Here is a 57,671-nt window from a genome sequence, read left to right as displayed (position 1 = left end):
GCCTCGAGCGACCTGGCCGTCATCAAGCTCAAGGACGCCGACGCCTCCAAGCTCACGCCGATCGAGATCGGTGATTCCTCCAAGCTCAACGTGGGCGAGTGGGTCATGGCAATCGGTTCGCCGTTCGGCAACGAGCAGTCTGTCTCCACGGGTATTGTGTCGGCGCTCTACCGCTCCACGGCCATGAGCTCTACCAGCGGTAACACCATCTATGCCAACATGATCCAGACCGATGCCGCCATCAACCCGGGCAACTCGGGTGGCGCGCTCGTTAACGACAATGGTGAGCTGGTGGGCATCAACTCGCTCATCGAGAGCTATTCGGGCTCCAGCTCGGGCGTGGGCTTTGCTATTCCCGTTAACTACGCCAAGAACATTGCCGACCAGATTATCGACGGCAAGACGCCGGTGCATCCGTACATGGGCGCTACGCTTTCGAGCGTCAATGCGCTCAACGCCCGCACCAACAAGCTGAGCACCGATAGCGGCGCGTATGTGGCGAGCGTCGTCGAGGACGGTCCTGCTGCCAAGGCCGGCATTCAGGAGGGCGACGTCATCACCAAGCTGGGCGACGACGAAATCACGAGCGCCGATGGCCTGATCATCGCGCTGCGCAGCCACGAGGTGGGCGAGAAGGTCGAGATCACGCTTATGCGCGGCAAGGAAGAGAAGAAGGTCACCGTCGAGCTGGGCTCCGATGAAGAGCTGCAGAACCAGCAGCAGGACGACAGTTCGACCGACACCGGCAACGGTGGTATTACCGACGAGCAGCTGCGCCAGTACCTGGAGGAGCTGCTAGGCCAGCAGGGCCAGGGCCAGGGCTACGGCCAGGGTTTCTAACGAGCTGTATCGCACATACCGATGCCAGGGGGGCTGTCCCATCAACGCGGGACAGCCCCCCTCTTTTCTTATTGATCCGTTGGGGACGGAGGAAAACGGATCACTTGGGGCTGACAAGAGGCCTGGTTCGTAATGGTCTGGACAGTTAGTTCAGATACGTATAAATCTGGGACAGCTTGGAATGCGTTTTGAGCAATTTTTGATTGGGATGGGGCTCGAATGGGTGTTTGGAAGGGAGAGTGGGACGTTTACATGGTCTCGAGGAGCCCGAATTCGTCGAAACAGGGGTGTTCGTGCCTGATTTAGCTCTAGGATTTATACGTATCTGAACTAACTGTCCACCCCAGTCTGGCGGCTGCCGATTCGGTGCGGTTTGAGACCGCTATTCGGCCTCATTGCGACCGGTGGTACTCTTGTATCCGTTTGAAATCGAGCGAAGGAGTGCCGCTATGGAGCAATCGAGCCTGTTTGGTGACGGCGTGGACATCGATACCGAAACGCCCGCGACCGCGGAAGCCACCGCACCGACCGATGCCCGTGCCCAGGCGGCAGCGCGCGCGGCCGAACTGCGCCACGAGCTCGACTACCACGCCTATCGCTACTACATGCTCGATGCGCCCGAGATCACGGACGCCGCCTTCGACAAAATGCTCGTTGAACTGCAGGAAATCGAGGCCACCTACCCCGACCTGGTGACGCCCGATAGCTATACCCAGCGCGTGGGCGGCTACGTGAGCGAGCAGTTTACGCCGGTCACGCATATGGCGCGCATGTATTCCATGGACGATGCCATGGACCTGGACGAACTCGACGCGTGGCTCCAGCGCACTGAGGATGCCCTCGGTGCCGGTAGCGTCACCTATACCTGCGAGCTTAAGATCGACGGTCTGGGCGTGGCCCTTACTTACCAAAACGGCACCTTCGTACGCGCAGCCACACGTGGCGATGGCACCACGGGCGAGGACGTGTCGCTCAACGTCCGTACTATCAAGGATGTGCCCATGCACCTGTCCGAGCCGGCGCTCGCCCACATGGGCGCCGACCGCGAGCGCACCATTGAGGTACGCGGCGAGGTCTATATGCCCAAGGGCAGCTTTGTGCGTCTGAATGAAGAGGCCGATGCCGAGGGCCGCGACCCCTTCGCCAACCCGCGCAACGCCGCCGCCGGCAGCCTGCGCCAAAAGGACCCCAAGGTCACGGCGCGCCGCGACCTGGCCACCTTTATCTATGCCATCGCCGATACCGACCCGTTGCACGTCCACAGCCAGCGTGAGTTTCTCGATTGGCTGCGTAGCGCCGGCTTTAGCGTCAACCCCAACGTGGCACGCTGCGCCACGCCGGCCGAGGTCCACGAGTTCTGCGCCCAGGCCCTCGAGCACCGCGGCGACTTGGACTACGACATCGACGGCGTGGTCGTAAAGGTCGACAGCTTCCAGCAGCAGCTCGACCTGGGCTTTACCGCCCGCGCGCCGCGCTGGGCCATTGCCTTTAAGTTTCCGCCCGAGGAAAAGCAGACCGTCCTGCGCGAAATTCGCATCCAGGTGGGCCGCACCGGTGTGCTCACACCGGTCGCCGAGTTCGACCCGGTGACGGTCGCCGGCTCCACCATCGCGCGCGCCACGCTGCACAACATCGACGAGATCCGCCGCAAAAACGTGCGCGAGGGCGACACTATCATCGTGCACAAGGCGGGCGACGTAATCCCCGAGGTTGTGGGCCCGGTGCTCGACAAGCGCCCGGTCGATTCGGTCGACTGGCACATGCCCGAGGTCTGCCCCGTGTGCGGCAGCCCCGTTGTCCACGAGGACGGCGAGGTGGCTTACCGCTGCGTCTCCATCGACTGTCCCGCGCAGCTCAAGGAGCGCCTGCTCCACTGGGTGAGCCGCGGCTGCATGGACGTCGACGGCCTAGGCGACGAGATTGTCAACAAGATGATCGCCGCCGGGCTGATTCACGACGTCGCAGACTTCTACCAGCTCACGGTCGACGATATCGCCGGCCTGGACACGGGGCGCACCTATGCCAGCTCCAACAGCAAAAAGGGCGTCAAGAAGGGCGACCCCATTCCGGTGGGCCTCAAGACGGCTGAGAAAATCATCGCCGAGCTCAACAAGTCCAAGAGCCAGCCGCTCGGTCGTGTGCTGTTTGCCCTGGGTATCCGCCACGTGGGCAAGAGCGTGGGCGAGGTCATCGCCGAGCGATTCCTGTCGATTGACAAGCTCATCTTGGCGAGCGAAGAGGATATTGCCGAGTGCGAGGGCATTGGCCCCAAGATTGCGGCGAGCGTCAAGCAGTTCCTGGCCGTGCCCGAAAATCTTGCCGTGCTGGAGCGTCTGCGCCAAGCGGGCCTGTCTCTCGAGGTCGACTTGGGCGCCGCTCATGCGCAAGCCGCAGCCGACGCTGGCGTGGCAGGCGAGCTCGCCGACGCACAGCCGCTCGCGGGTCTGACCTTCGTGCTCACCGGCACGCTCATCAACCGCACGCGCGACGAGGCAGGCGCGGCGCTCAAGGTGCTCGGCGCCAAGGTTTCGGGCAGTGTGTCAAAGAAGACGAGCTACCTGGTTGCCGGCCCCAAAGCGGGCTCCAAGCTCACCAAGGCCGAGCAGCTGGGCGTACCCGTGCTGGACGAGGACGCACTCGAGCAAATCTTGGCTACTGGTCAGGTGCCCCAGGCTTAGGACATCGATAATCAAATTAGAAAACCTCCCGGAAAGGTTGATACTTTCCGGGAGGTTTTTATTTGGGCGTGGTGGCGGGCAGCATGATTTGCGTCATGTAGGTTGCTGAGGGTGACCCTGCGGAGCGGTGTCGTTCCGGAGCGATAGAAGATTCATACAAGGCAAAGGGGCCCCGCAGTGAGGTCTCACAACGGGGCTGCCCCATTGTGATGAGTTTTATACACGTTAACATTAACATTAACGTGTATACTTAGCAGTGAAGATATATGTTGAGAGGAGCCGCTATGGTTACCGTCGCGTTTTCGGAACTGCGCCAAAACCTTACACAGGTGGCCGAAAGGGTTGCCAATGAGGGCGAGGAGGTTGTGGTCTTCAAGCGGAGCAAGCCGTTGTTCAAGATCGTGCCGCTCGACTATGAAGGTCCAGTTACGGTGGAATATGATGCTGCCCAGGAGCGCGGGGGTGCAAAGCCGACGCGCGGCTCGGACAAGCCCAAGCGCGACGTGGGTACGATGTGGCATCCCAAGATCACCTGGAAGGAGATCCGTGAGATGCTCGCGGAGAATGAGGATTACCAGGAGTATCTCGATATCGTGGCTAGCATGCCAAAGGGAACGCCGCTCGATACGATGACGGTTGAAGATGAAAAGCGCGTCGCGAGGGAGCGCTACCTATGAGGGCATTTCTCGATACCAATTTTCTGCTCGATTGCGTGCTGCCGGGCCGGCCGGAGCATGGGGCGGCGCAAACGACCAAGGGGCTCGTTGACGTGGGACTTATAGAGGGTGTTGTTTCGGCCTGCTCTCTCAAGGACGCGTACTACATTCTCACTAAACAGGCAGGCGAGGCGCGCGCCCGCGAGGTAGTGCGCGACTGTCTTAAGAGCTACTCGGTAGAGCCTCTCGACCAAGAAGCTTGTTTTACCTCCGCCTATTCCGATGAGCCAGACTTTGAGGACGGCTGTATCCGCGCGATGGCCGAGCGTGCCGGCGTGGACTTTATCATCACGCGCGATCGCGCCGCTTTTGTGCGCTCGACCATCAAGACCTTCTCGCCCGCAGAGTTCATCCGCGCGTTTCCGATTCCGGAGGAGTAAAACCGCCATATCGGGGATTGTCCCCGGCGTTTGGCGAGCTTGTTGGGAGGCTCCTGGTCCAGTGACTGTTACAAAAAACGGCTATAGCAAATTTGTTGTACTTCGATCTGAAGACTATGACTTCATGGTTCAGGAACAGGCTAAGGCTCGTCTGATGGCTCGTATAGCTGTGGCCGAGCGGGAGCGTACTGCTGGCATGGCGCGTGATGCCTTTGAGGCTCTCGATGACCTTGAGGCAAAATATGGCCTATAACGTCAAGATTCTGCTTTCAGCCGAACGTTTTCTGGGCAGTTCTTATTTGGACGGGGCAACCGGCACCGTGATCTGCGTCACGTAGGTTGTGGGATCGTCGCTGATGATGTCGTCGATCAGGGCAATCTCACGTTGCCCCGCTACGCTGCCAACTTGTCAAAAGCCCCGCGTCGGTTGAGCACGGTAAACGCGACAACACAGATGACTGCCGACAGAATCGACCCGCACGGCGAAGCGATGCCCATGGGAAACAGCGTGTCGGAATAGGCGTTCGACAGCAGCCACGCGCCCGGCACGCGAATGAGCGCCACGGCCAGCACGTTGTGCGCAAAGCCGATGTAGCTCTTGCCATACGCAGCGAAAAAGCCGCTAAAGCAAATGTGGATGCCGGCAAAAATCGCGTCGAAAATATAGCTGCGCATATAGCCGGTGCCGGCCGCGACCACCGCAGAGTCCTTGGCAAAAAAGCCGATAAACGCCGGCGCCACCAGCCACATCAGCACCGTGATCAGGCAGCCGTACACCACCGAGATCGTCATGGCGTCTTTAAGCACCTGACATGCGCGGTCGCCCTTGCCCGCGCCGGCGTTTTGCGCCGTGAGCGCGCTGACGGTGGCACCCATGGAACTCGGCACAATGAACAAAAAGCTGATCATCTTCTCGACCAGGCCCACGGCGGCGGCGTCGACGAGCCCTCGGTGGTTGGCAATGACGGTGATGAACATAAACGCCACCTGGATGCAGCCGTCCTGCACGGCCACGGGCACGCCGATCTTAAGAATGCTGCCGAGCACCTCGGGCTGGGGGCGCAGGTCGCTGCGCTTAACGTGGATGTTCGTGCGGCGGCTCTTGAGCCACACGAGTGCGAGGGCAACGCTGGCCGTCTGGGCGGTTACCGTGCCGAGCGCCGCGCCCACGGGGCCGAGCCCCATGTGCCCGATAAACAGAAAATCGAGCGCGATGTTAATGATGCACGCCACGCCGATCACGTACATGGGCGAGCGCGAATCGCCCAGCCCGCGAAAGATGGCCGAAAGAATGTTGTATGCGGCGATAAACGGAATGCCGACAAAGCAGATACGCAGGTAGGCGGCGGTTCCTTCGACTGCCTCGGCCGGCGTGCCAATGAGCGCCACGATTTGCGGGCACAGTGCGAGCAGGATAGCGGCCAGCACCACCGAGACACCCATAAAGAGCGTGATGGTGTTGCCGATGGCGGTCTCGGCGCGGTCGAAGCGACGCGAGCCCACGGCGTGGCCGACGATGACCGTCGTTCCCATGGCCAGGCCCACGAGCGTCACGGTAATGATATAGAGCGTCTGCGCGCCATTACCCACGGCGGTGATGCCGGCGGCGCCGCTAAACTGCCCCATCATGTACAGGTCGGCCATGCCGTAGAGCATCTGCAAAAAGTACGAGAGCATATAGGGCAGGGCAAAGACCGCGATGGTCTTAAGGACATTGCCGCGTGTGAGGTCGTGTTCCATGGGCGGGGCTTTCTGGCTTGGTTCGTTTAGCTACCAGTGTAGTGAAAACCCTACAACGATTGTAGAGTCAAGGTTTGTGTTGACGCCGGAGCGAAAAAAGTCTCGCGCACCATTATTCCGAGTGAATATGGACACACATCACGAGAACTCGCCGCCGGCGCTAACCTTGCAGAAAACGATTTCGGAATACTTGACACCATTATTCGGCGCGCAATAATACGTGCGTTTGCGAACAACGTTTGATGGGGGTTGAACCTGCGTGCGCAATCTCAAAATACTGTTTTCCTATCTAGGGGCATACCGTCGCGATGCCATCCTCGGCGTGTTCTTTGTGTCGGTCGAGACGGTGCTCGAGCTGTTTATCCCGGTCATCATGGCCAACATCATCGATGTGGGCGTGCCTGCGTGTGATATCAACTACATGCTGCTACAGGGTGCGTACATGTTGGTGTGCGCTGCGCTTTCGCTGGTACTGGGCTTGGGTTATGCCCGCACGTCCGCCCGCGTTGCCTCGGGCCTAGGCGCCAACCTGCGCGAGGCCGAGTACAAAAAGATTCAAACGCTCGCCTTTGGCAACCTGGACAACTACGACGCCAGCTCGCTCGTCACCCGCATGACCACGGACATCACCGTTATCCAAAATGCTGTGGGCAACGGCTTTCGCCCTATGGTGCGCGGCCCGGTGACGCTTATCGTCGGCCTTATCTACGCGCTGATGCTGTCGCGCCCGCTCGCCACCGTCTTTGCGATCATCTTGCCCGTGCTGGCAATCGTGCTGGGCGTCATCACCTATCGCGTGAGTCCGCTCTACCGCCAACTCCAGACCTCGATGGACCACCTCAACGGCGTGGTACAGGAGGACCTCACCGCCGTGCGTGCCGTCAAGGCCTACGTTCGTACCGAGCACGAGGAGGCCAAGTTCGACACCGTCAATACCGAGCTCGCGCGCACTGCGACAAAGACCTTTGGCAGCGCGGTGCTCAACCTGCCGGTGTTTCAGCTGTCGATGTACGTGGCTGCGCTCTCCATCCTGTGGATTGGCGGCCGCATGATTCTCGCCGGCAAGTTGGGTGTAGGCTCTCTCACGGGCTTTATGAGCTACGTGCTGCTGATCATGAACTCGCTCATGATGATTTCCAACGTGTTTTTGCTGCTCACGCGCGCTCTTACGAGTGTGGGCCGTATCGCCGAGGTGCTCGACGAGGAACCCTTTATCGCCAACCCTGCGGGAGACCTCGCGACTGCGGCGCCAGCGGACGGCAGTATCGAGTTTCGCGACGTTTCCTTTAAATACCGCGCGGATGCAGCCGAGGATGTGCTCGAGCATATCGACCTTCGCATCGAGAGCGGCTCGACGGTGGGCATCCTCGGCGGCACGGGCTCGGGCAAGAGCTCGCTTGTGCAGCTGATTGCGCGCCTGTACGACGCCACCGAAGGCGCCGTGCTTGTGGGCGGACGCGACGTGCGCGACTACGACCTCGCCGCCTTGCGCGACGCTGTGGGCATTGTGCTGCAAAAGAATGTGCTGTTCACGGGCACCGTGCGCGAGAACCTGCAGTGGGGCAATCCGCAGGCATCGGACGATGAGCTCCTCGCGGCTTGCCGCGCGGCGTGCGTGGACGAGTTCCTTGATCGCATCGGCGGGCTGGACGGCGAGTTGGGCCAAGGCGGCGCCGGTGTCTCGGGTGGCCAGAAGCAACGTCTGTGCATCGCGCGCACGCTGCTCAAGCATCCGCGCGTGCTCATTTTTGATGACTCCACCAGCGCGGTCGATATGGCGACCGACGCAAAGATTCGCGAGCACATCGCTCGGATTCCCGATGCGACCGTGCTCATCATCGCCCAGCGCATCGCGAGTGTCATGGATGCCGATCGCATTGTGGTGCTGGACGACGGTCGTGTCCACGGCGTGGGCACGCACGAGGAACTGCTGGCGGGCGACAACATATACCAGGAGATTTACGCCTCGCAGATGGAGTTTGCGGGGAACGCGGACGCCGGCGATGGCAACGACGGTGGCTGCGCGAATGATCCGTTTTCCTCCGTCGCATGCGGATCACCTTTGGAAGGGGGTGAGCGCCATGCCTAAGACCGCAGCCCAAGCACGCCCGGCCGACCTCAAGCGCACGGTGCGCCGCCTGCTCTCCTACATGGGGCATGCCAAGTTCTCGTTGCTCGCGGTGGGCGTGCTCGCCTCCGTCGCCGCCATCGCGAGCCTCGCCGGCACCTACATGGTGCGCCCCATCGTTAACGGTTTGGCCACGGGCGGGGAGGAACTGCTTGCCAAGCAGGTCATCCTGACGGCGATCATCTACGCCGCGGGCGTGCTCTCGGCCCTGGGCTACTCACAGATCATGGTGCGCGCGGCCCAACGCGTGGTGTCCGATATTCGCCGCGACCTGTTCGCGCACATCCAGACGCTGCCGCTCAGTTATTTTGACAGCACGCGCTCGGGCGACATCATGAGCTTTTTCACCAACGACGTCGACACCGTCTCCGAGGCGCTCAACAACAGCTTTGCCAACGTGATTCAGGCCGCCATTCAGGTTGTGGGCACCACGGCCATGCTCATCATCCTTAACTGGCAGCTCACGATTATCACGCTCGTGTGCGATGCGGCCATTGTGCTGTATGCGCGCTACTCGGGCGCGCGCTCTAAGCGCTTTTTTGCCGCCCAGCAGGCATCGCTTGGCGACCTGGACGGATATATCGAAGAGATGGTCTCGGGCCAAAAGGTCATCAAGGTCTTTAACCGCGAGACAGCGAATGTCGCCGGCTTCACCTGCCGCAACGACGAGCTTCGCCGCACCGGCACCGCCGCCGTGAGCTATGCCAACTCCATGGTGCCCATGACCGTGGTGATTGGCTACGTCAACTATGCCATCGTCGCCGTGGCGGGCGGCATACTCTGCATCAAGGGGCTCGCCGACGTGGGCGCGCTCGCAAGCTACCTGGTCTTTGTGCGCCAGGCCGCCATGCCCATCAACCAGTTTACGCAGCTGGGCAACTTCTTGCTCAATGCGTTGGCCGGCGCCGAGCGCCTGTTTGCCGCCATGGATCTTGAGCCCGAGGTGGACGAGGGCTGCGTGGAGCTGGTGCAGACGGGCGACGCCGCGTGGGCATGGAAGATTCCCGAGGGCCAGGGCGTGGGCGCGTACGGGCGCCTGCATGATGTGGCTGCCGTTGATGAGTCGGGCCGCGCGGTGGCTGCCGACGGTACCGAGCTCACGTGCGGCTTGGTCCCGCTTGCCGGCGACGTGCGCTTCCATGACGTGGACTTTTCCTACGTGCCGGGCACCCGTGTGCTCACGGACCTCAACCTGTTTGCCAAGCCGGGGCAAAAGATCGCGTTTGTGGGCTCCACAGGCGCCGGCAAGACGACCATCACCAACCTCATCAACCGTTTTTACGAGGTCGATGTCGGCGAGATTACCTACGACGGCATCGACGTCAAGCACATTGCCAAGGCCAGCCTGCGCGGGTCGCTCGGCATTGTGCTGCAGGACACGCACCTGTTTAGCGGCACCATTGCGCAGAACATCCGCTTTGGCAAGCTCGACGCGACCGACGAGGAGGTGCGCGCCGCCGCCGAGGCTGCCTGCGCGGATTCGTTTATCCGCCGCCTGCCTAGAGGGTACGACACGCCGGTCACGGCCGATGGCGCCAACCTGTCGCAGGGCCAGCGCCAGCTGCTCGCCATCGCGCGCGTGGCCGTGGCCGACCCGCCGGTGCTTATCCTGGACGAGGCAACAAGCTCCATCGACACGCGCACCGAAAAGCTCATCGAGCGCGGCATGGACCGCATCATGCGCGGCCGCACCACATTTATGATTGCGCACCGCCTGTCCACCGTCCGCGACGCCGACGCCATCATGGTCCTCGAACATGGCCGCATCGTCGAGCGCGGCACCCACGAGGAATTGCTCGCCCAGCGCGGCGAGTACTGGCAGCTAGCGCATGGCTTAAAAGAGCTGGATTAACCCGTCGGAGTGCGGCTTGCTCTGGCCCTCCGACCTCTCACCTCGCCCTAAACCGTCCCAATTATCGATGTTTTTCTCGATATTGAAGAAAAGCATCGATTTTTGGGACGGTTTTTCTGTCGCTCGTACGGGTGGAATGCTTTCTTGTACGTGGAAGTGTGCGAATCCGTGAGCAGGGGAATAAGGTTGGTTATCCGACCCATTGGAGAGCTCATGGACTTGCCGATCGTCCTGTCCCATAAGACTGCCTGGCTGTACCACAACGCGGCGCGCCCGTTAGAGCCGCTCTCACGGGCAAGCAGCCTATACGACGAAGGCTCATTTGCTGGCGAGGTGGAGCCGACTGCGAGCCTCCCCAAATTGGGGCTCGATGCCAAGGGATTGAGGATATCTGCAGCGGTCGAGATTGTCGCCGACTATCTGGTCTCACTTGGTATTCCTCAAGAGGAACTCGGCCGTATTGATACGCTGGTTAGCTTCGATTTTGAACGCTCTCGGCCGGCGGGTCTCCGACGCCATGTGTTTGGGGCGCCCATACCTTCGGATCATCTTATCGAGGTTGCAGAGGGTCTTCTGGTGGTTGATGAGGCCATGTGCCTTGTCCAGGCGGGCTCGTGGATGAGCGAGCTCGAGCAGCTTGAGTACGGATTTGAAGTGTGTGCTCGGTATCACCTTAACCATCTGTCGAGCGATGATTATGTTGAGGCCTCGCAACGATATGCCGTCGCCGACCTGCGTGCTTTTTGCGAGCAGAATCCTTCGCGTCGAGGCGTGAAGCGCGCGGCCTCGTTGCTCAAGCGTGTAAAGGACGCTGCTCGTTCGCCTATGGAGACGGCCACCGCAATCATGGTCGTCGCGAAGCGTTCCCAGGGCGGGCTAGGGTACACCAGGGTCGAGCTCAACCATCGGATCGATGTTCCCAACGAGTTCAAATATCTCGCTAAGGCCGGGTATTTCGAGATCGACGTATATGCGCCTGCGAGCGGTACGGGGATTGAATACAACGGCTCGGACCATCTTGATAAACAGCGCAGCGCGTCGGATGCGGAGCGTATGACCGTGCTGAGCGCGCTGGGCTTTAGGATGATCGTTCTCACCGGGACTCAGTTTGCCCATCAGCTGCAATTGCACCGGGCGATGAATGCCATCGCGCTCGCTATGGGTCTCAAGTGCGACCGAAGCGAGGTGTTCCAGAAACGGCAGAATGACCTGCGGGAATTCGTGATTCGCAACTGGAATGGTGGCCTCTAGGGGCGTTCTGACCCTTCTGCGGGGTATTGTGAGCAGGCAAACCGTCTCAATAATCGATGCTTTTCTTGATATTGAAGAAAATCATCGATTTTTGGGACGGTTTGGATGTTGAGGATGGGCTTGGGAAGTCCGTTTTGCTCGAAGCGACCTTTCCTGTCGTACGCATGTCGACCCATTCTTCCCGTGCGGTACTATATTCCCTGAAGAATAAAGGCCAGTGCGAGGGGAGGGCTGCGTGGACGGGCACGTGCAACATGACGGCTTTGGCCGTGATATCAACTACCTGCGCATTGCCGTTACCGACAAGTGCAATTTCCGCTGCATCTATTGCATGCCGGCCGATGGCGTGGCGCCCCGCGCGCACGACGAGCTGCTCAGCGCCGAGGAAATCGCCCGCTTTGTGCGTCTGGTGGCGGGAGAGGGCATTCGCCGCGTGCGCCTGACGGGTGGCGAGCCGCTGGTCAGCCGCCGTATTATCCCGCTCATTCGCGACATCCGTGCGATTCCGCAGATCGAGGACATCTCGCTCACCACCAATGGTGCCCTGCTGCCCAAGCTGGCGCCGCGGCTCAAAGATGCCGGACTTAACCGCGTCAACATCTCGCTCGATACGCTTGACCCTACGCTCTTTGGAAAGATCACGCGCCTGGGTCGGCTCGAGCAGACCATGGCCGGCATCGATGCAGCGCTGGCTTGGGGCTTTGAGCCCGTTAAGGTCAACTGCGTTGTAGTGTGTCGGCTCAACCAGGATGTGGCGGCCCTCGCACGGCTGACCGTCGACCGCCCCATTCATCTGCGCTTTATCGAATATATGCCCATCGGCGACGAGCGCACGAGCTCGCATTGCGCTGTGGACCCGCATGCGCCCGCGCTCAATCCCGAGCTGTGGGACGCGAGCGACACCGTGCCGAGTGACGAGCTGCGGGCGCGCATCAATGCCGGGGCCGCCGCGGTGGGACTGGGCGAGCTCGAGCCGCTCGACATCAACGACGCTCCTGCCGGCGCGGGCCCTGCGCGCTATTGGCACTTTCCGGGCGCGGCGGGAACGGTCGGCTTTATTAGCGCCATGTCCAATCATTTTTGCGCGAACTGCAACCGTCTGCGCCTGACGGCAGACGGCAACGTGCGTCCGTGCCTGTTCAGCGATGCCGAGTATTCGGTGCGCGACGCCCTGCGCCATGGTGATGATATGCAGGTACTTTCGATTTGGCGCGATGCTGTCGCCCACAAACCGCAGGAACACGCGATAATTGAGGGCACGCAACGATTTATGTCCCAAATCGGAGGATGATCATATGGCCAAGAGCAGGTACGCCGATGCCACCAAGGCCGCTCGCAGGGCCGCGATGTCTGCCCACAAAGTCACGGCTGCGGCGAATGCTGGCAACGCCGACGGGTCTGCGCGGCCGACTGTCAGCGCTGCCACCGAGCCCGCCCGTGACGCCCGTCGCGACGAGCTGACGCACGTGGACGCCAAGGGCGAGGTACGCATGGTCGACGTGTCCGACAAGGCCGAGACCCATCGCATTGCCATCGCCGAGGGCACCATCCTCATGCACCCCGAGACGCAAGCCATGGTGCTGCAGGACCGCGCCAAAAAGGGCGACGTGCTTGCCTGCGCACGCGTGGCGGGCATCATGGCCATCAAGCGCACGAGCGACATCATTCCCATGTGCCATCCGTTGCTCATTACCAAGAGCAAGTGCGATATTGCGCCCATCGCTCCGGCGGGGACGCCTGTCGATGACGTGCCCGAGGGCTGGGCGCCGGCGCGCGCGGACGGGCAGGTTGGCTTTCACGTACTGGTTACGGCCGGCGTGACGGGCAAGACGGGTATCGAGATGGAGGCCCTGACCGGCGCGAGTGCTGCGTGCCTAACGATCTACGACATGTGCAAGGCGGTCGATCGCGGCATGGAGATCGTCGACGTGCGCCTGCTGCACAAGGAGGGCGGCCGCTCGGGCGTGTGGGATCGTGCAGAGCGTCAGGCCGCTGCCGTTGAGGCCGTGTCCGCTGACGGTGCCGCGTCCGCAGGCGCACCCGTCGCCGTCGCGCCCGCAGTTCCAGCTCCGGCCGTCCCCGCGATCGCGTTTATCGGCTACCAGAACTCGGGCAAGACCACGCTCGTCGAGAAGGTTATCGCCGAGCTCACCCGCCGCGGCCTGCGCGTGGGTTCGCTCAAGCATCATGGACATCACGGCTTTGATATCGATGTGCCCGCTAAGGACACCTGGCGCCATCACCAGGCTGGATCCAAACACGTGGGCCTCATCTGCGCCACGCGCTGGGCGGAGTACGCCGACACGCGCGAGGAGGACGAGATGCCCGCGCGCGAGCTGCTGTCGCGTTACAACGATGTCGACGTGGTGATCATCGAGGGCTACAAGACCGAGGGCTTCGACAACATCGTGGTCGCGCGCTCCGGCGTTGACCGTCTGCGCGGCAAGAGCTCGCTCGACCTGGTCGACGGTCGCACGCTGGCCCTTGCCTGCAATGAGGCCCTGGCACGCCAGGCATTCGACGCCGGTTTTGCGACCCGAGCCATCAACATCAACGACGCCCGAGCCATCTGCGATCTGATCCAAGACCATCTGGTCTAAAACCTGCCAAAAAAGACAGGTTAATTTGGCAGGTTTTATCTGGGCAAACGTCATTTCCACCACAAAGGGGCCAGGCACCTTTGTGGCGGTTTTTCCTTTGATAGATGTGTGGGACATGCCTTACAATCTGACAAGAAGTTCATGACGGGCGAAAAACGGAGAGAAGGGGCTTGATGCGTCCTTAATGTTTCATGCGGATAGATTGATTTGACAGACGGTGCCGAATGCCCGCCGTCCGCATTCGTATGAAACAAGGAGTCTCCATGCTCGCCCCTCTTTTCTCAAAGCCTCAATCATCGCTTTCCGTGCAGGCCAAGCGCCTGGTGGCGATGCGCTTTCTCATCTACACCGGTTTCCAGACCAGCTACTTTATCGGCGTCATCGGAACGCTCACCTATGCGGACGGCGCTTCGGTCGTCGCGACATCGCTGGCCGTCCTGTTTATGAATGTATTTGTGATCCTGGGATCCTTTGCGGGCGGAGCGGCGCTTGACGCTTGGGGTCCGTGCCGGCATTTCCGGGCGAGTATCGTCGGCACGTTGGCAACCGGCACGGCAATCATCGCCTTTGGCAGCGCGACCGGAACAGTCCTTGCCGGCGCGGTGTTCCTGGGCTTTGTGATGGGGTTCGCCCAGCCCATCGCCACATCCTATCCTGCCTACCTCACCGACGACCCCGTCGAGCTCAAAGACATCAACTCCACCATCACCATGTTCTCCAACGTGAGCATCATCGTTGGGCCTACATTAGGCGGCTTTGTCGCGGCGGCTGCATCGTCACGCGCAGTGTTCGTGCTCATGATGATCTTTACCGTACCGGCGCTCGTCGCCGGTTGGGGATTTAGGCCGCAAGCAGGTCGCGTCGCCGCACGCGAAAGTACTCCCGCGGATAGCAGCACAACGGCAAGTACTGCCAGTCAAAGCTCCGACTCCAGTAAATCCGCCCGCGTCACCTTCGCGACCAGCATCAAGACGGTCTTTACCAACAGCGTCCTCGCCCTGCTGTTCTGCATTATTTTCCTTTCGAACTTTGGCTATGGAGCTTTCGATCCGCTGGAGTCGTTCTTCTACCGCGATGTTCTGCATGTCGGTGTCGAATGGATGGGCTGGCTCTCGTCGGCATCTGGCGTGGGTGCGGTGCTGGGCGCCGTGGTTGCGCTCCGCTTGCCGCCACGCTTCGTCAGCCTCAAAACGCTGCTCGTGGCACTCATGTCCGTGGGGCTGGGAAGCCTGCTCTATGTGGGGACGCCGTACGTAGGCGTGGCCCTTGTCGGCCAGATTGCCCTGGGTATGGCCTGGGGAGTCGTCAATCCGCTCCACAACACCATCGTGCAAACGACGTCTCCTCTCGAGCAGCTCGGTCGCGTCAACTCGGTCATGGGTTTTGGCAACATGTTCGCCGGCGTGGCCCCGCTGGCGATTGCCCCGTGGCTGGCGGCGACGTTTGGCGTGCAGCAGACGCTCGTTGGTGCGGGCATGGTCGTGACGGCGGTTCCCGCGGCGTTGCTGCTGTTTGGACGCCGGCATTTTGATCGTGCCGCGAGACGGTAAAAACCATCACAACATTCGATAAAAATCGCGATTTTGCCGAAAAACGTCGAATGTTGTGATGGTTTGCGTTCCGGCCAGGCCACCCTTCGGGTTCGGCCACCACAAAGGGACCAGGCACCTTTGTGGTGGTTTTGCGCCAAAGCGCCCCGTGCGCGCCTTGGTATACCATGTACACCATTTCCGACCTCATTCAGCACCGCCGCACAACCCAGAAAGGCCCCCATGGACGTCACCTTCAGCCACATCAAAGCCGTGTTCTGCGATATCGACGGCACGCTGCTCACGAGCCAGCACACGGTGTCCCCGCGCACCGTGGCGGCGATTCGCGCACTGCGCGAGCGCGGCGTGCTCTTTGGCCTGTGCACCGGGCGCGACGCCCGCGCGACCGAGGCCATGTACGAGCTCTGGGGTATCGAAGGCCTGGTGGACGTGCTCGTGGGCTGCGGCGGCGCCGAGGTCATCGACCGTGCACACGACATCAACGAGCTGAGCTACCCGCTGCCGGGCGAGACCATTGCGCGCATTTGCAAGCACATGGAGGGCCTTCCGGCAACGCCCGTCTGCCCCCGAGACGGCGTGTTCTACGTGCCCGAGAGCAACGCGTGCGTCGAGCACCTGTCGCGCGTCGACGGCGTGCCCTACCAGGTGGTCGATTTTGCCGAGTTTTTGCGCGAGCCGCAGCCCAAGGTGATGTTTACCATGGCGCCCGAGGTGATGCCGCAGGTGATTGAGCGGGCGTCGACGTTTGCCGATGACACTGTTAAGGCGGCGGCTCTGCAAACCACGCAGCGGCTCTACGAGTTCATGGATCCGCGCGTGTCCAAGACGCGCGGCCTTGTGCGCGTGGCGGAGCTCAACGGCATGGAGTTCCAGAACATCTGCGTGTTTGGCGATGCGGACAACGACACCTGCATGGTGGCCGACGCCGGCGTGGGCGTGGCCATGGCAAATGGCAGCGACGCCACCCGTGCCGCTGCCGATTTTGTAACCGCGAGCAACGACGAAGACGGCATCGCGATCTTTATCGAGGAACATCTGCTGTAGCGCCGGGGGAGAACCACCACAAAGGGGACAGGCGCCTTTGTGGTGGTCTCGGGCGATTTGGGCGAATTGATGCCTAAAATCTGTGTGAAAATTCAAACATTGTTGGCTGAACATCATGCTTCTCACCACCGATGGGTTAAAGATATTCTCATCAGTTTGGTAGGATATTCCTTCCGGTTAATGACCTACTGCTCACAGTCGATTTTCGACCGTGAGCGGGATGCTTGCTCTTGAGCAAAAATTTGTGCAAATTAATCTAATGCCATTAAAAAAATGATGGCAACTAAATTACCAGTAGAAACAAAAAATAGATAGCGAATAAACGAAGGTAAATCTGAGCAAATGTCAAGAGAATTGACAATTCGCTAAAAAACTATCGGTCATTTTGCCAAGATGTTCAAACAATCGTTACAGTATTCGTTACTAAGTGTGCGCAATTACAGGTTGCGCAGATACGCTTGATAGTGAAAGAGCAAGATTGCGGTCTCTTGGGGAGGAGACATCGATGAAAGCAAATTCAGACAAATCTAAGCAGAGTAATAAAGCGACGCGCCGTGTATTGGCAGGCGTTTTGTGCGGAGCATCCGTTTTGAGCCTGGTGCTGTCGCTCGTCATGCCTCCGATCTCGCAGGCCATTGCCAACGATGCCGAGGCAGCTTCTACCGAGGAAACTGTGACGGCGGGTGGTTCCTCAACTGAGTCTACTGATGTAGAAAACACCAAAAACGGGGATACCGAAAACCAGAATAGTGACGACGCTGAGGGTGGCGAAGGAGAAGATGCCGCTGCAGCGGATTCGTCTGCCGATGACACGGGAGCCGAGAGCGCTGCGCAGCCCGCGGACGATGGACAGTCTGTCTCTAAGGTCGCTACTGTTGCAAATGAAGGTGTGGATCAGGAACTTCAACGAGATTCGGATGGGTACACGCTGCTGAAGAGTGACGAAGACCTGGCAGCGTACCTTCACGCGTCGACTAAACCCGACAAACTACGTCTTGCGGCTGACATTAGTTCAAGTGAGTCAATCACTATCAGTCAAAATACTACGATCGACCTTGCGGGTCATAAGCTTTATTACAGCAACGGTAACATTAACAAGGACGACAGAAATTCTGTTTGTACATTTATCACAATTAGTAGTGGCTTTACGCTAACTGTTGAAGGTGCGGCGAATGACTCGCCGACTGAAGCTCCCAGTGCTGAATCTGGTCAGCCAGCACAGATGCAGTTCGTCGAGGGTGAAAGTGTTCCACAACAACTCACATACTACGTAACTGAAAGCACGCCTAACAGCACGCCTAACGATCTTGGTACTAGCGAAAAGACCTACCTGCACACTGTTAAGGATTTCGGCGCTATCGTTGCATGCAAAAAGGGCTATGTAAATCGAGTCATTTCTGTTGAGCAAGGGGGCACGCTCAACCTTAAGAGTGGCATGATCACAACGCCTCGTACCCTGGGCTACGACGGTCACGTTATTTTCTCTCGGGGCACTGTCAATATTTCTGGCGGGTATGTCACCAACGGTAGCGGCGGCGGCTGGGGCGGTGGCCTGTGCGTGACGGGCGCAAAAGCCGAGCTCAAAATGACCAACGGCGTAATCGCTGCAAACAAGGCTGCTTCTGGTGGTGGCATCTATGCTGACAAGGGCGCCAAGCTGAAATTTTTAGGCGGTGTTATCTCTGGCAACGCTACGTATGGGAATCCCTATAACGACGTCGACAATCCCAATAATGGCTATGGCGGCGGTGTCTTTACCAAAAATGCTAATGTTGAAATCGTTGATCCGGCAAATATTACCAACAACCGCGTCGACTCCTATATCACTGAAAAGTTCAACCTTGGTCTGCTCGGCGGCGGCGGTATTGCTTCTGTCGATGGTGGCACACTGAATATGACGGGCGGTTCTGTTACGGCCAACTACTCCAAAGAGGCTGGTGGCGGAATCTACGCTGGCTTCTGGGGCAAGGCGATTACGTTTACCATGACAGGCGGCACGATTGCGGGCAACGAATCTGTTAACGGCGAAGGCGGCGGCTTGCGTATTGCTGGAGCCAATGGAACTGGTACGATCGCGAGAATTAACGCTGGAGATACTGGCAAGATTTACATCACCAACAACAAGACCATGACGGGCAGCACTAAAGACCGTGGTGGCGACTGGGGCGGCGGTGGCGTCTTTATCCAGCAGGGCGGCAAGCTCAATATCGTAAAGACGCTAATCACTCAAAATGATGCCGGCGGCTGGGGTGGTGGCATCAGTGCCTGCCCCACGGGAGAGACGATTGTCTCGCACTCAAATGGTGCCGCAATCTACAACAATACGGATCATGGTTATAATGATCACATGTCTGCCGGAGGTAATAGCAAGAACGAGGACAGCGATTCTAACTACATTACCCCAACCTTCAAAGACGAAGGCCACAAGGATTTCTTCCTCGTGCGCAAGGACGACAGCACTAAGACGGTCGCAGTCGTTCTCGGCAAGATGCTCGGCGGTGGCTCTGCTGGCTGGAAGGGTACCTGTGATCGCCAGAAGATTACCATCGATCCTAATGGCGGTGCCGAGGCCAAGTACATGTTTGGTCTTGAGGCCCATCCCTCCGATGCGGCTAAAAGTGATGCGCAGAGAGATGCTACGACCATCATCAGTGGCAACTACTCCTACACCCACGGTGGCGGCATCATGACCAACGGCGATCTTGTCGTTGGCGAGGTCAGTGATCTGAGGGTTTACCCGAGCATGAAACTCGAGGCCACTAAGGCGCTTGTGAATGCAAAGGGAGACAAACAACCCCTTAATGGGCACGAGTACAAGTTTCAGCTGCTGCGCCAGGAGGTTAACGGTACCAAGGCACCTTCTTGGAAAGATGACGGCACGTTAGATATGGGCGAGTGCAGTGGTGCGGGTGAGGCGACTGTTGATCAATCAAACGGCAGTATCACCTTCGACTCTGGCAAGGACTATTCTTCAGGGCAATACGTTTTCTATCTCGTTGAGGAACCCATCAGCGGCCAAAACGAATCAGACACCAAATTCGATAAGACAATTTACAAGATCGAGGCAACAGTTGAGGACGATGCATCCCACTCTGAAACGCTCATGGGGTTCACGATTAAATATTACAAGGTAAAAACGGTAGTCGTCTATAAAAAGGCCGAGGACGATAAGAGCTTCGAATCACTTGGTCTCGGAGACTATTCCGTTGGGTACTCAGAGGACAAAACAACGGCTACGGTTACTATCGGTGGCAGTCATAGCCCGACCTTTACCAACAGAATCGTGCCCTATACCTCCAGCGGCTCTTGGACTCCTGAGGCGACTAAGGTCGTTGAGGGTGGCGAGATGAAGGAGTTCACGCTCGAGTTTGCGGATAACGAGAGCTTTACGGGCGACAGCGTCAAGACCGTCTTGACCACTGCCGGTGGCCGCAATCCTCAGACCCTGCGCTTCGTCGATGAGATTACGTACACACTTGCCGATCTCGCCAAGGGCACGGATCCCACGGGCCGTGGCGCTTCCAAGACCTTCACGTACTATGTGCACGAGAAAGAGAACAGTTCGCTGTTCTCGCACTACAAGTTCGACAAGTCGGTCTACAAGATTACGGTCAACGCAACTGATCAGTCTGATAAGACGATCAAGTGCGATGTGAAGTACACCAAGATCGTCAATGCCGATGGCAAGGACATCCCCGAGAACGAGCAAAATGCGGTCATCTACGTTCCAGCCAAGGACGAGGCCACTGGCAAGGAACAGAGCGTTCCGGTCTTCACCAACACCTACTCCACCTCTTTGCCCCTTTCTGGTATGTCGGGCGTCACTCTGACGTACCTTGCCGGCGCGGCGGTGCTTTGCGCTGCTGCGGCCTGGATGCACATTCGTCGCAAGGCGAATGCGAAGGGAGGCGAGCGTCGTGAATAAGAAAGTTTGCTCCTTCCCGATCTTGTTTGCGCTGCTTGCCCTCCTGATCGGCACCTGCGCGGTTGTGTTCCCCGCATCCGCGCAGGCCGCGCCGACCTCGACCGGTTCCATCACGGTGAGCGGCACCGTGGCGAGCAGCTACGACGCCCATCAGATCTTTAGCGCCAACGTCGTCGACGGCGACAGCGACGCCAAGATCGCCACCGAGCTCGCCTGGGCAAGCGACGCCGTGCGCGACGTCGCGCTGCCCGTGCTGCACAGCGCCGGCATGTCCAATTCCCAGACTACCGCGCAGGAAGCTGCCGAGTGGCTCAACACCGATTCCCACCTTACGAGCGCGCTGAGCGCACAGCTCGCTCGTTCCCTCCAGAGCTCTGGCGCCGAGTTTGTGGCCCTTAACGCGGGCACGGCGGCCGAGCTGTCCTGTGGCTACTGGCTCATCGTCGCCGACGACGCCGCTATTTCCCAGAACGAAGCCGGCACCGCGCCGATCATGGCCCTGGTGGGCGGCAGCGCCGTCACCGTCAAGCCCAAGGCCGCGACCCCCAAGGTCGCCAAGCACGTGCTGGAGGACAGCGCCGCCGCATGGCAGAAGGCCGCCGACGCCACGGTCGCCGACGACCTGTACTGGCGCCTCTCTGCCATGGTCCCGGCGGGTCTTACCGCCTACGACACCTACGCGGTGCGGTTCGTCGACACCATGAGCGCGGGGCTCGACCCCTCCAAGGTGGCCGCGAGCATGCGCGTGTACGTGGCGGCGGGCGCGGACGGCGGCTTTGACGCCGTCTCGGCCGGTAAGGACGGTCGCGCCGGCACCGAGCCCGCGAAGGGCTGGACCGACATCACGGCCCAGTGCGCCACCAAGGTAGCGGCCGACGGCAGGACCTTCACCGTGCGCACCGGCGACCTCATCGCCGTGCTCGGCGGGGCAGGCGCCTTTACCGCGGGCGCCCGCGTGGTCGCCGTGTACAACGCGCCGCTCAACAGCGCGTGCAACCACGGCATCGCGAAGGGCAACCCCAACGAGGTCTACCTGCGCTACCCGCGCTCTCCCTTTGCCGACCAGTCCGGCGACGCCGGCTTCACCCGCACGCCGAGCGACGATGCGTGTGCCTACACCTGGGATCTCGCGCTCACCAAGCGCGGCAGCGACGGCGACAAGCCGCTTGCCGGGGCGGTCCTGAGCATCGCCGACGACCGCGGCCGCACGCTAGCGGCTGACGGCACGTGGGATGCAGAGGGCAAGCCCACCGTCACCACGGGCGAGGACGGCCGCGTGACCGTCTCGGGCGTGGACTCGGGCAAGCTGGAGGTCCGCGAGCTCAAGGCGCCCAAGGGCTACACCGCCTTTGAGGGCACGCGCTCCGTGACGGTCAAGGCCGAGGGCCTGGACGTCGACCAGGTGGCCGCCGCCAAGCCCAAACTCACCATCACGGCCGAGTCGCCCCTGCGCGCCGACAGCGCGGACGGGTCGACGGGCAGCCTGGAGGCGTCGCTCATCAACACGCCCACCGGCACACCCCCTAGCATTACCACCGGAGGCTTTATGCCCTCGACTGGCGATATGGCAATGTACGCCGCGGCCGCCGCAGCGGTCGCCGGAGCCGCGCTCATCGTGGTCGCGCTCCTGGTCAAGCGGGGAGGTGGCAGCCATAAAGAGTAGCTGGCAGCCCCACAGGGAGCGGGGCGAGACGTAGCGAAGCAGATGCTAAGACACAGACAGATGATGACCGATCGAATGAGAACCAAACGGAAAACGGAGGAAAAGAAGATGAGCATGAGCAAGAACATCGCACGCCTGGCAGTAACCGCCGGCCTCACAGCAGCGCTGAGCTTCGGCGGTGTCATGGCCCCGGTGACCATGGCGTTTGCTGATGGCACGCCAACGGTGGCTTCGGATGGCAATGTAAAGATTGACGAGGAGACCTATACGGATACAACCTTTAAGGGTATCCAGATTTTCAAGGCCAAGGTCACGCAGGATTTGAAAGGCGTTAACAACTGGAATGGCGCTAAGACGCTTTCCGACATTGAGTGGGCGTCAGATGCCGTTAGGGATGCTGTGATCGGGGCATTTGCTGCCGATACTAGCGACGTTACAAAGCCCTTCGACAATGATGCTCAGAAGTGGGCCGACTGGCTTAAATCAAAAACCGAAGGTGATTACAAGTCAGGTACAGACAAGACTACTAAGCTCGATGCCGGAACGACTCTCGACAAGATCGCCAAGGCACTGGAGGACGCCAATATCACTGAAGGGACGGATGAGTGCAAAACGAGCACCGGTGGCACCTTCACTGGTCTGAATACCGGCTACTGGCTCTTCGTGACTAAAAACGTCAGCGCTAGCACTAATCCACCCAAGCGCGACACCGATACCTTCACTTCGCCCATTTTCGTCGTTGTTGGCGGTTCTGCTGAGACCATTGCTCCCAAGAAGCAGGTCCCCACTGTGACCAAGGCCGTAAAGGACGACAACAATGGGAGCTTTGTGGATTCGAGCGCACTTGTTCCCGAGGGTTCTACTCCTGATGTCTTTACGGCGCCCAATAGGGTTGCGGACTCTGCATCCGACCAGCCGGTTGAGTACCAGCTTGCAGGTACCGTGGCCAGCAATATCAATACTTACGAACAGTACAGCTATACCTTTACTGATGACCTGCCTTCTACGATGGTGCCCGTGCTCTCCGGCGGCAAACCTGCTGTTAAGGTCAAGATTGACGATGCCACGGTCAAGCCAGACTACTACACTGTGAATTACGTCACTGATCAAGGAAAGAATGAGCTCGTTGTTTCCTTTGACAACCTTAAGGGAGAAATTAAATCTGACAAGGATGAGGCTATTACCGTTAGCGGTAGCTCCAAAATCTATGTGAACTATCAGGCAAAGCTCGACCATACTAAGGTTAACGCCGATATACTCGGTATAGCCCAGGAGAACACCGTTACTCTGACCTATTCCAATAACCCTCACTCTGACTCTGAAGGAGACAAAGGCACTACAGTCGTGCATCCCGCCTACGACTACACCTATGGCATCGACGTTACCAAGGTCGGTAGTGACAAGGATGGAGACGATAACCTCAAGCAGCTCAAAGATGTTGAGTTCACCTTGCAGGAGGTTGTTGACGGCAACCCTGAGAACCAATTCATCGACGCCAAGGGTGTAAAGCACAACGACGCCAAGGATGCCACGCTCAAGACGACGGGCGAAGGCAAGATCAACGTTGTCGGTCTCGATGAGGGCACTTATTTCCTCAAGGAGGTTAAGCCTGCTCCTGGCTACAATAACTCCGCTTCCGAAGGTGTCAAGTTTACCATTGCTCGCGGCACGCTTCAGCAGGATGGCTCCGCGGTGACTCCCGACAAGGATTTTGCCAACGTTACTGCTGCTGATGGTGTTGTAAAGGCCGATTCTGCCGCCGTATCTACCGGTAAGCTCAGCTTCACCATCGTCGACCAGAAGGGCACCGGCCTCCCGCTCACCGGTCTTAACGGCGTGACCTTCACTTGGATCGCTGGTGGCGCGGTGCTGTGCATCGGCGTGGCGCACCTCATCCGCAGCCGTAAGCAGGCTGAGGAGTCCGAGCAGGAGTAACGCTCACTCACCCATCCCTTTGGCAGGTGGGATGTGATGGCCATGAGACTTGCGGACACTTTTCTCGTCCATCCACGTTCTTGCTTTGCCATTCTCTTTTCGGGGCAGACTCCGCGCTGGAGTTTGCCCCGTTCTTTTTGGACAACGCAGGCAGCCTCTACCGTCCGATGCGGACTCATCCGTCATCGCGTTTTTTGACTCGTATGAGGTTCGGTTTAAGGTCCGTAGGCGCACGCGCGGTGCGGACGGTAGAAGGCATTTGCGCCGCGCGTGCAAGATTAGAATGCCCGTGGTTCGGAGTCCGGGCATTTAACAACACCGGAAACTGGTCGCCCTCGCTTTCGAACACTTACGCGGGGCGCGTCGTTTCCTATAGACATCGTATCCCGAATCGCCCCGCCGATTCGGGACATTTTGAAAACTCAAATACGTCGGGCAAACCCGGACGACGCGGCCAGGTTCCGCCGTTCGAGGGATCGTGTGTGTAACTATCGAACAAATGTTTGTCAAAATCGCGTTCACCAGGCGCAAACGCGTGCGCTCGCAGTAAAATACCCTTGCGACGCATCCCGTGCGCGGGCGGCCGACGACTCGATCGGAGGTCCCCAAATGCTGAAATTCCTTAACGTGCTCGCCGCCCTTGCAGCGGTGGGCTCGTTCGTCATCGCGTTTTTTGACTCGTATGAGGTTCGGTTTAAGGTCCGTAGGCGCACGCGCGGTGCGGACGGTTCTCGGCGTTTGCGCCGCAAGCGCAAATAAAAACGGCCGGGGTTGCAGCCCGGCCGTTTAACACGTTAGAAAACTAGGCTGCCCGCGCTCCTTAACACTTACGCGGGATGCGTCGTTTTCTATAAACATTGTATCCCGAATCGCTCAGTTGATTCGAGATATTTTGAAAACTCAAATGCGGGTCCATACCTGATAGAAATTTCGTTATTTCCGAAAATTATGTATAATTCCAATATTAACTGGAACTAAGCGAAAAAGATGGAAATGAACGAAGCGCTTACCTACTTACAAGAAGCACTAGGCCTCTCCGCCAAGGCTAAAACTTGGCCTGGATCCGCACACTTGCCACTGCATCTACGGTCGATTGAGGTCCGCGCCGTTGACGCAAATGGTTTTTCTTTTTTGCTTGCAAGTTTGCCTGCTGGCGTAGGACTTCCCGAGGCTAAGAGAGTCTATAGCCAGTTAGCCTTGCGTGCGGAGGCTCCTGTCGTCGTTTCGTTTCTTGATGCCGATGCGCGCCAACGCAAGGCATTGGTCGCACAAGGAATCCCCTTTGTTTGCTCTGGTAGACAGGCCTTTCTTCCATTTATGGGCGCGGCCTGCACGGAGAGGGGCGGCACTAGATTTCATAATCGCGCGACCAAGATGTCACCCAACGCGCAGGCTGCCGCAATCTGGGGGGCAGGGCAGGAGTCATATCATTCCGATGACCTTTGTCGTGCGCTTGGGATTTCGGCAAGCCGCGCGAGCGAGGCCATAACCGAGCTTGTAGACAGGGGACTCGCAAGGCGCGAGCGGCGCGAACGGCGTGTCATTGTGTTTCCCGTGGCCGTGGATCTTCTGCTCAGTGAGCACATGGCGGAGCTCTCCTCACCCGTCTCGAAGGTTGTTTTTGCAAGGAAGGCACCACGGATCGACCGTCTCACTGACGCTGGTGAGACGGCGCTCGCTGCGCGTTCGATGCTCGCTGCGCCGAGCATGGAGCAAAAGGCTGTCTTAAGAAGTGCATGGCGTGAGCTGCGTGACCTTGAAGTCGCGGAAGGGGAACTGCCAGACAACGAAACGGCGATGATCCAAGTGTGGCGCTATGCGCCCGTGTTTGCCGACTCCTCCCGTATCGACGACATTTCACTTGCGCTATCTTTGGCGGCAATCGACGATGAACGAATTCAGCTCGAAGTCGATCGCATGTTTGGAAAGGAATATCCATGGCAGGAAGCGCTGTAGAAGGTCTCCAAGTATTTCGGCAGCATATGCAGGAAGCTGAAGGGTCGTATGCCCTTATCGGCGGCACAGCATGCGACATTTTGCTCGCGGAGGCAGGACTTTCGTTTAGGGCGACCCACGATTTTGATGTAGTCATTGTCGCCGACGATCGGCTGCCTCAGGCAGCCGAAGCCATATGGACCTTGGTGCGTGATGGCGGCTACCGCTGCGGTTGGGGCGAAAGTAAAGCCTCGTGTTTTTATCGGTTTACGGAGCCAAAGAGGCCGGGTTATCCCCATATGATCGAGCTCTTCGCGAAGTGTCCCGACTTTCTAAAGGGTCGTGAGGGGGTTGATGTGGTGCCAATTCACGTTGATGAAAACATAAGCAGTCTTTCGGCTATTTTGTTGGACGATGCCTACTACAGCTTGTTTCTTCAGGGAATTCGGACCGTAGACGGTGTTTCGGTCCTGGATACGGAATACATTGTCCCGTTCAAAGCGAAGGCGTATCTCGACCTAAAAGCTAGAAGGGAAGCCGGGGAGAACGTTGACTCGAGGAAGGTCAAAAAGCATAAACGCGATGCGCTGAGGCTTGCTCAGCTGCTTGGCGAGTCGGCAGGCATCAACCTGGTCGAAGAACTCAAGGACGATATGCTTGCGTTTGTTAAAGACTGTGAGGCGAGTGACATCAATCTGAAGCAGATCGGGGTTGCGGGCGTGACGATGATACAGCTGCTCGAGACGATGAAAGCGACATATGGCTTAATTGGTTGAGCGGGGGTTACGTTGTGCGGGCAATGCGGCCTGACTCCATTGTCCGAGTGGTGGCACTTAGGACTCGCTAATCGGCTATTATTTGTTTAGACAACTTGAGTTGTAGAGGAGTGACCGGCGATGGTGCAGGGCGCCAAACATATGAAGAGCAATAACGCCGCGGCCAACGGTGGCTCAAGCCCTCAGCCCAAACCTCAGCCCAAGCCCAAGCGTCGTCGCAAACGGCTGCCGCGCTGGGCCGATCGGCTCATCACTATCGTCATCATCCTTATTGGCGTGGGCCTTATGACCTGGCCGTGGATCTTGGACCGGCTCGAGGCCTCGGGCGTGTTCAACCAGATCAGCACCGTGTCCAGCACCGTGGACGCACTATCTGCCGAGGAGCGCGAGCGCATCCTGCTCCAGGCGCGCTCCTTTAACGAGCAGCTGGCGGGCGAGGCCACCGAGCTCCCCGCCGACCAGATCGAGCCCTACGCCCAGCAGCTCATTTTTGACCGCGACCCCATGATGAGCTGGGTCGAGATTCCCTCCATCGACGTGAGCATGCCCATCTACCACGGCACGAGCGAAGAAGTCCTCATGGCGGGCGTCGGCCACCTGGAGGGCACGAGCCTGCCGGTGGGCGGCACCTCGACGCATTGCGTGCTTACCGCGCACTCGGGCATGCGCAACCTGAGCATGTTCGACGACATTCACTCGCTGGAGCCCGGCGACCTGGTGCTGCTGCACACCATGAACAAGACGCTCGCCTACAAGATGGTGGACTCCGAGGTGGTGCTGCCCGAGGAGATGGAGTCGCTGACCATCGAGCCCGGTGCCGACAAGGTGACGCTCGTCACCTGCACGCCCTACGGCGTGAACGACCATCGCCTGCTGGTGCATTGCGTGCGCACCAAGTACAGCAAGAAGGACGTCGACAAGCAAAAGTCGCTGGCCGGCCGCCACTGGGGCAAGCGTGAGTTTGCTGTGCTCATCGTAGTCGTGGCCATTGTGCTGTTGCTGCTGGACATCGTGATCCACGCGGTCCGCAAGCGCCGCAAGGGCAAGGCCTCGGCATAGGGCATTCTCCAGAACCACCACAATGGGGACAGGCGCCTTTGTGGTGGTCGGGGCTTCCAAACCATCACAACATTCGATGAAAATCGCGATTTGGACGAACAATGCCGAATGTTGTGATGCTTTTCGCTGCGGGCGCGACGGTTCTCGTTGTGGACGAGACGGTTTTTGCTATGGACGGTGCGGTTTCGCTGCAGAACCGTCAGCCCGCCGCCTGCCAGTCCGCCGTCCTCGTTACGTTTTCGCTGCATTTGGGTAAAGCACCTGCTCCAAGTGGCGTTGCCTTGTATACTAGAGCGGTTTACCTGTTATGCGGAAGGGAGCGCCTATGGCACTCAGCGAGAAAGACGTGCGCGGCATCGCCGAGTATGCAAAGATCGCACTGACCGATGACGAGCTCACCCAGATGACGTCCTACATGAACGACGCCGTCCAGATGCTCGAGCCCGTCCTGCAATATGACTTGCCCGACGTGGAGCCCACGTTCCATCCTATCGGAAGCCTGTCCAACGTGATGGGCGACGACCTGCGCGAGCCCGAGCGCGACCTGCCGCTCGACGTTGCGCTCGAAAACGCCGGCAGCGCGCGCGACCGCTACTTCCGCGTGCCGTCCATTTTGGGAGAGGGGGAGAGCGAGTAATGGCGCAGAGCTTCGATTCCCTTACCGCCGCCCAGATCGCCGCGGGCGTTTCCGCCGGCGACTTTACCGCTACCGAGGTGGCTCAGGCCTCCCTTGCCGCCATCGAGGCGCGCGAGGGCGGGGTCCAGGCATTCCTACAGGTGGCGCCCGAGCTTGCGCTCGAGGCCGCTGCGCGCGTGGATGCCGACCGTGCCGCAGGCAAGCCGCTGCCCCCGCTCGCGGGCGTGCCGCTGGCCATTAAGGACAACATGAACCTCGTGGGCACGCGCACCACCTGCGCTTCCCATATGCTCGAGAACTACCAGAGCGTCTACACTGCCACCTGCGTCCAGCGCATGCTCGATGCCGGCTGTCTGCCCATGGGCAAGGCCAACATGGACGAGTTTGCCTTTGGCAGCTCCACTGAGAGCTCGGCGTTCCACCGCACCAACAACCCCTGGGATACCGAGCGCGTGCCCGGCGGCTCTTCGGGCGGCTCCGCTGCAGCCGTCGCCGCGGGCGAGGTCGCGCTCTCGCTGGGCTCGGACACCGGCGGCTCCATTCGCCAGCCGGCGTCGCTGTGCGGCGTGGTGGGCATTAAGCCCACGTATGGCGCCGTGAGCCGTTACGGCGTGGTTGCCTTTGGCTCGTCGCTCGACCAGGTGGGCCCCTTTGGCCGTACGGTCGAGGATGTCGCGCTGGCCATGAACGCGCTTACCGGCGCGGGCCACGATCCGTACGACTGCACCAGCCAGGATTGCGCCGTCGACTTTACCGAGCATCTCAACGACAGCATCGAGGGCAAGCGCGTGGGCATCATCCCCGCGTTTATGGAGGCCGAGGGCCTGACGTCCGAGGTCAAGGCCGCTGTTCAGCGCGCCGCCCAGGAGCTGCAGAACCAGGGCGCCGAGCTGGTCGAGGTCGACCTGCCGCACCTGGACGCCGCCATCGCCGCCTACTACGTCATCGGCCCGGCCGAGGCGTTCTCCAACTTGGCCCGCTTTGACGGCATTCGCTACGGCTACCAGGAGGAGGGCTGCGCCAACCTGTCCGACCAGAGCTCGCTCTCGCGCGCCCACGGCTTTGGTGCCGAGGCAAAGCGCCGTCAGATGCTCGGCGCCTACCTGCTGAGCTCGGGCGTGTACGACAAGTACTACTACGCCGCGCAAAAGGCCCGCACGCTCATCACGCAGGACTACGACGCCGCGTATGCCAAGGTGGACACCATCCTCATGCCCGCCTCGCCGCGCACGGCCTTTAAGTTTGGCGAGATCAGCGACCCCACGCAGATGTACCTCTCCGACCTGTATACCATCTCGCTCAACATTTGCGGCAACGGTGGTATCTCGGTGCCGCTGGGCCTGGGCGAGGACACTCAGCTGCCCGTTTCTGCCCAACTGGTTGGTCCGGCGTTTAAGGACCGTCAGCTGCTCACGTTTGCCCGCGCCCTGGAGCGCGGCTTTGCCGATGCCGCCACGGGTGCGCCCGCGCTTTCTGTCGCGCCCGATTTTGCCGGGAAGGGAGGCGAGCTGTAATGAAGGAGCTTTCCGAGGTCCTGCAGGATTGGGAGGCCGTGATCGGCCTGGAGATCCATACCGAGCTCACCGCACTCGATACCAAGATGTTTTGCAACTGCAAGCTCAGCCACGATGACGAGCCCAACGCCAACGTGTGCCCGGTGTGCCTGGGCCTGCCCGGCGCCCTGCCGGTGCCCAACAAGCGCGCCATCGAGAGCATCGTCAAGGCAGGTCTCGCCACCAATTGCGAGATTCAGCGCCACTCGATGTTCTACCGCAAGCACTACTTCTATCCCGATATGGCCAAGAACTTCCAGACCACGCAGGGTCCGGTCGCCTTTGCCATGTACGGTCACCTGGATCTGGATGTGACCGGTCGCGGTGCCGCCGAGCGCCCCGACTGCGCGTTTGGCGAGGCCGAGGCCCAGAGTCTGGCGAGCGCTTCGGCCAACGCCGAGGGCCTGTCTACGTCCATGACGTCGACCATGCGCGAGGGCAACCAGCGTGCCGGCCACCTGGCCAGCTACGACGCGTCCAGCCTGCAGATGCCCGAGCGTCGCGAGGACGGTTCCTACACGGTGCCCATCCGCATCCTGCGCATCCACATGGAGGAGGACGCTGCCAAGATGGTGCACGTGGGCGGTGCCGAGGGCCGCATTACCGCCGCGGCCGAGTCGCTCGTCGACTACAACCGCTGCGGCACGCCGCTGATTGAGCTCGTCACCGAGCCCGATCTGCGCACGCCCGAGGAAGCGCGTCTGTTTATGGAAAAGCTCCGTCGCATCTTTGTGACGCTGGGCATTTCGGACTGCTCCATGGAGAAGGGTTCCATGCGCTGCGACGGCAACGTGTCGCTGCGTCGCCGCGGCGAGACCAAGCTGGGCACCAAGACCGAGCTCAAGAACCTCAACTCGTTTAAGAGCCTGCACGACGGCCTTGCCTACGAGATCTGCCGTCAGGCCGAGGTGCTCGAGGAGGGCGGCATCATCTATCAGGAGACCCGCCACTGGGAGCCCAGCCGCAAGCGCACCGTGGTCATGCGTGTCAAGGAGACGGCTGACGACTATCGCCTGTTCCCCGATCCCGATCTGGCGCCGTTCGACCTGGACGACGAGTTCATCGACCGCTGCCGTGGCGAGATTCCCGAGCTGCCCGATGCCAAGCGTGCCCGTTTTGAGGCCGATTTTGGTATTAAGGCGGCCGATGCCGAGCAGATCGCCGGCGACCCCGAGTTTGCTGACTTCTTTGAGGCCGCTGCTGCCGGTATGGCCGGCAAGGAGGCCCAGACGGTCGCAAACCTGCTGGTGAACGAGATGATCGCCTACCTTAAGGGCGCAGGCGTGTCGCTCGCCGAGTCCGGCATCGCGCCGGCTCAGGTGGCAGCGCTGGCTAAGCTGCTGGCGACCGATGCCATCAGCTCCAACCAGGCGCACGAGGTCTTTGAGGCCATGGCCCAGACCGGCGACGATCCCAACAAGATCGTCGACGAGCGCGGTATGCGTCAGGTGAGCGATGCCGGCGCGCTGCAGCCGATCGTGGACGAGGTGCTGGCAAACTGTGCCGATCAGGCGCAACAGTATCGTGACGGCAACCAGAAGGTCATCGGCTTTTTGGTGGGCCAGTGCATGAAGGCGAGCCGCGGCAAGGGCAACCCGAAGCTCTTCAACGAGTTGCTGAGAACGTCGCTCTCGTAAGCGGGAACCGAGGGGCCGGGCGCAGGGCCTTGCCTCTCAATTTCGGACAGTCCTGACTCACGACGGAGGCGCCACTGGCGCCTCCTGTTCGTGCGGAACTCATTGAGAGGCAAGGCCCTGCGCCCGGCCCCTCGGTTCCGTGACGACTCGGCCGTTCGGGTCAGGTAGGCTGAATGGAATAGAGTGAATGAGGGTGCCGTTGGCGCCCTCATTTTTTGTGGATGTGGCGCAGGGGCGGTCCTCTTGGTTACATCGCGCCCCAAGATTTCCAAAAAGTTAACCTTTGTTGACCTCAATAGTTAGATAAACTAAACTATTTTCCAAAAGTGTGCTCGAGCAAACTTGTTTACTCGGGTGCTGAGGCACCGTGCCGCGTCAAATGCGGCAAAAGGGAGAAGCAACATGAAGAAGTCGACGTTTAACACCCTGCTTGTCGGTGGCGGTTTTCTGCTTGGCACGGCCGGCATCAAGCTGCTTACCAGCGCTCCGGTCAAGAATGCCTGCGTGCAGGGTATCGCGTGCGGCATGCGCATCAAGAACGGCTACCAGGACATGGTCGAGCAGGCCAAGGCCAATGTCGATGACATGGTTGCCGAGGCTGCCTACATCACCCAGAGCGAGGCCGCTGCTGACGAGGCAGCTGAGTAACGCTCCCAGGCACAAACTATGAGATTCTCGATTATCAGCGAGATCCCCGGCAGGACCCGTCTTCAATTGGCGGGTCCTGTGCCAGAGAGCGATCTCGATGCACTTCTTAAGCTCAGCGGCGATATCGACGGCGTGCACAAGGTGCGCGTTTATGGCCGTATTGGCCAGATGGCGCTGGAGTACGACGAGCCGCGCCGCGCGAGCGTGCTCGACGCCCTGGGCGCACTCGATGCTCAAGCTATCGCCGATGCCAAGTCGGGCTACGTGATGCAACTCGAGCCGCGCAAGCACAAGCTCGTCATGGATCTTGCCACACTTATCGGCGCCCACTACGCGCGCCGCTGGTTCTTGCCGACGCCGCTGCGTGCTATCTTTGTCGTGGCCGGTTACATGGCATTTTTGCGCGCTGCCCTTCATGAGCTGGCGCAGCCGCGCCTAACCGTTCCTGTGCTTGACGCTTCGGCCATCGGCATTTCGTTCGTCAAACGTGATGTCGACACCGCGGGCCAGACGATGTTCCTGCTCAACGTGGGCGAGCTGCTCGAGGACTACACCCGCGCCATGAGCGAAAACGAGCTCATCAACTCGCTGCTCGATGTGCCCGACAAGGCGCAGAAGGTCGTCGGCGACACCGAGGTAAGCGTTGCCGCCACCGAGCTTGAACCCGGCGATTTGGTCGCCGTGCGCACTGGCATGTCCATTTGCATCGACGGTGTTGTCGAGCAGGGGAGCGCCATGGTCAACCAGGCGACCCTGACCGGCGAGCCGCTTGCCGTTGAGCGCAGCGTGGGCGACGACGTGTTCGCCGGGACCGTCGTGGAAGACGGCAGCATCTTGGTGCGCGTGCGCGCCAACACGGCTCAGACCAAGCTCCGCTCGATCGTCTCGCTCGTGCAGACGGCCGATTCACTCAAGTCCGAGGGCCAGTCGCATATGGAGGACCTCGCCAACAAGATTGTCCCGTGGAACTTCCTGCTCGCGGGCCTGGTTGCGCTTACCACCCGCAGCCTTATCAAGACCTCAGCGGCGCTGATGGTCGACTACTCGTGCGCACTCAAGCTCACGGGTTCGGTCGCCGTCATGACCGCCATGAGCGATGCCGCCAAGATGGGCGTTATGGTCAAGGGCGCGAAGTACTTTGAGGCGTTTGCCAAGGCCGACACCATCGTGTTTGATAAGACCGGCACGCTCACCGAGGCGCAGCCGCGTCTTGCCTGCGTACTCACCACCGATGGCTGGAGCGAGGACGAGATCCTGCGCCTTTCCGCTTGCTTGGAGGAGCATTTTCCGCATCCGGTGGCACGTGCCGTGGTCAACGCCGCCCGCGAGCGTGGGCTCGAGCATCGCGAGCGCCACGCCGCCGTCGAGTACATCGTGGCACACGGTATCGCTTCGTCCATCGAAGGGCGTCGCGCCATCATCGGTTCCGCGCACTTTGTATTTGAGGATGAGGGCGCGCAGCTCGAATCCGACATCAAGGAGCGCATCGAGTCCCAGATGCAGGGCTTGTCGCCGCTGTACCTGGCGGTCGACGGCACGGTCGTGGGCGTGCTCGGCATCGAGGATCCGCTCAAGCCCGGAGTGCGCGAGGCCATCGCCGATCTGCATGCGCTGGGCGTCAAACATGTCGTTATGCTTACGGGCGACTCCGAACGCACGGCCGAGCGCATTGCGCGAGAGGCGGGGGTCGACGAGTTTAAGGCCGAGCTGCTGCCCGAGGATAAGTACGCTTATGTGGAGCGCATTAAGAGCGAGGGGCGCCACGTTGCCATGGTGGGCGACGGCGTCAACGATTCGCCGGCGCTCGGTTTGGCCGACGTGGGCCTGGCGATGGGTGGCGGAAGCGACATCGCCAAGGAGGTCGCCGATATCATCCTGACCGATACGGATCTGGCCGCGATCGTGCGCCTGCGCCGCATGAGTCAGGGGCTTATCGACCGTCTGACGAGTTCGTATTCCAAGGTGATGCTCACGAACTCGGCGCTTTTGGCGCTCGGCATTACCGGCGCGATTACCCCGCAGACGTCGTCACTGCTGCACAACGGCTCAACGATCGCCTACAGCCTGGGCAACGCGAAGGCATATCTGCGCTAGCAGGCGTGTTCGCCCACGTTATCTGGCCTGCGCCCAGACGGCATCGGTGCCGTCTGGGCGCAGCCCTTTTGCATTTGACCATTTGCTAGCTTCTCTATATAGTATTGCTAGCAAAGCTAGCAATTGAAGAGAGGGGTTCAACGTGGGTGCTGTTAGTGGCATGGCGCAGGTGAACGTTCGCGTGGATCGCCAGGTCAAGAACCGTGCCGAGGAGGCGCTGCGGCTTTCGGGCGCCTCGCTGCCCGAGCTCATCAAAAAGGTCGTGGCCAAAGTCGCACAGGGTGGCGGGCAGTGTGAAGAAGTGCTTGCGGCCGTCGACGACCGGCAGCAGACCGTCGCGCACGATACTCCGTTCGCCGCATCATGGGCGGCGGCGGATCAGCTTTACGCGGACCTGGGCATCGCTACGTCGCCCGTATCCGACGATCGCGATTGGGGCGTAATCTATTCCGAAGCCATGGACGAGCGCTATCGCCAAAAGGGGATGATCCTGTGAACGGGGCTCCTCTCAAAATAATGGTGGACGCCAACGTATGGGTTGATTCGTTTTGCGTCGACCATGCCGAGTCGCTTGCCGCGCGTGCGTTTATTGGGCAGGCGACGGAGACGGGGGCGTTGCTGTTCTTCCCGGTGCATATCGCTAAGGACGTACTGTACGTTGTCCAACACGAGCTGAAGCGTAGCGTTCTTGCCAGCGGGGGAACGCTCGACGAGGCATCTGCCCGCGCAATTGGCGATGCGGCGTTGGCGTTTGTTCGAAACATGACCGAAAACGCCGCGGCCGTGGGTGCAGATGCGTCGGACCTTTGGCTGGCCGACAAATACTTAGCGCTCCATCGCGATTACGAGGACAACTTGGTGCTCGCCGCGTGCAAGCGCGCACAGGTCGATTACTTGGTGACTAACGATCTCAAGCTGCTCGAACATGCCGATCTTGCGGCAAAGACACCTCGCCAAATGATGCCGATTCTTGCTTTGGCCGAACGCGGCGGCGCGGCTATCGGTTGACGCGAACTGTTTGCGGGCCTCTTGGACGACGATGCGCCAAGGGACCCGCGTCTGCTATTTACAAAAGCTCGGCCTTAATGGCGGGACTTTCTGCGAGCTGCTCGGCTGCCTTTTCGTCGGAGCTGTCGAGTACTGCCAGACTGCGGTAGACCCACTCGTTGACCTGGGTGTTCTTGACGCCTGCGGTCTGCATAAGGGCGCCTACCTCGCGGATTGCTGCGAACAGATCGGCTTTGGGACCCGCGAGCTCGACCTCGATGCCGTGGTAGGCGGTCACGCCGCGGTTTTCGCTCACGTGGTCGATAAAGTCCTTGACGGTCTCAAGCTGCTGGGCGAGAGCTGCATCATCGTCAGCGTCCAGCGCGACGAGTGCGTTCGATACTGTGAGGGCGGGATGTCCGCAGGGGACAAAGCCTTCGATGACATCCATAGCTTCGGTAATGGTTGAGCCCAGGCCTGCGAGGGCATTGACGAGTTGCTGCTTGGTATCCATAACGGTCCTTTCGACGGGTCAATTTTGCTTGGCGAAAAAATACGTGACGCGATCGGTAGCAAAAGTGTGAAGTGCTGCGCACATTGAGGTCTTCACAGCTCGTGCATAGAACAGCTGTCCGCTTTCAGAACGTGGTAAGATAACACTCCACAAGCGGGGCTCGCCCCGCATGTTCCTTGAAAAGTCGACGGGTGTTGGGTGCTCGTGCCCAATGCCATCCAGACTTTCCCGACATTCGGGGGCGACTGGTTTCGACACGATAGCTCTGAGAGAGGAAGCAAGCCGAGGTCTCCTCGCCTCGCTAAACAGGGGTACCGTCAAATTGAATTGACAACAACTCTTCTTTTGAGCCTATGGCTCTCGCTGCTTAGTTTATAGCGGCGCGTCAACCCGGTGATTTCCCCGACACCGGCGCGACGTCATTTTAGGGGAATGCTCCTGCGCACGTAATCGGTATGGCGCGGGCTAAGACCGAACCGGTTAGGACGCCGCGAGCGTGTCGCTGCGCGCAAAGCGTCCGAGACTAAACCAGCGACTGAGCTTGGAGATGCCAATCAGGGGGCTTTCGTGGACCGGAGTTCGATTCTCCGCGCCTCCACCATAAGTAACAGGCAGGTAGATATTCGTATCTACCTGCCTTTTTATTTCTAGTCCGTACCGCGGAGAATCGAACTCTATGCAGGGCGCGAGCGTAAAGAAAACGCGTAAGCGTTTTTAGCCCGCGGGCGAGGACGCCGGCAGGCGGCCGAAGCCGGTGCGGGTTCGCGAAGCGAACACGCGGATTCTCCGCGCAAAGTCGCGACCAGATATAGATGCGATGCCGATTAAGCTCCGGCTGCCCATGCCCCGCGCCAACGCAAGCCCCAAACCGCGGAGAATCGAACTCTATGCAGGGTGCGGGCGTAAAGAAAACGTCGCAGCAGCGCAGGTGGGACACGCTTTCCCGATGGCAGCCCAGGCGGAAAGTACGTCCCGGAATCCGCGCTCAGACTGGGACGTAGTTTCCGGATGATGCCTCAAGCGGAAACTGCGACCCGGAATCGAGCCGTAGAGTGGGATATGCTTTCCCAATGGCAGCTCAAGCGGAAAGTACATCCCGGAATCCTCGTTCGGAATGGGATGCAGTTTCCAAATGAATGGCTAGCGGAAAATCCGTCCCGGAATCTCGCCTCAAACTGGGACACACTTTCCGCTTCACCTGCCGCCTCGAAAAACCTGCGCTCTCGCCATCCCAAAACTGGGTAGAAGAAAGCCAAAACGAAACAGCAGGAGGTCAACATGACTGCAGAAGATAAGGCGAAAAATGCTGGCAAGGTCGCGCTCGTTTTGGAGGGCGGCAGCTTTCGCGGGCAATTTACCGCAGGCGTGCTCGACGTTCTCATGGAGGCCGGTGTCGAGATTCCGGCGGTATATGGCGTGTCGGCCGGCGCCCTCAACGGCGTGAACTACAAGTCGCACCAGATTGGCCGTGCCAACCGCATCAACCTGGCTTTCTGCAACGACAACCGCTTCATGGGCGCCGCATCGTTTGCGTCCACGGGCTCCATCGTCGGCTACGACTTTATCTTCAACGATGTCCAGGACCGCCTGGATCCCTTTGACAACGAGACGTTCGACGCGAGCCCCATCGAGATGTACGCCGTCGTGACGGACATGCTCTTTGGAACCGCCGCGTACCTGCCGGTCAAAAGCGCCGTGCTCGACCTCTACGCCGTGCGCGCCTCGACGTCGCTGCCGCTGGTGACGCCGCCTGTCGAGATTGACGGGCACAAATACGTCGACGGCGGCGTAGCCGATTCGGTCCCCATCGAGCACGTGCTGGAGGAGGCGGGCTTCGATCGCGCGGTCGTCATCGTCACGCAGGACCGCTCGTACGAGAAAAAGCCCTACGAGTTTATGCCCGCCGCGCGCGCCCGTTATGCCGACTACCCCTATCTGCTCGAGGCTATCGAGACGCGCCACGACCGCTATAACATTCAGCGCATGCATCTGTGGAAGTATGAGCGCGAGGGCCGTGCGTTGGTCGTCGCTCCGCAAAAGCCGGTCGAGGTCGGCCATGTCGAGCACGATCCGGCAAAGCTTTTGGACCTGTATATCCAGGGCCGTCAGGAGGCAAAGAGCCTGCTCGCGGAAATCCAAGAGTTCGTTGAACGCTAGCGACGGCGAACCCTCAAAAAATGACAACAGCTAAAGAGCTGGAAAATCACGGCTCGTGGATGACATGTGCAGAAACTCTGGTCGGAGCCAAAATACCTGTTGACTCGTACGGCGAGCGGGGTAATATGGACGGGTTACTTGCAGAGCCCCGTGAATCTCTGTAACAACACGTACTGTACATGGAGGAGTCTAAGTGATTTCGAAATCGACTCACTACGCCAAGCAGGGCGAGGTCCAGCGCAACTGGGTTCTCGTCGACGCCGATGGTGCTGTCCTGGGCCGTCTTGCCACCCAGATCGCAATGATCCTGCGCGGTAAGAACAAGCCCCAGTTCACGCCCAACAGCGACTGCGGCGACTTCGTTGTCGTCATCAACGCCGATAAGGTCCAGCTTACCGGTAACAAGGCCGACACGAAGACCTATTATCGCCACAGCGGCTACAACGGCGGCCTCAAGGCTGAGAGCTTCCGCCAGGCTATGGAGAAGCACCCGGAGAAGGTCATCGAGCGCGCCGTTCGCGGTATGCTGCCCAAGACCACCCTCGGCCGTGCCCAGATGACCAAGCTTAAGGTCTACGCTGGTGCCGAGCATCCGCATGCTGCCCAGAACCCCACGAAGATTGAGCTGGAGGCTTAAAGATGGCTGAGAACACCGTTGTCTACCAGGGTACCGGCCGTCGTAAGAACGCCGTCGCCCGCGTCCGTCTCGTCCCCGGCACCGGCAAGGTGACCATCAACAAGCGTGACGCCGAGCAGTATTTCGGCCGTCATCAGCTCGTTGAGAACGCCCTTGCTCCCTTCAAGGTGACCGACACCGCCGGTCAGTTCGACGTTATCGCTCTGTGCGATGGCGGCGGCATCTCCGGTCAGTCCGGCGCTCTGCGCCTGGGCATCGCTCGCGCTCTTCTGAACGCTGGCGACTACCGTGCTGACCTCAAGAAGGCCGGTTTCCTTACGCGCGATGCTCGCGTGGTCGAGCGCAAGAAGTACGGCCTCAAGAAGGCCCGCCGCGCTCCCCAGTTCTCCAAGCGCTAAGGTTTTATCTCCTTTCGAGATACAATGTACAAGCGGGGCCTGCCGATTCCTCGGCGGGTCCCGCTTTTCTTTTTCGACTAGGGCGGGCGGTTGCATATCGCCTGCTAGGGAAGGAGCGATCCTATGCCCCAGAACATCTTCGGTACCGACGGCGTTCGTGGCGTCGCCAACGCCGATCTTTCGTGCGACCTCGCGTTTCGCCTGGGCCGCGCGGCGACCAAGTTTCTTGGTCCGGACATCTGCATCGGCCGTGACACGCGCCTTTCGGGCACTATGCTCGAGAGCGCTCTGACCGCCGGCATTATGGCCGAGGGCGGCCGCCCGCACTGCTGCGGCGTCATTCCTACGCCGGCCGTGGCGCTGCTCACCGTCCAAAACGAGCTCGATGGCGGCATCGTCATCTCCGCTTCGCATAATCCGCCGGAGTTCAACGGCATCAAGTTCTTTAGCCGCAAGGGCATGAAGCTTCCCGATGCTGTCGAGGAAGAGATCAGCGCCTGGGTCATGTCCGAGGAAGCCATGGCTGCCGACACGCTGCCGACCGGTGCCGGCGTGGGCCACATCATCAAGATGAAGGACGCTCGCAAGGCATACGTCGACCACGCCATCGATACGCTTGATGGCCTGAGGCTCGACGGCCTGGTCGTTGCCGTCGACTGCGGCCACGGTGCTTCTTGCCAGACCACGCCCGCCGCGCTGCAGCGCCTGGGTGCTACGGTCCATGCCATCAACACCGATTATTGCGGCACCGACATCAACGTCGAGTGCGGCTCTACGCACCTCGAGCCCCTGCGCGAGCTCGTGCTGCGCACCCATGCTGACATCGGTCTGGCCCACGACGGCGACGCCGACCGCGTGCTGTTCGTGGACAGCGAGGGCAATGAGATCGATGGTGACTACATCCTGGCTATCTGCGGTTCTGACCTCGCCGCTCGCGGCAAGCTCGCCAACTCCGAGATCGTCTCGACCGTCATGTGCAACCTGGGCTTCTCCATCGCTATGAAGGAGCAGGGCTTCGAGATGGTTCAGACCGCCGTGGGCGACCGTTATGTTCTTGAGCGTATGCTCGCGGACGGCGCCGTCATCGGCGGCGAACAGTCCGGCCACATCATCTTCCTGGAGCACAACACCACCGGTGACGGCTTGGTGACGGCTCTGCAGCTGCTGGCCGTGCTCAAGCGCACCGGACGCACCCTCACCGATCTTGCCGGCATCATGAAGAAGTACCCGCAGGTACTCGTCAACGTGCATTCCGACAACAAGGCTGGTCTGGACGATTGCCAGCCCATCTGGGATGCCGTCGCTGCTGCCGAGAAGGAGCTTGATGGCCGCGGCCGCATTCTGGTGCGCCCGAGCGGTACCGAGCCGCTGGTCCGTGTGATGGCCGAGGCCGAGACGCACGAGTTGACCCAGCGCGTTGTTGACGACATCGTCGAGGTTGTCAAGCGCGAACTTCCCTAATGGCCAAAAACGGGTGCCAAGTGGTAAACTGACAAGGTTATTTTGATTGATTGGTATGTCCGAGGGGGAGCATGTTCACTAAAGTCCTAAGGTCTTTTGGTATGCGTGGTCGAGTCCTTACGCTGGATGCTCCCATCTCGGGTGATGTCATTCCGTTGTCCGAGGTCAATGACCAGACGTTTGCCACCGGCCTTTTGGGCCAGGGCGTGGCGATTCAGCCTACCGGCACGTGCGTGATTGCGCCGGCAGACGCCAAGGTCGAGGCCATTTTTCCCACGGGACACGCCGTTGCGCTTAACACAGTCGATGGCTTGGACGTGCTCATCCACGTTGGTTTGGACACTGTTCAGCTCGAGGGCAAGCACTTTACCGTACATGCGCAAGTGGGCGACATCGTCCATAAGGGCGATGTGCTCATCGAGTTCGATCGCGAGGCAATTGCTGCCGAGGGCTACGATGTGACGGTTCCCATCTTGGTGTGCAACTCCGTTGAGTTCTCGAGCATCAAGGGCTCCGTTGGCGTGCATGTCGAAGAGATGGACCAGCTTATCGTTGCTCGCGAGCGCTAGCAAGTGCACGTGGCCATTAGCCTACAATTCAAACACGTTTACGGAGGGCGCCCTTGAAAGAGGACGCCCTCCGTGGCAAGATGGGATTTGTCCGAAGCTAAAAGGCTTTGGGTCACCGTGGACGGGCAGGGGCCTCGACGCGGTTAGACACGAGACACATACATTACGCGACCTCGCCCTGGTGGCCGCACACGTTGGTTGCGGCCGACGCGGGCCGCGGGCAAGTGCTTGTAAGGGAGCCTTGCCTCTCTTGTACGAGAAAGGACGCGTAATGAAGATCATTAAAGCTAAAGACTACGAGGATATGAGCCGCAAGGCCGCTAATATCATCTCGGCCCAGGTTATCCTCAAGCCCGACTGTGTGCTGGGCCTTGCCACCGGCTCCACCCCGATCGGTGCCTACAAGCAGCTCGCTGCTTGGTACAAGAAGGGCGACGTCGACTTTGCCGAGGTCAGCACCTACAACCTGGACGAGTATCGCGGCCTTTCGCATGACGATCCCCAGAGCTATCACTACTTCATGCGTGAGAACTTCTTCGATCACATCAACATCGACCTGAACAACACGCATGTGCCCGACGGTTCCAACCCCGACGCCGCCGCTGCCTGCTCTGAGTACGACAAGATCGTCGCCGACGCCGGTTACCCGGATCTGCAGCTGCTCGGCATTGGCAACAACGGCCACATCGGCTTCAACGAGCCCGATGACCACTTCTCCAAGGGCACGCACTGCGTCGACCTCACCGAGAGCACCATTCAGGCCAACAGCCGCCTGTTCGACAGCATCGATGATGTGCCCCGTCAGGCTTACACCATGGGCACCCAGACCATCATGTATGCTCGCATGATCCTGGTTGTCGCCAACGGCGAGGCCAAGGCTCAGGCTGTGCACGATATGTGCTATGGCCCGGTTACGCCCGAGTGCCCCGCTTCGATCCTGCAGCTCCACACCAATTGCGTCGTCGTTGCTGACGAGGCCGCCCTTTCGCTCTGCGAGTAGCGCGAATCCTGCACCTCGACATAGCCTTGATTAAGGCCTCCGCTTTGCGGGGGCCTTTTTGCTACCCCTTTCCGCCCACTTGACCAAAAACTTGCCGTAAGCTTGACGAACGCCAGATGTCCAACAGCTTGGTTCATTCCATACCAGATTCTATGCAAAAATGCCACTAGAAGGTCGTAGACGGTAGCGGGTGCTAGGCGAGTTGAATGACATGGCTGAACCTTGTTCATCTGCGTTACACTGCCGCTTAGATGGGACAAGCTGACAAGCTCATTTACCTGCTTAAAGACCGATTAGTCGGGGGATTAATAACAATCGGCCCTCGCTGTACAAAAACTTGCCGCTTTCGTACCAAAAGACAACCTAAAACACAAGGTCGCTCTATTCATAGCGCGGCTTGTATGGTCTTGCGGCTACAGTGTCCATACGGTCGAGTTGAGGAGCGGGCATGGTAAACGATTTGAGCGGTATAGACGACCTCGAGCTGATGCCGCTGGGCGGAGGCTATATGGTGCGACGCGAACGCTTGATGAATGAGCTTATCGCCAAGGGCCGAAAGGCCGGCATCGTGGTTCTTTATGCGCCCGACGGGTTTGGGAAGACCTCGGTGCTGCTGCAGTACACCCATGAGGTTAAATGCGACCCGACGCGAGGCCCCGTGCGGATTATCGAGGCGGATCGCGCCATTGGGCGCGAGGTGTTTATGCAGCTCGAGGTGGTTACCGAAGAACTCAAAGACAAACCGCACTCCCTTATCGCGATTGATAATGTGCCAAACCTCGATCAGCACGATACCGAAGACCTCATCGACAGGATTCGCGGCCTGCGCGCTATGGGGGTAGGGGTCTTTATCTCCTGCCGTCCTTCAAATCGTCAGCTGATTCATGGGCTGGGCGATTCGGTTAAGATCAATGCGCAGATGCTTAAGGTGCATGCCTTTGAGTATTCGGCGTGGGCATCGGCGTTTTCGATCAGCACATCGCTCGACTTTTATCAGCTCACGCAGGGCGTGCCCGAGCTCGTTTCGGCATTGCAGACGGGTCTGTATGGCCAAGGTGACGTAGCCGGTCTGCTCGAAAACGAGATTGTCAACGTATATGGCGCGGCACTTGCCGATCTGGCTTCGCTCGACAATAATGCGCTGTTTTGCGTGGCATGTCTCATGGTTTTGATGGGCGAGGGCAATATCGCAGAACTCGAGGCCTGTGGGGTGAGGCTGTCGATGGTCGACCAGTCCTATTTTGTGCGCGACTACCCGATCTTTGGCTTGGATCCCGCCGAGCGGAGTTTTACGTGTCTGGGCACGGAGGATAACGGACGCTTGCGCTTGCGTAAGTTGGTGGCCGAGGTTCGCCCCGAACTTGTTCCGAGGGCGGCCCGGATTTTGCTTAAGGCGGGCCGATGCGATGCGGCGATGGGCCTGGCGGACGCCTTTTTGGACCGTGAAGCGGTCCTTGAACTTGCTGGGCAGTATGGGGTCGATCTGGCTCTGACGGGGCACGGGGCCGATATCTGCCGAGCGGCGCTGGGCACGATCGATGCCGACGATCCGGCTCCAGAGCCAACGCCTGCCGAAGCGCTTGGCGTATATCTGGCAGCGGTCAGCGTGTCCAATACAAAGCTCGCTCGCTATATGGCATCGGTCATCGAGCGCGGGGGCGAACGGGCGGCCTGCGAAATAGACCCCGTTTCATGGAGGGTGGCCCAGACGCTGACGGCTTTTTGCTATGGGGACAACGGGCTTGGGCTTCCTACGAACCTGGCCGTGCCAGAAATCGAGACATCCCATACCGCACTCGATATGTTGTCTGCGCATATCGAGGTCAAGCGGTGCCTGACCGAGCGGGGAGATGACGGCGGCGTTCTACAACAGCTCAAAACGAGCAAGGCCTACGACTGCGAGCTCGACATCGCGGGGATTGTTATACGGGCCGATAGTATGCTGGTGGAGCTCTTTGACGGGTCGTTTGCGGGAACCGACGAGCGCGACGACGAGATGACGGTGGTGCGGGAGGCGCTCGACGTACGCGGGCTTAGGGCGATGGCTATCTGGGTGCGCATGGTGTTGGCGGCACGGCGGCTCCTTTCCGGCTTGCCGGTAACCGACGACGCGGCGTTCAACGAGCTCGATCGTTTTGCTGTGCGCATGCGCGACAACCAGATTCAGCTGTTTGGCCTGTTGCTAGAAGGCTGGCAGTCGCTGGCAGAGGGACGGCCGGTTAATGCAAAGTTCCGTGCGGTCCAAGTGCTCAAACTTGCCGAGGAGTCGATTGCGTACATGCGCGATAACGCATTGCTGCTGGAACGCGCGGCATATCTGCGTAACACCTCGATGGTTTCGGTGCGCGAGGAAGCGGAGTTGCTCGATATAAGCCAGACGCAGGTTGGTGGAGCGGAGGCCTGGATGGTGGCGCTGCATTTGGCCTGTGCGGGCCGAGACAGCGATCTTGCGGCCTGGATGTCCATGAATCGTGCGGGGATTCTAGAGCCATCGTATCGGCTCTTTGCGCGCCTTGCCATGCATTGTCTGGGCGAGCCGGCGGCCAGGATACGCAAGAAGCTTCCCGTGCGCGAGCTGTCGCGGTACTCGCTGCGCGACGATTTGGAAGGGGAGGGCGAGCGCCTATTCCAGGCCGGCGAGGTTGAAGCCGTTGATACCATCGACCATATCGAGATTCGCATGTTTGGTGCGTTTCGCGCCGAGCGCGACGGGTTTCCCATCACGGACAAAATGTGGCGCCGCAAGAAGGCGGCGACGCTTGCCGAGCGGCTTGCGCTGGGCATGGATGCGCTCGTCGATCGTGAGACGCTGGCCATGGAGCTGTGGCCCCATGCCGAGTTCAATAGCGCCCGCAACAACCTGTACTCGACGATATCGCGCTTGCGGTCGGCTTTGGGGCCGACGCCGGATGGCAAGTCATGCGTGCTCATCCAAAATGAATGCATTGGGCTCAACGGCGACTACGTCAAGACCGATGTACGGCTGTTTGACCAGATAAGCCGCGAGGTTTTGGGAAATCGCACGGGTGCGCGCGGGCCCCATCTGGTCGAGTTGTGCCTTAAGATTGAGCAGCTTTATGCCGGACCGTTGTATGTTCCCAATGGCTGTAATCCCACCTACTTTTTGCGCATGCGGCGCATTATGCAGTCAAAGTACATCGATTGCATGATTAAGGGAGCAAATGCCGCTCTAGAAGAAAACGATCTGCAGTCGGCGATTTGGCTGGCGGAGTCGGGGCTTCGGCAGGAAACGGCGCGTGAGGATATGGTGCGCTGCGCCATGCGCGTCTACAGTGCGGCGGGGCGACGGCGCGATATCGTCGAGCTGTACAGCGGGCATATGCACCATCTGAGGGAGCAGGTCAATGGCGTGCCCGAGCCCGAGACGCGGCGTCTATACGAGCGCTTGGTGGAGGGGCGGCTCAATCGCGTGCTGGTCGAGCGATAAAAAACGGGCGCCCGAAGTACTTGGGCACCCGTAAGCTTGCTATGTGTTGGCTCGCCGATCACTGGCTCTTAGACGAGCTTGATCTTCTCGATGTCCTTGCGCGAGGACTCGCGATACAGCGAGAACTTGCGGCCGATGACCTGGACGACCTCGGCGTGGCAGCGCTCAGCGAGCTCTTCGGCGGCCTCGCGGGCGGAAAGACTGGAGCCATCGAGCACGGAGCACTTAACGAGCTCGTGCTTCTCCAGATAGGCGACCGTCTGCTCGACGGTGCCCTCGTTGACATCGGACTTGCCGATGATGATGGCGGGGTTGAGGTGATGGGCCATGCTGCGAAGCTGCTTGACCTGTGCTCCTGTCAGTGCCATGGGTTCTCGCTTTCTATGTATGGGGCGCCCCGCAATGGGGCCTTAATCTACGTGAGCTGTCCCACGATAGCGCAGGAACGGCGCGGTGTGGAGCGCGTTTGCCCAGTTCAAAAAGAATGCGGATGCCGAGTGAGTGGGCGGTGCGGGCTGCGAACAGACTACGAGCGGGGTGCAGAGACCGGCTCCCATGCAATAAACGCCCAACGAACCTTGCGGACATGATCGAGCATATAGCGCCCCTGCGGCACGCCCTTGGAGCCCGGCTCACCGGCATGGGGATTCTCGATCATGTGCTGGGCGATGTAGTCGCGCAGACGGTCGACCTTATCCTCGTTGCCATGCTCAAGCATGCGGGAGAAGTCTGCCACACCTGCCTCAAGGCTATCGAAGGTATCGCGACGAGGCGATTCAAAGTACGTAACCTGCGGCAGGGCGCCCATTTGAATGAGGATGTTGAAGGCGTACACAAAGCCATTACTGCAGGTAACCGAGGCGCCGATGGCGTTCATCACGTGCAGGTCGTAGCGCGGGCTGGAGTTGGCGACCATCGTGACAGCACAACGCCGGCGAGCCGTGCGGTCGAGCTTGGCAAGCGCGCCTTTTAGGTTGGTCGTGGTGACAGAGCGACTGGCAAAGGCAACATCTACCGCTTTCGCGACCGGTCCAACCAAATTCCAGTCATCATCCCAAGCAAGCTCAAGCGGCGTAATAAGATCCTCGAGCCCGTAATACTCAATGCCGGCATCAAGCGTGCCCAGCATGGCGGGGGAGAAATCAGCCGCAATCACAGGATGCCCGTCTTGCGCAAGCGGAATAGCAATCGACCCAGCCCCACACCCCATATCAAGCACCGATTCACCAGGCTCAAGAGCCAGCAATTTCATAAAATCCCGGGCATACGGAGCAGTCTCAAGAGGTCGAAAATGCCGAGCCCTTTTATCCCACTCAAAAGAATCATCAGCCCGTCGCCGAGCAGCTTGCAGGCGCATCCATTCGCCATTCCAATCCGCAGCAAGCAGCTCAGAATGAATCAAATCATCAGCCACGGGCCAACCTCCTAGCAACAAAAAAGCGACTCCTCCCAAAAGAAGAGCCGCAACCAGAATATATCAGAAAAAGAACCGTTCCAACGCCAAACCGCCGTATCAGCCAAGTGGTGCAGGAGCGAAGCGACTGCCAAAGGGATAGAACCCAACCGAGGTCCCGTTGTGCGGGAGCCCCGGGGAGGGCAAATATATAAGGTCGATCGCGAGTTCCGCACGAGCCGGAGAGCACTTAATGTGCTCTCCGTGCGAGTCAGGACTGTCCGAGCAGGCGACCTTATATATTTGCCCTCCTCGGGGCTCCTCGCCCGAACCCCTCAGCTAGTTCTTGAGCGAGTTCAGCGGTGCCGGGAAGCGTCCGCCACGGTGGGCAAGCACGGTGCCGGCGTTGGGGTTCACCGGCATGATGGGCGCACGGCCAAACAGGCCGCCGTACTCGACGCAGTCGCCCACGCCCTTGCCGATGGCGGGAATCACGCGCACGGCCGTGGTCTTGTTGTTGATGACGCCGATGGCCATCTCGTCGGCGATGATGCCGGCGATGGTCTCGACCGGGGTGTCGCCGGGGATGGCGATCATGTCCAGGCCAACGGAGCACACACAGGTCATGGCCTCGAGCTTCTCGAGCGAAAGCGCGCCGGCTTCGACGGCGGCGATCATGCCGGCGTCCTCGGACACGGGGATAAAGGCGCCGGAGAGACCGCCCACGCTGGAGCTGGCCATGACGCCGCCCTTCTTGACGGCATCGTTGAGCATGGCGAGCGCACAGGTCGTGCCCGGGCCACCGCAGGTGCCCACGCCGATGATCTCGAGGATACGGGCAACGGAGTCGCCGATGGCAGGCGTGGGAGCCAGCGACAGGTCGACAATGCCCTTCTCGACACCCAGACGATGGGCGGCCTCGCGGCTCATGAGCTCGCCGGCGCGGGTGATCTTAAAGGCGGTCTGCTTAATCTTTTCGGCGACTTCCATCATCGATGCGGAATCGGGCAGCGTCTCCAGGGCTGCGGCCATAACGCCGGGGCCCGAGACGCCTACGTTGATGACGGCGTCGGCCTCGCCACCGCCGTGGACGGCGCCCGCCATAAACGGGGAGTCCTCGACCATGTTGGCAAAGCAGACAAACTTGGAGGCGCCAACGGAATCCTGGTCGGCCGTGAGCTTGGCGGCGTCGATGATGGTCTGGGCGGCCATGAGCACAGCGTCCATGTTGATGCCGGCGCGCAGGCTGGCGACGTTGACGCTGGAGCAGACGCGGCTCGTGGTGGCGAGCGCCTGGGGGATGGACTGGATGACGCGGCGGTCGGCGTCGCCGATGCCCTTCTGGACGAGTGCGGAGAAGCCGCCCAGGTAGTCGATGCCGAGCGTCTCGGCCGCGCGGTCGAGGGCATGCGCGATGGGGGTGAGGTCCTCATCCTTGCAGCACGCGGCGATCTGGGCCACCGGGGTGACGGAAACGCGCTTGTTGACGATGGGGATACCGTACTCGCGCTCGAGGTTCTCGGCGGTCTCGACCAGATGCTCAGCCGTGTGCGTCACGTGGTCGTAGATCTTCGTGCACATGCGGTCGAGGTTCTCGTCACCGCAACCCATGAGCGAAACACCCATGGTGATGGTCCTGATGTCGAGGTTCTGCTCCTCAACCATGCCGCGGGTTTCCGCGATTTCTGCGGGCGTGATCGCCATCCTTGCGCTCCTATCTGCCAAAACGAGCATAGTCTTATCTATTCTAACGTGCCGCACGTGCCAAGTGGCGCGTGCGGCACGTTTTGGTGCTCGGTTGTTTCCGTTGTGTTACTGCCCAAAGACCTCTTCGGCGATACGAGCGCTCTCGGCGGCGTCCTTGGCGTAGTAGTCAGCGCCGATCTGCTTGGCGTATTCGGGGGTGAGCACGGCGCCGCCTACGATGATCTTGACGCCCGGCACCTCGGCATGAAGCAACTTGATGGTCTCCTCCATGGCGACGACCGTGGTAGTCATAAGCGCCGAGAGGCCGACGAGCTTAATGTCACGCTCCTGCACGGTCTTGAGCACCTCTTGCGGGTCGACGTCGCGGCCTAGGTCAAAGACGGTGTAGCCGTAGTTGTCGAGCAGCATTTTGACGATGTTCTTGCCAATATCGTGGATGTCGCCCTTGACGGTGGCCACGCAGATCTTGCCCTTGTCGGCAATCTCGCCGGCGGGCATCAGGCGCTTGATGGTGTCAAAACCAACACGTGCTGCCTCGGCCGAGGCCATAAGCTGCGGCAAGAAGAACTTGCCCTGGTCAAAGAGGACGCCAACCTCATCGAGGGCGGGGATAAAGTGATTGTTGATGAGGTCCATGGCGTCGTGATCTGCCAGCAGACGCTCGGTCTCGGCAGCGATCTCGCCTTTGCGGCCCGAGACGACCATGCGACGAATCGGGCCGTCGTTGCCGTCGGTGCCGGCGGTGCCAGCAGCGGGCACAGCGTCGGTCGATACTGCCTGAGCAGCTGCCGGGTTGGCGGCGATCTTATACGGATCGGTCCAGCCGCCGTAGCGCTCGATGTATCCGGTCGAGCCCTCGTCCTCAACGCTCAGGACGCGATAGCTGTAGACGGTATCCATAAAGCGCTTGGAGCCCGGGTTCATGATGGGGGCATCAAGACCTGCGCCAAAAGCGGCGGCCAAAAAGACCGAGCCCAGCAGCGGGCGGGCAGGCAGGCCAAAGCTGATGTTCGACACGCCGAGCGCGCATTTGACGCCCAGACGCTCCTTGCACAGGGACATGGCGCGCAGGATCTGCTCGGCCTGGCGTTGATTGGTCGAGGCGGTCATGACCAGACAGTCGATGAGGATGCGGTCCGGTCCGATGCCGTAGCGGGCAGCCTCGGCCACGATGCGTTCGGCGATGGCGAAGCGGGCCTCGGCGGTATCGGGGATGCCGCCTTCGTCGAGCGTAAGTCCGACAACGTTGGTGCCGTAGTGGGCGACCAGCGGAAAGATCTCATCCATGATCTGCTGCTTGCCATTGACCGAGTTGATGATGGGCTTGCCGGCGTAGCGGCGCACGGCGGCCTCGACGGCTGCGGGGTCGGTGGAGTCGATCTGCAGCGGCAGCAGCGTGGAGCCCTGGAGCTGTTCGGCCGCCTGTTGGATGATCTTGACCTCGTCGATCTCGGGCAGGCCCACGTTGACGTCCAGAATGTCGGCGCCCTGTTCCTGCTGGCTGATGCCCTGGCTCACAACGTAGTCCAGGTCGCCGTCGCGCAGGGCCTGCTGCAGGCGCTTTTTGCCGGTGGGGTTGATGCGCTCGCCGATGACGGCGATCTTGTGGCCGTCGCAGGGAAGGTCCACGACCGTTTGGGCGCTCGTGACCGACATGCTGGGCTTGCGGCGGCGTGGGCTGGGCGTGTGGTTATCGATAAGCGTGCGTAGCGCTGCCATGTGCGCCGGCGTGGTGCCGCAGCAGCCGCCCACGACGCTCACGCCGTCGGCGATCATGCCGGCGACGGCCTCGGCGTATTCGGGGGCTTGGATATCAAAGACGGTGTTGCCGTCGTCGTCCACATGGGGGAGTCCCGCGTTGGCCTGCACCATAATGGGCTTATCGGTAACGGTGAGCATACGTGCGGCGAGCCCCCGGAGCTCGGCCGGTCCCTGGCTGCAGTTGATGCCCAAAACGTCGGCGCCGATGGCATCGAGCGTGATGGCGGCCACCTCGGGACTCGTGCCCAGGAAGGTGCGACCGTCTTCCTCAAAGGTCATGGTGGCAAAGACGGGCAGGTCGGAGTTCTCGCGGCAGGCGAGGACCGCCGCCTTGATCTCGGCCAGGTCGGTCATAGTCTCGATAATAAAGAGGTCGACGCCCGCAGCGACGCCGGCGCGCACCTCCTCGGCAAAGAGGTCGTAGGCCTCGTCAAAGCTGAGGGTGCCCAGGGGGCGCAGCAGGGCGCCGATGGGGCCGATGTCACCGGCGACGTAGCGGGCGCCGGCCGCGCGGGCGCAGGTGACGGCCGCGGCAAAGACGTCTGCCACGGTGGCGGCACCGTCGAGCTTGTGGGCGTTGGCGCCAAAGGTGTTGGCGGTGATTACGTCGCAGCCGGCGTCGACGTACTGACGCTGAATATCGGTAATGACTTGGGGCTCCTCAAAGTTGAGCAGCTCGGGCAGGGCGCCGGCCTTCATGCCGGCCGCCTGCAGCATGGTGCCCATGCCGCCGTCGAACAGCAGGTGTCCCGTGCCCTCGATGGCGGCGCGCAGGCGATCGTCCTTAATGCGAAGGTCGTCGATCGTGCGCGTCTTGTACGTGGCGCCATTGCGGCGTGCGGCATCAACGGGCGCCGCCAACGCGGCACCGTCCAGATCATGAGTGATAAGCGGAGTAAACATCGGGGGCTCCTAATGGCTGGAATAGCAGGTGGTGTGGGCGGCGCGGAAGCGGCAGTGCTCGCGCATGCGGCAGATATTGCAGGTGGGGCGGCTCTGGGCGTCGTGGACCTCGCCGTCAAACAGACCGATCACCGCGGTCACGCTCTTTGTGGGCATGAGTAGGCTGGTAGGCGTGACGGTAAGCCCGATGAGCCGCGTGGCGTTGAGCGCATTCACGATCGAGCGTTGTGCCGTAAGCGGGCAGTCGCCGTATCCGGGACTGAAGCGCCAGTTGCCGGCGAGTCCGTGTGCGGCGGCCGCAGCCTTGACCTGCTGGTCCATCTGCTCGACGGCAGCTTCCACATAGGCAGAGCACGCGGCATCGAGCACAGCTCCCTCTAGGGGCTGCTGGGCTCCCGTGGTGCGCAGGCGACGCTCGGCGTCCATGCCGAGGGTGCATGCCATGAGCGCGGCAAATCGGGCGTCTTTGAGATGTCGATAGATATCGCGACCGCGCAGCTCAACGTTGGTGCCGACCAGACGGATGCAGGGCTCTCCCTGCTCGTCTACGCCCGTGGCATCGACGGCAAACACGCGTCGCACGCCACGGGGCTCAATGTCCAGTTCCAAACGTTCAACGACAAGCTCAATACGCTGCGACAGCTCGGGCTCAATTTGCTGACCGCTGTAGCCCAGGTAGCGCAGCATCTCGGCACGATCGACGCGGGGATGGTGGGCATCATCGATACGATAAAGCGCCGGCGACGCAAGGTCGGCCGGCACTTCGACAGCGGTTGTATCGATGTGCGGTTTTTCCATTACCCCAGGCGCTCCATAATGGTTGCGGCGATCGCAGGACGATTCATAGTGTACAGGTGCAGACCGTCGGCACCGTGCTCCTTAAGGTCGCAAAGCTGACGGGCGGCATAATCTACACCGGCTGCCTGCAAGCTCTCGGGGTCGTTCTCGTACTTGGCGAGAATCTTGATGACGGGGGAGGGCAGCGACGCGCCGCACATAAAGACCATGCGGCTGATCTGCGACTTGCCCATAAACGGCATGATGCCCGCGGTAATGGGCACGGTGATACCGGCCTTGTCGGCAAGCTCGCGAAAACGGTAGAAGCACTCGTTATCAAAGAAGAGCTGCGTCACAAAGAAGCTCGCGCCGGCGTCCTGTTTTTGCTTGAGGTGTTCGACCGAGACGTTGAGGTCCTCGCAGGCAATGTGGCCCTCGGGGTAGGCTGCGGCGCCCACACAAAAGCCGGCGTCGACGAGCTCGGGGATGAGGTCGCGGGCGTAGGCGTAGTCCGAGGCGGGCTTGTCGTCCTCGGTCGCGCCGGCGGGAAGATCACCGCGCAGGGCCAGCACATTTTCTACACCGGCGGAGCGGTACTCGTCGATCTTGGCGGCAATATCGGCATGCGTGCGGCCAACGCAGGTGAGGTGTGCCACCGAGGGCGTATCGAATTCGCTCGTAATCATATGTGCGATGGGGGCGGTGGCGGCGCCGTTGCCCGAGCCGCCGGCCGAGCAGGTGACCGAGACAAAGCTCGGCGAAAGCTTGCACAGATTGCCTGCCACTTCGCGAGCCGTGTCGAGGGTCAGCTCGCCCTTGGGCGGGAACATCTCAAACGAAACGGGCGCGGTGCCTTGGGATGCTGCCTGCTTAAAAACCTCGTCGACGCGCATATCGTGCTCCTTTAGATGCCTGGGTGCGATGTTTTGTTGCAAGGATTCTACAGTACCACTGCGCTAAGGTGGAGTTTCTCTCACGATTTGGTGATACCAATCGAAAATGCTTCGCTATCGGCATTTCCTATAACAGAGCGGTCAATGTAGGATGGGGGTTATATTGAATGGTATCTGATGCGAAATACCAGTTAATAGAGCCCCATTCCAAGTTGACTACCCTTAAACCATGGGGAGAGGTCTGCAATTTATACAGTTGATTGGCTGTTGAGGGTGGCAACGCCGCCTCGATAGGGTAACCTCATTGATTGGTTTCGCGACGGCAACATGACGGTAATGTCGCGGAAACACGGCGAGTCTAAGCTATGACTCGTTCGTTAGTAATCAACACCGCATCTCACGCGGTGCCGATACGAAGGGAGTTCCGTATGGCCGATCTTACTGACCGCTTCGGGACCATGGTGTTCTCTGAGGAAGTCATGAAGGACTACCTCCCCAAGGACATTTGGAAGCGCCTTGCTGCAACCCTCGAGGGCGGCGAGCCGCTCGACCTGGACGTGGCCAACGCCGTTGCCCACGCCATGAAGGTCTGGGCCATCTCCAAGGGCGCGACGCACTACGCGCACTGGTTCCAGCCGCTTTCGGGTATTACTTCCGAGAAGCACGACAGCTTCCTGGAGCCCAACCACGACGGCACCGCCATTACCAAGTTTACGGGCAAGAACCTCATCCAGGGCGAGCCGGACGCCTCCAGCTTCCCCAACGGCGGCCTGCGCGCCACCTTCGAGGCCCGTGGCTACACCGCTTGGGATCCCACTAGCCCCGCCTTTATCAAGGACGATGTCCTGTGCATCCCCACGGCTTTCTGCTCCTACACGGGCGAGGCCCTGGACAAGAAGACCCCGCTGCTGCGCTCCATGACCGCGCTCTCGCGTGAGTCCAAGCGCGTTTTGGCGCTGTTTGGCAAGACCCCCAAGAAGGTCGTTCCTTCCGTGGGCGACGAGCAGGAGTACTTCCTGATCAAGAAGGACGCCTACCGCAAGCGCAAGGACCTGGTCATCACCGGCCGCACCCTCTTTGGTGCTGCTCCCTGCAAGGGCCAGGAGCTCGAGGAGCACTACTTTGGCGCTATCCGCCCCACCGTCTCGGCCTATATGAAGGACCTGGACGATGAACTGTGGGCGCTCGGCATTCCCGCCAAGACCAAGCACAACGAGGTCGCTCCCTGCCAGCATGAGCTCGCCCCCGTCTATGGCGAGGTCAACGAGGCCATCGACCAAAATCTGGTCATGATGGAGAAGATGAAGCTCATCGCCTCCCGCCACGACTTGGTCTGCCTGCTGCACGAGAAGCCCTTCGAGGGCATCAACGGTTCGGGCAAGCACAACAACTGGTCGCTTGGCACCGAGTCCGAGAACCTGCTCGACCCGGGCGACACCCCGCTCGACAACCTGCAGTTCATCGTCTTCCTCACCGCGGTGATCGAGGCCGTCGATAACTATCAGGAGCTCCTGCGTGCCTCCGTTGCCTCGGCCGGCAACGACCATCGTCTGGGCGCCAACGAGGCTCCTCCGGCGATTATGTCCATCTTCCTGGGCGACCAGCTTACCGAGGTCGTCGAGAAGATCATCGATGGCAAGGCTTCCGTCCATGCCACGCGCGGCGTGCTCGACCTGGGCGCCGATACCCTGCCCAAGCTGATGCAGGACAACACCGACCGCAACCGCACCTCCCCGTTCGCCTTCACCGGCAACAAGTTCGAGTTCCGTGCCTGCGGCTCCGAGCAGAACGTCTCCGACTCCAACCTGGTGCTCGATGCCGCCGTGGCCAAGTCGCTCAAGTCCTTCGCCGACGCACTCGAGGGTACGCCCGAGGATAAGTTCCAGGACGCCGCGCTCGAGTACTGCAAGAAGGTGCTGACCGATCACCAGCGCATCCTGTTCTCCGGCGACGGTTACTCCGACGAGTGGCCCATCGAGGCCGAGAAGCGCGGCCTTGCCAACAACAAGACCACGGCCGACGCCCTGCCCGCCTTTGTTTCCGATAAGGCCATTGCGCTCTTTGAGGAGACGGGTGTCCTGACCAAGGCCGAGGCCCAGTGCCGCTACGACTGCAAGCTCGAGAAGTACAACAAGCTCATGAACATCGAGGCTACCACGATGGTTCGCGAGGCGCGTCGTACCTATCGCCCGGTCATTACCGCCTATGCCACCAAGGTCGCTAAGGGCCTTGAGACTATTCGTGCCGCCGGTGCCGAGGCCGCCATGCAGTGCGAGCAGAACACGCTCAACAAGCTCTGCAACGGTATCACCACCATCAACGACTCCATCAAGGCGCTCGACGCCGTGCATCAGAAGGCCGAGGGCCTCGATGGCCAGGAGCAGGCCAACGTGTATGCACACGAGGTCGTTCCCGCTATGGATACGCTGCGCGCCGCCGTGGATGCCATGGAGGAGATCGTGGCTGCCGACTACTGGCCGGTCCCGACCTACGACGACATCCTGTTCTACGTGTAGAGCGTAACTGACATATCGTCACGGTATTGAGCCGGGGTCCGCATCATGCGGGCCCCGGTTTTTGTTTGCGAAGGGCGCTTTGAAGCCCGTTTTGCCGCCGATATGCCTAGGTATAGAGGGCTATGGGCAAAAAACGTCAAATATGAGTACTGTCACAAGTCCTGTAACATTATTTATTTGCAAAATATGTAGTGTCACGCAACATATGTCCAAGTACTTAGCCGATAAACGTCTGCAATTTTTCCGCCGTAGGACGCCCGACGGCTAAATCGCCTTCTGAAGGCATGAAATCGCTGTAACTAAAATGGTAACAGTACTCATATTTGCCATTTTTTGACCACAGGCCTTGCGATGATGCCGGGATTCGCACCCTGTCGGGTTCGAATCCCGGCATATCGGTAGCAAAAAGCCCGCTACCGAATTGAACTGCGCCCCAAATCTTGGACGCCCTAAATAGCGACTAGGCCGCAAGGGCCTGATTCCGGTACTCCTCCGGGGTCAGGCCCTTCAATCTTACCTGCCTCCGGCTCGTGTTCCAGTGGACTATGTATTCCTCCAGGTCGCGTTTGAAATCCTCGAACGTCTTCCACTCGCGGCCCCTGTAGAACTCGTCCTTGACGTGGCCGAAGAGCTGCTCGGTGGCGGCATTGTCGATGCAGTTCGCCTTCCTGGACATGCTCTGGACGATGCCGGCGGCCTCGAGCCTGGATGTGTACGAGGCGTGCTGGTACTGCCAGCCCCGGTCCGAGTGCATGGTCGGGGCGACGCCCTCGGGGATCTTGGACAGCAGCTCGTCGAGCATCCTCACCTGCTGGGCCATGTCGGGCGTGGTCGATATGTCGCTCGCCACGATCTCCTTGGTGCAGAAGTCCAGCGTCGGGGCCCAGTAGGCCTTACCGCCAGCCACCTTGAACTCGGTGACGTCCGTCCCCAGCTTCTGCCACGGGGCCCCGGCGTCGAAACCCCTCGCGATCACGTTCTCGAACGTTCTGCCGACGACGCCCCTGTACGAGTTGTACCTGTGGTAGGCCGTCTCGCGTCTGATGCCGCAGCGAATCCCCATCTCGCGCATCATCTTGAGCACGGTCTTGTCAGCTATCACGACCCCCTCTTCCGCCCTGAGGCACATCGCTATCTGCCGGTGCCCGCAGCCGTTGGCGGTGCGCGAGAAGATCTCGGCGGCCGCCTCCCAGAGCTCGGCGCGCGTGGGCCTCGGCGGGTGCGCGAGGGCGTAGTAGTAGGTCGACCGCTTGAGCTCGGCGCATGCGAGCAGGTGCCCGAGCGCGTGCCCCTCGGCGCGCAGGGCCGCGACCGCTTCGGCCTTCGCCCTGGTCAGAGCCCGTCCCTCTCGACCAGGGCGCGTAATTTTTTTAGGTAGGCCACCTCGGCCTCGAGCCTACGGCACCGCTCCTCGAGCTCCTCCTCGCGGGTCCGCGGCCTCGCCCTGGAACCGCTCGGCCGGCCCTTGGGCCTCGGGCGCAGGGCCTCCGCGCCGCCCTCGCGGTATAGCGCGCACCACTTCTTGAGCGGCGACATCGACATTATGCCGAACGCCGCCATCGCCTCGGTCTTCGTCATGCCGCCGTCGACGACGGCGGAGGCGGCGGCGACCTTCTGCTCGTATGTGTACCTGCCCTGCTTTCCGTCCATGCGCAGCAGCACCTCGCTCCCGAATGCGCGGTATATCTCCTGCCATCTTCTCACGGCTTCCGCGGGAAGCGAAAGGGCAATCGCGGCAGATTTATACCCGTGTCCGAGCTCGAAGAGCCCTATGGCCGCCTTCCTGGCCTCGACATCATGCTTCACCCTCAAATCAACGCGCATAAAGAAAGTGGAGTGGGAAGGATAAACTGGACTTTCTTTTAAGGATCCTCAAGCGTATTGCCGCTCGTATTCCACTGGAGACATG

The 57,671-nt window shown here is 60.3% G+C and carries 43 protein-coding genes and 1 other RNA gene (1 of these 44 running past the window's edge); 34 read left to right on the top strand and 10 right to left on the bottom strand.

All coding sequences use genetic code 11. From position 1 onward, the window contains the following. The 5 genes from I4W07_RS06395 to I4W07_RS09250 form a co-directional block, all read left to right on the top strand. Positions 1–840 carry the 3' portion of a S1C family serine protease gene (locus I4W07_RS06395; protein WP_196026002.1) on the top strand. 621 nt of this gene lie to the left of the window's left edge, so the window shows 840 of its 1,461 coding nt (coding positions 622–1,461); the start codon falls outside the window, past its left edge; its stop codon occupies positions 838–840. A 449-nt stretch (positions 841–1,289) separates the two neighbouring features. Further along, entirely contained in the window at positions 1,290–3,518 is a 2,229-nt protein-coding gene (ligA, locus tag I4W07_RS06390; RefSeq protein ID WP_196026001.1) for an NAD-dependent DNA ligase LigA, read from the top strand. Between the two features lie 284 nt (positions 3,519–3,802). Then, positions 3,803–4,195, top strand: a complete 393-nt coding sequence (locus I4W07_RS06385) for a type II toxin-antitoxin system Phd/YefM family antitoxin (protein WP_196026000.1) — start codon at positions 3,803–3,805, stop codon at positions 4,193–4,195. After that, positions 4,192–4,614: a PIN domain-containing protein gene (locus I4W07_RS06380; protein ID WP_195568424.1), complete on the top strand. Its 423-nt coding sequence runs from the start codon at positions 4,192–4,194 to the stop codon at positions 4,612–4,614. The genes I4W07_RS06385 and I4W07_RS06380 overlap by 4 nt, the downstream gene beginning before the upstream one ends. A gap of 124 nt (positions 4,615–4,738) precedes the next feature. Further along, positions 4,739–4,867: a hypothetical protein gene (locus tag I4W07_RS09250; protein ID WP_255413492.1), complete on the top strand. Its 129-nt coding sequence runs from the start codon at positions 4,739–4,741 to the stop codon at positions 4,865–4,867. A gap of 140 nt (positions 4,868–5,007) precedes the next feature. On the opposite strand, the gene I4W07_RS06370 is transcribed toward I4W07_RS09250, so the two are convergent. Next, positions 5,008–6,354, bottom strand: a complete 1,347-nt coding sequence (locus tag I4W07_RS06370; protein ID WP_195246041.1) for an MATE family efflux transporter — start codon at positions 6,352–6,354, stop codon at positions 5,008–5,010. A 259-nt stretch (positions 6,355–6,613) separates the two neighbouring features. Here I4W07_RS06370 and I4W07_RS06365 point away from each other — a divergent pair, with 259 nt between their 5' ends. The 20 genes from I4W07_RS06365 (at position 6,614) to I4W07_RS06270 (ending at position 35,649) form a co-directional block, all read left to right on the top strand. After that, positions 6,614–8,443, top strand: a complete 1,830-nt coding sequence (locus tag I4W07_RS06365; RefSeq protein ID WP_196025999.1) for an ABC transporter ATP-binding protein — start codon at positions 6,614–6,616, stop codon at positions 8,441–8,443. Then, a complete protein-coding gene (locus I4W07_RS06360) occupies positions 8,436–10,334 on the top strand; it encodes an ABC transporter ATP-binding protein (protein ID WP_196025998.1) in 1,899 nt (632 codons plus the stop codon). Before I4W07_RS06365 ends, I4W07_RS06360 begins: the two co-directional genes overlap by 8 nt. 213 nt (positions 10,335–10,547) lie before the next feature. Further along, entirely contained in the window at positions 10,548–11,585 is a 1,038-nt protein-coding gene (locus tag I4W07_RS06355; RefSeq protein WP_196025997.1) for a hypothetical protein, read from the top strand. A 235-nt stretch (positions 11,586–11,820) separates the two neighbouring features. Next, positions 11,821–12,876 carry a GTP 3',8-cyclase MoaA gene (gene moaA / locus I4W07_RS06350; protein ID WP_271739767.1) on the top strand — a complete coding sequence of 352 codons (1,056 nt, stop codon included), beginning with the start codon at positions 11,821–11,823 and terminating at the stop codon, positions 12,874–12,876. A gap of 4 nt (positions 12,877–12,880) precedes the next feature. Beyond that, positions 12,881–14,185 (top strand): molybdopterin-guanine dinucleotide biosynthesis protein B, encoded by a 1,305-nt coding sequence (mobB, locus tag I4W07_RS09365; protein ID WP_196025996.1) that lies wholly within the window; start codon positions 12,881–12,883, stop codon positions 14,183–14,185. Between the two features lie 263 nt (positions 14,186–14,448). Then, positions 14,449–15,735 (top strand): MFS transporter, encoded by a 1,287-nt coding sequence (locus I4W07_RS06340; protein ID WP_196025995.1) that lies wholly within the window; start codon positions 14,449–14,451, stop codon positions 15,733–15,735. A gap of 222 nt (positions 15,736–15,957) precedes the next feature. Next, the gene (locus tag I4W07_RS06335; protein WP_196025994.1) at positions 15,958–16,779 is read left to right on the top strand and encodes an HAD family hydrolase; all 822 of its coding nucleotides are present in this window, start codon (positions 15,958–15,960) and stop codon (positions 16,777–16,779) included. A 505-nt stretch (positions 16,780–17,284) separates the two neighbouring features. Continuing rightward, complete coding sequence (locus I4W07_RS06330) at positions 17,285–20,704, top strand: Spy0128 family protein (protein ID WP_196025993.1); 3,420 nt, start codon at positions 17,285–17,287, stop codon at positions 20,702–20,704. Next, positions 20,697–22,367 (top strand): SpaA isopeptide-forming pilin-related protein, encoded by a 1,671-nt coding sequence (locus I4W07_RS06325; RefSeq protein ID WP_196025992.1) that lies wholly within the window; start codon positions 20,697–20,699, stop codon positions 22,365–22,367. The genes I4W07_RS06330 and I4W07_RS06325 overlap by 8 nt, the downstream gene beginning before the upstream one ends. Positions 22,368–22,481: 114 nt before the next feature. Next, the gene (locus tag I4W07_RS06320) at positions 22,482–24,302 is read left to right on the top strand and encodes a SpaA isopeptide-forming pilin-related protein (RefSeq protein ID WP_196025991.1); all 1,821 of its coding nucleotides are present in this window, start codon (positions 22,482–22,484) and stop codon (positions 24,300–24,302) included. 993 nt (positions 24,303–25,295) lie between these two features. Continuing rightward, positions 25,296–26,258, top strand: a complete 963-nt coding sequence (locus I4W07_RS06315) for a hypothetical protein (protein WP_196025990.1) — start codon at positions 25,296–25,298, stop codon at positions 26,256–26,258. Continuing rightward, a complete protein-coding gene (locus I4W07_RS06310; protein WP_196025989.1) occupies positions 26,240–27,013 on the top strand; it encodes a hypothetical protein in 774 nt (257 codons plus the stop codon). Before I4W07_RS06315 ends, I4W07_RS06310 begins: the two co-directional genes overlap by 19 nt. Positions 27,014–27,154: 141 nt before the next feature. After that, positions 27,155–28,072, top strand: coding sequence for a class C sortase (locus I4W07_RS06305; RefSeq protein WP_196025988.1), 918 nt, complete (start codon positions 27,155–27,157; stop codon positions 28,070–28,072). Between the two features lie 325 nt (positions 28,073–28,397). Next, a complete protein-coding gene (gatC, locus tag I4W07_RS06300) occupies positions 28,398–28,709 on the top strand; it encodes an Asp-tRNA(Asn)/Glu-tRNA(Gln) amidotransferase subunit GatC (RefSeq protein WP_055250987.1) in 312 nt (103 codons plus the stop codon). Then, a complete protein-coding gene (gene gatA / locus I4W07_RS06295; protein ID WP_196025987.1) occupies positions 28,709–30,223 on the top strand; it encodes an Asp-tRNA(Asn)/Glu-tRNA(Gln) amidotransferase subunit GatA in 1,515 nt (504 codons plus the stop codon). The genes gatC and gatA overlap by 1 nt, the downstream gene beginning before the upstream one ends. Then, positions 30,223–31,899 (top strand): Asp-tRNA(Asn)/Glu-tRNA(Gln) amidotransferase subunit GatB, encoded by a 1,677-nt coding sequence (gatB, locus tag I4W07_RS06290; protein ID WP_196025986.1) that lies wholly within the window; start codon positions 30,223–30,225, stop codon positions 31,897–31,899. The genes gatA and gatB overlap by 1 nt, the downstream gene beginning before the upstream one ends. A gap of 402 nt (positions 31,900–32,301) precedes the next feature. Further along, positions 32,302–32,547: a DUF6110 family protein gene (locus I4W07_RS06285; protein ID WP_055250999.1), complete on the top strand. Its 246-nt coding sequence runs from the start codon at positions 32,302–32,304 to the stop codon at positions 32,545–32,547. A gap of 78 nt (positions 32,548–32,625) precedes the next feature. Next, positions 32,626–34,641 carry a heavy metal translocating P-type ATPase gene (locus I4W07_RS06280; protein WP_271739766.1) on the top strand — a complete coding sequence of 672 codons (2,016 nt, stop codon included), beginning with the start codon at positions 32,626–32,628 and terminating at the stop codon, positions 34,639–34,641. Positions 34,642–34,783: 142 nt separating this feature from the next. Then, positions 34,784–35,137: a hypothetical protein gene (locus I4W07_RS06275; RefSeq protein WP_196025984.1), complete on the top strand. Its 354-nt coding sequence runs from the start codon at positions 34,784–34,786 to the stop codon at positions 35,135–35,137. Next, positions 35,134–35,649 carry a type II toxin-antitoxin system VapC family toxin gene (locus I4W07_RS06270; protein WP_196025983.1) on the top strand — a complete coding sequence of 172 codons (516 nt, stop codon included), beginning with the start codon at positions 35,134–35,136 and terminating at the stop codon, positions 35,647–35,649. Before I4W07_RS06275 ends, I4W07_RS06270 begins: the two co-directional genes overlap by 4 nt. Before the next feature lie 58 nt (positions 35,650–35,707). Here I4W07_RS06270 and I4W07_RS06265 read toward each other — a convergent pair whose 3' ends face one another. Beyond that, complete coding sequence (locus I4W07_RS06265; RefSeq protein WP_196025982.1) at positions 35,708–36,142, bottom strand: hypothetical protein; 435 nt, start codon at positions 36,140–36,142, stop codon at positions 35,708–35,710. Between the two features lie 237 nt (positions 36,143–36,379). Here I4W07_RS06265 and ssrA point away from each other — a divergent pair. The 8 genes from ssrA (at position 36,380) to I4W07_RS06225 (ending at position 45,812) form a co-directional block, all read left to right on the top strand. Beyond that, positions 36,380–36,743: a transfer-messenger RNA gene (ssrA, locus tag I4W07_RS06260) on the top strand. A 677-nt stretch (positions 36,744–37,420) separates the two neighbouring features. Next, complete coding sequence (locus tag I4W07_RS06255; protein ID WP_196025981.1) at positions 37,421–38,299, top strand: patatin-like phospholipase family protein; 879 nt, start codon at positions 37,421–37,423, stop codon at positions 38,297–38,299. 193 nt (positions 38,300–38,492) lie between these two features. Further along, positions 38,493–38,936, top strand: a complete 444-nt coding sequence (rplM, locus tag I4W07_RS06250; RefSeq protein ID WP_022094635.1) for a 50S ribosomal protein L13 — start codon at positions 38,493–38,495, stop codon at positions 38,934–38,936. 2 nt (positions 38,937–38,938) lie between these two features. Next, positions 38,939–39,334, top strand: a complete 396-nt coding sequence (gene rpsI, locus I4W07_RS06245; RefSeq protein ID WP_022094634.1) for a 30S ribosomal protein S9 — start codon at positions 38,939–38,941, stop codon at positions 39,332–39,334. 123 nt (positions 39,335–39,457) lie between these two features. Beyond that, positions 39,458–40,795 carry a phosphoglucosamine mutase gene (gene glmM / locus I4W07_RS06240; RefSeq protein WP_006234694.1) on the top strand — a complete coding sequence of 446 codons (1,338 nt, stop codon included), beginning with the start codon at positions 39,458–39,460 and terminating at the stop codon, positions 40,793–40,795. Positions 40,796–40,896: 101 nt separating this feature from the next. After that, positions 40,897–41,364, top strand: coding sequence for a PTS sugar transporter subunit IIA (locus I4W07_RS06235; RefSeq protein ID WP_328291088.1), 468 nt, complete (start codon positions 40,897–40,899; stop codon positions 41,362–41,364). Positions 41,365–41,635: 271 nt separating this feature from the next. Next, the gene (gene nagB, locus I4W07_RS06230) at positions 41,636–42,364 is read left to right on the top strand and encodes a glucosamine-6-phosphate deaminase (protein ID WP_195443890.1); all 729 of its coding nucleotides are present in this window, start codon (positions 41,636–41,638) and stop codon (positions 42,362–42,364) included. Between the two features lie 448 nt (positions 42,365–42,812). Then, positions 42,813–45,812 (top strand): AfsR/SARP family transcriptional regulator, encoded by a 3,000-nt coding sequence (locus tag I4W07_RS06225; protein ID WP_196025979.1) that lies wholly within the window; start codon positions 42,813–42,815, stop codon positions 45,810–45,812. Positions 45,813–45,880: 68 nt separating this feature from the next. Here the strand turns inward: I4W07_RS06225 and I4W07_RS06220 are convergent, their stop codons facing one another. The 6 genes from I4W07_RS06220 to I4W07_RS06195 all read right to left on the bottom strand — a co-directional run bounded on the left by I4W07_RS06220 (position 45,881) and on the right by I4W07_RS06195 (position 53,246). After that, on the bottom strand, positions 45,881–46,180 hold the full coding sequence (locus tag I4W07_RS06220) for a YhbY family RNA-binding protein (RefSeq protein ID WP_006234690.1): 300 nt from the start codon (positions 46,178–46,180) through the stop codon (positions 45,881–45,883). A gap of 158 nt (positions 46,181–46,338) precedes the next feature. Continuing rightward, the gene (locus I4W07_RS06215) at positions 46,339–47,022 is read right to left on the bottom strand and encodes a hypothetical protein (protein WP_230317517.1); all 684 of its coding nucleotides are present in this window, start codon (positions 47,020–47,022) and stop codon (positions 46,339–46,341) included. 522 nt (positions 47,023–47,544) lie between these two features. Further along, the gene (locus tag I4W07_RS06210; RefSeq protein ID WP_035136908.1) at positions 47,545–48,909 is read right to left on the bottom strand and encodes a PFL family protein; all 1,365 of its coding nucleotides are present in this window, start codon (positions 48,907–48,909) and stop codon (positions 47,545–47,547) included. A 108-nt stretch (positions 48,910–49,017) separates the two neighbouring features. Continuing rightward, positions 49,018–51,576 carry a homocysteine S-methyltransferase family protein gene (locus I4W07_RS06205; protein ID WP_196025977.1) on the bottom strand — a complete coding sequence of 853 codons (2,559 nt, stop codon included), beginning with the start codon at positions 51,574–51,576 and terminating at the stop codon, positions 49,018–49,020. A gap of 9 nt (positions 51,577–51,585) precedes the next feature. After that, positions 51,586–52,374, bottom strand: coding sequence for a hypothetical protein (locus I4W07_RS06200; protein WP_196025976.1), 789 nt, complete (start codon positions 52,372–52,374; stop codon positions 51,586–51,588). Further along, on the bottom strand, positions 52,374–53,246 hold the full coding sequence (locus I4W07_RS06195; RefSeq protein WP_196025975.1) for a methylenetetrahydrofolate reductase: 873 nt from the start codon (positions 53,244–53,246) through the stop codon (positions 52,374–52,376). Before I4W07_RS06195 ends, I4W07_RS06200 begins: the two co-directional genes overlap by 1 nt. Before the next feature lie 428 nt (positions 53,247–53,674). Between I4W07_RS06195 and I4W07_RS06190 the strand changes: the two genes are divergently transcribed. After that, entirely contained in the window at positions 53,675–55,762 is a 2,088-nt protein-coding gene (locus I4W07_RS06190; protein ID WP_196025974.1) for a glutamine synthetase III family protein, read from the top strand. A gap of 460 nt (positions 55,763–56,222) precedes the next feature. On the opposite strand, the gene I4W07_RS06185 is transcribed toward I4W07_RS06190, so the two are convergent. Both I4W07_RS06185 and I4W07_RS06180 read right to left on the bottom strand, forming a co-directional pair. Next, positions 56,223–57,065 carry an IS3 family transposase gene (locus I4W07_RS06185; RefSeq protein ID WP_230317516.1) on the bottom strand — a complete coding sequence of 281 codons (843 nt, stop codon included), beginning with the start codon at positions 57,063–57,065 and terminating at the stop codon, positions 56,223–56,225. Positions 57,066–57,094: 29 nt separating this feature from the next. Then, complete coding sequence (locus I4W07_RS06180; protein WP_271739769.1) at positions 57,095–57,568, bottom strand: helix-turn-helix domain-containing protein; 474 nt, start codon at positions 57,566–57,568, stop codon at positions 57,095–57,097. Positions 57,569–57,671: the final 103 nt, after the last annotated feature.

Source organism: Collinsella aerofaciens, assembly GCF_015670745.1.
GTDB lineage: Bacteria > Actinomycetota > Coriobacteriia > Coriobacteriales > Coriobacteriaceae > Collinsella > Collinsella aerofaciens_T.
The sequence above is the reverse complement of the archived record's forward strand: the minus strand, read 5'-3'. Positions and strand labels throughout refer to the sequence as shown.

Excerpts from the sequence above, each read along its gene's own strand:
- nagB (WP_195443890.1), top strand. The coding sequence starts at position 41,636 with ATGAAGATCATTAAAGCTAAAGACTACGAGGATATGAGCCGCAAGGCC.
- I4W07_RS06195 (WP_196025975.1), bottom strand. The coding sequence starts at position 53,246 with ATGCGCGTCGACGAGGTTTTTAAGCAGGCAGCATCCCAAGGCACCGCG.
- I4W07_RS06315 (WP_196025990.1), top strand. The coding sequence starts at position 25,296 with ATGAACGAAGCGCTTACCTACTTACAAGAAGCACTAGGCCTCTCCGCC.
- rpsI (WP_022094634.1), top strand. The coding sequence starts at position 38,939 with ATGGCTGAGAACACCGTTGTCTACCAGGGTACCGGCCGTCGTAAGAAC.
- I4W07_RS06220 (WP_006234690.1), bottom strand. The coding sequence starts at position 46,180 with ATGGCACTGACAGGAGCACAGGTCAAGCAGCTTCGCAGCATGGCCCAT.
- I4W07_RS06200 (WP_196025976.1), bottom strand. The coding sequence starts at position 52,374 with ATGGAAAAACCGCACATCGATACAACCGCTGTCGAAGTGCCGGCCGAC.
- I4W07_RS06380 (WP_195568424.1), top strand. The coding sequence starts at position 4,192 with ATGAGGGCATTTCTCGATACCAATTTTCTGCTCGATTGCGTGCTGCCG.
- I4W07_RS06305 (WP_196025988.1), top strand. The coding sequence starts at position 27,155 with ATGAAGAGCAATAACGCCGCGGCCAACGGTGGCTCAAGCCCTCAGCCC.
- I4W07_RS06235 (WP_328291088.1), top strand. The coding sequence starts at position 40,897 with ATGCGTGGTCGAGTCCTTACGCTGGATGCTCCCATCTCGGGTGATGTC.
- I4W07_RS06285 (WP_055250999.1), top strand. The coding sequence starts at position 32,302 with ATGAAGAAGTCGACGTTTAACACCCTGCTTGTCGGTGGCGGTTTTCTG.
- I4W07_RS06335 (WP_196025994.1), top strand. The coding sequence starts at position 15,958 with ATGGACGTCACCTTCAGCCACATCAAAGCCGTGTTCTGCGATATCGAC.
- I4W07_RS06190 (WP_196025974.1), top strand. The coding sequence starts at position 53,675 with ATGGCCGATCTTACTGACCGCTTCGGGACCATGGTGTTCTCTGAGGAA.
- glmM (WP_006234694.1), top strand. The coding sequence starts at position 39,458 with ATGCCCCAGAACATCTTCGGTACCGACGGCGTTCGTGGCGTCGCCAAC.
- I4W07_RS06370 (WP_195246041.1), bottom strand. The coding sequence starts at position 6,354 with ATGGAACACGACCTCACACGCGGCAATGTCCTTAAGACCATCGCGGTC.
- I4W07_RS06320 (WP_196025991.1), top strand. The coding sequence starts at position 22,482 with ATGAGCAAGAACATCGCACGCCTGGCAGTAACCGCCGGCCTCACAGCA.
- ligA (WP_196026001.1), top strand. The coding sequence starts at position 1,290 with ATGGAGCAATCGAGCCTGTTTGGTGACGGCGTGGACATCGATACCGAA.
- I4W07_RS06225 (WP_196025979.1), top strand. The coding sequence starts at position 42,813 with ATGGTAAACGATTTGAGCGGTATAGACGACCTCGAGCTGATGCCGCTG.
- I4W07_RS06385 (WP_196026000.1), top strand. The coding sequence starts at position 3,803 with ATGGTTACCGTCGCGTTTTCGGAACTGCGCCAAAACCTTACACAGGTG.
- I4W07_RS06355 (WP_196025997.1), top strand. The coding sequence starts at position 10,548 with ATGGACTTGCCGATCGTCCTGTCCCATAAGACTGCCTGGCTGTACCAC.
- I4W07_RS06215 (WP_230317517.1), bottom strand. The coding sequence starts at position 47,022 with ATGGGGTGTGGGGCTGGGTCGATTGCTATTCCGCTTGCGCAAGACGGG.
- I4W07_RS06330 (WP_196025993.1), top strand. The coding sequence starts at position 17,285 with ATGAAAGCAAATTCAGACAAATCTAAGCAGAGTAATAAAGCGACGCGC.
- gatA (WP_196025987.1), top strand. The coding sequence starts at position 28,709 with ATGGCGCAGAGCTTCGATTCCCTTACCGCCGCCCAGATCGCCGCGGGC.
- mobB (WP_196025996.1), top strand. The coding sequence starts at position 12,881 with ATGGCCAAGAGCAGGTACGCCGATGCCACCAAGGCCGCTCGCAGGGCC.
- I4W07_RS06360 (WP_196025998.1), top strand. The coding sequence starts at position 8,436 with ATGCCTAAGACCGCAGCCCAAGCACGCCCGGCCGACCTCAAGCGCACG.
- I4W07_RS06210 (WP_035136908.1), bottom strand. The coding sequence starts at position 48,909 with ATGGCGATCACGCCCGCAGAAATCGCGGAAACCCGCGGCATGGTTGAG.
- I4W07_RS06340 (WP_196025995.1), top strand. The coding sequence starts at position 14,449 with ATGCTCGCCCCTCTTTTCTCAAAGCCTCAATCATCGCTTTCCGTGCAG.
- gatC (WP_055250987.1), top strand. The coding sequence starts at position 28,398 with ATGGCACTCAGCGAGAAAGACGTGCGCGGCATCGCCGAGTATGCAAAG.
- I4W07_RS06205 (WP_196025977.1), bottom strand. The coding sequence starts at position 51,576 with ATGTTTACTCCGCTTATCACTCATGATCTGGACGGTGCCGCGTTGGCG.
- I4W07_RS06265 (WP_196025982.1), bottom strand. The coding sequence starts at position 36,142 with ATGGATACCAAGCAGCAACTCGTCAATGCCCTCGCAGGCCTGGGCTCA.
- I4W07_RS06255 (WP_196025981.1), top strand. The coding sequence starts at position 37,421 with ATGACTGCAGAAGATAAGGCGAAAAATGCTGGCAAGGTCGCGCTCGTT.
- gatB (WP_196025986.1), top strand. The coding sequence starts at position 30,223 with ATGAAGGAGCTTTCCGAGGTCCTGCAGGATTGGGAGGCCGTGATCGGC.
- I4W07_RS09250 (WP_255413492.1), top strand. The coding sequence starts at position 4,739 with ATGGTTCAGGAACAGGCTAAGGCTCGTCTGATGGCTCGTATAGCTGTG.
- I4W07_RS06310 (WP_196025989.1), top strand. The coding sequence starts at position 26,240 with ATGGCAGGAAGCGCTGTAGAAGGTCTCCAAGTATTTCGGCAGCATATG.